The organism is Clostridium sp. DFI.1.208 (assembly GCF_024463855.1).
Classification (GTDB): domain Bacteria; phylum Bacillota_I; class Bacilli_A; order Erysipelotrichales; family Erysipelotrichaceae; genus Clostridium_AQ.
The window spans coordinates 57672-98735 of record NZ_JANGCA010000013.1 but is presented as its reverse complement, the minus strand read 5'-3'; the positions used below and the strand labels follow the sequence as shown (position 1 = coordinate 98735).

Annotated in this window: 33 protein-coding genes and 1 other annotated feature (1 of these 34 cut by a window edge); of the genes, 27 read left to right on the top strand and 6 right to left on the bottom strand. The window is 45.8% G+C overall.

The genetic code is table 11. From position 1 onward, the window contains the following. From NE665_RS09035 to NE665_RS09005, 7 genes are all read left to right on the top strand, one after another. On the top strand, positions 1 to 2087 hold a 2087-nt coding region (locus tag NE665_RS09035), incomplete at its 5' end, for a hypothetical protein (RefSeq protein ID WP_256302529.1). 108 nt (positions 2088 to 2195) lie between these two features. Then, on the top strand, positions 2196 to 2588 hold the full coding sequence (locus tag NE665_RS09030; RefSeq protein WP_117444829.1) for a hypothetical protein: 393 nt from the start codon (positions 2196 to 2198) through the stop codon (positions 2586 to 2588). A gap of 189 nt (positions 2589 to 2777) precedes the next feature. Next, on the top strand, positions 2778 to 3635 hold the full coding sequence (locus NE665_RS09025; protein ID WP_117444828.1) for a patatin family protein: 858 nt from the start codon (positions 2778 to 2780) through the stop codon (positions 3633 to 3635). A 71-nt stretch (positions 3636 to 3706) separates the two neighbouring features. After that, positions 3707 to 3955 (top strand) — a binding site (T-box leader). A 35-nt stretch (positions 3956 to 3990) separates the two neighbouring features. Continuing rightward, on the top strand, positions 3991 to 4650 hold the full coding sequence (locus tag NE665_RS09020; protein ID WP_117444831.1) for a 5-methyltetrahydrofolate--homocysteine methyltransferase: 660 nt from the start codon (positions 3991 to 3993) through the stop codon (positions 4648 to 4650). A gap of 28 nt (positions 4651 to 4678) precedes the next feature. Beyond that, on the top strand, positions 4679 to 6997 hold the full coding sequence (locus NE665_RS09015) for a homocysteine S-methyltransferase family protein (RefSeq protein WP_256302532.1): 2319 nt from the start codon (positions 4679 to 4681) through the stop codon (positions 6995 to 6997). After that, positions 6994 to 8757 (top strand): bifunctional homocysteine S-methyltransferase/methylenetetrahydrofolate reductase, encoded by a 1764-nt coding sequence (locus NE665_RS09010; protein WP_117444827.1) that lies wholly within the window; start codon positions 6994 to 6996, stop codon positions 8755 to 8757. Before NE665_RS09015 ends, NE665_RS09010 begins: the two co-directional genes overlap by 4 nt. Before the next feature lie 78 nt (positions 8758 to 8835). Further along, positions 8836 to 9318, top strand: coding sequence for a nucleoside-diphosphate kinase (locus NE665_RS09005; protein ID WP_117444826.1), 483 nt, complete (start codon positions 8836 to 8838; stop codon positions 9316 to 9318). A gap of 259 nt (positions 9319 to 9577) precedes the next feature. Here NE665_RS09005 and NE665_RS09000 read toward each other — a convergent pair whose 3' ends face one another. Beyond that, positions 9578 to 10459 (bottom strand): class I SAM-dependent methyltransferase, encoded by an 882-nt coding sequence (locus tag NE665_RS09000; RefSeq protein WP_117444825.1) that lies wholly within the window; start codon positions 10457 to 10459, stop codon positions 9578 to 9580. 124 nt (positions 10460 to 10583) lie between these two features. On the opposite strand from NE665_RS09000, the gene NE665_RS08995 reads away from it, so the two are divergent. From NE665_RS08995 to NE665_RS08985, 3 genes are read left to right on the top strand one after another with little or no spacing between them, the layout of a single operon-like run. Next, the gene (locus tag NE665_RS08995; protein ID WP_117444824.1) at positions 10584 to 11741 is read left to right on the top strand and encodes a DHHA1 domain-containing protein; all 1158 of its coding nucleotides are present in this window, start codon (positions 10584 to 10586) and stop codon (positions 11739 to 11741) included. A 40-nt stretch (positions 11742 to 11781) separates the two neighbouring features. Beyond that, a complete protein-coding gene (locus tag NE665_RS08990) occupies positions 11782 to 12462 on the top strand; it encodes a ferrichrome ABC transporter substrate-binding protein (protein ID WP_117444823.1) in 681 nt (226 codons plus the stop codon). A gap of 41 nt (positions 12463 to 12503) precedes the next feature. Beyond that, on the top strand, positions 12504 to 13739 hold the full coding sequence (locus NE665_RS08985; protein ID WP_117444822.1) for a hypothetical protein: 1236 nt from the start codon (positions 12504 to 12506) through the stop codon (positions 13737 to 13739). Between the two features lie 221 nt (positions 13740 to 13960). On the opposite strand, the gene NE665_RS08980 is transcribed toward NE665_RS08985, so the two are convergent. After that, on the bottom strand, positions 13961 to 15562 hold the full coding sequence (locus tag NE665_RS08980; protein ID WP_117444821.1) for an LCP family protein: 1602 nt from the start codon (positions 15560 to 15562) through the stop codon (positions 13961 to 13963). 191 nt (positions 15563 to 15753) lie between these two features. On the opposite strand from NE665_RS08980, the gene NE665_RS08975 reads away from it, so the two are divergent. The 6 genes from NE665_RS08975 to NE665_RS08950 all read left to right on the top strand — a co-directional run bounded on the left by NE665_RS08975 (position 15754) and on the right by NE665_RS08950 (position 21677). Further along, positions 15754 to 17778: a PTS sugar transporter subunit IIA gene (locus tag NE665_RS08975; protein WP_117444820.1), complete on the top strand. Its 2025-nt coding sequence runs from the start codon at positions 15754 to 15756 to the stop codon at positions 17776 to 17778. A 124-nt stretch (positions 17779 to 17902) separates the two neighbouring features. Further along, positions 17903 to 18394 carry a PTS sugar transporter subunit IIA gene (locus NE665_RS08970; protein ID WP_117444819.1) on the top strand — a complete coding sequence of 164 codons (492 nt, stop codon included), beginning with the start codon at positions 17903 to 17905 and terminating at the stop codon, positions 18392 to 18394. Next, on the top strand, positions 18363 to 18833 hold the full coding sequence (locus NE665_RS08965; protein ID WP_117444818.1) for a PTS sugar transporter subunit IIA: 471 nt from the start codon (positions 18363 to 18365) through the stop codon (positions 18831 to 18833). Before NE665_RS08970 ends, NE665_RS08965 begins: the two co-directional genes overlap by 32 nt. Positions 18834 to 18854: 21 nt before the next feature. After that, positions 18855 to 19130, top strand: a complete 276-nt coding sequence (locus NE665_RS08960; protein ID WP_117444817.1) for a PTS sugar transporter subunit IIB — start codon at positions 18855 to 18857, stop codon at positions 19128 to 19130. Positions 19131 to 19158: 28 nt separating this feature from the next. Further along, positions 19159 to 20550, top strand: a complete 1392-nt coding sequence (locus NE665_RS08955) for a PTS transporter subunit IIC (RefSeq protein ID WP_117444816.1) — start codon at positions 19159 to 19161, stop codon at positions 20548 to 20550. Between the two features lie 116 nt (positions 20551 to 20666). Then, the gene (locus NE665_RS08950; protein ID WP_256302528.1) at positions 20667 to 21677 is read left to right on the top strand and encodes a Gfo/Idh/MocA family oxidoreductase; all 1011 of its coding nucleotides are present in this window, start codon (positions 20667 to 20669) and stop codon (positions 21675 to 21677) included. A 464-nt stretch (positions 21678 to 22141) separates the two neighbouring features. Here the strand turns inward: NE665_RS08950 and NE665_RS08945 are convergent, their stop codons facing one another. The 3 genes from NE665_RS08945 to NE665_RS08935 all read right to left on the bottom strand — a co-directional run bounded on the left by NE665_RS08945 (position 22142) and on the right by NE665_RS08935 (position 24135). Next, positions 22142 to 22678, bottom strand: coding sequence for a Crp/Fnr family transcriptional regulator (locus NE665_RS08945; protein ID WP_233104664.1), 537 nt, complete (start codon positions 22676 to 22678; stop codon positions 22142 to 22144). Between the two features lie 63 nt (positions 22679 to 22741). Beyond that, positions 22742 to 23416: a nicotinamide riboside transporter PnuC gene (gene pnuC / locus NE665_RS08940; protein ID WP_117442104.1), complete on the bottom strand. Its 675-nt coding sequence runs from the start codon at positions 23414 to 23416 to the stop codon at positions 22742 to 22744. Between the two features lie 11 nt (positions 23417 to 23427). Further along, a complete protein-coding gene (locus NE665_RS08935; protein ID WP_233104665.1) occupies positions 23428 to 24135 on the bottom strand; it encodes a purine-nucleoside phosphorylase in 708 nt (235 codons plus the stop codon). Positions 24136 to 24620: 485 nt separating this feature from the next. On the opposite strand from NE665_RS08935, the gene NE665_RS08930 reads away from it, so the two are divergent. From NE665_RS08930 to NE665_RS08915, 4 genes are all read left to right on the top strand, one after another. After that, on the top strand, positions 24621 to 25463 hold the full coding sequence (locus NE665_RS08930; protein WP_117442103.1) for a PRD domain-containing protein: 843 nt from the start codon (positions 24621 to 24623) through the stop codon (positions 25461 to 25463). A gap of 109 nt (positions 25464 to 25572) precedes the next feature. Then, complete coding sequence (locus NE665_RS08925; RefSeq protein ID WP_117442102.1) at positions 25573 to 27417, top strand: glucose PTS transporter subunit IIA; 1845 nt, start codon at positions 25573 to 25575, stop codon at positions 27415 to 27417. An 11-nt stretch (positions 27418 to 27428) separates the two neighbouring features. Beyond that, on the top strand, positions 27429 to 28904 hold the full coding sequence (locus NE665_RS08920) for a family 1 glycosylhydrolase (RefSeq protein ID WP_002607593.1): 1476 nt from the start codon (positions 27429 to 27431) through the stop codon (positions 28902 to 28904). A 58-nt stretch (positions 28905 to 28962) separates the two neighbouring features. Beyond that, entirely contained in the window at positions 28963 to 29829 is an 867-nt protein-coding gene (locus NE665_RS08915; RefSeq protein WP_117442101.1) for an HAD-IIB family hydrolase, read from the top strand. Positions 29830 to 29955: 126 nt separating this feature from the next. Here the strand turns inward: NE665_RS08915 and NE665_RS08910 are convergent, their stop codons facing one another. Then, positions 29956 to 31539 carry an LCP family protein gene (locus tag NE665_RS08910; RefSeq protein WP_117442100.1) on the bottom strand — a complete coding sequence of 528 codons (1584 nt, stop codon included), beginning with the start codon at positions 31537 to 31539 and terminating at the stop codon, positions 29956 to 29958. 191 nt (positions 31540 to 31730) lie between these two features. Between NE665_RS08910 and NE665_RS08905 the strand changes: the two genes are divergently transcribed. From NE665_RS08905 to NE665_RS08875, 7 genes are all read left to right on the top strand, one after another. Further along, the gene (locus NE665_RS08905) at positions 31731 to 34022 is read left to right on the top strand and encodes a UvrD-helicase domain-containing protein (protein WP_117442099.1); all 2292 of its coding nucleotides are present in this window, start codon (positions 31731 to 31733) and stop codon (positions 34020 to 34022) included. A gap of 10 nt (positions 34023 to 34032) precedes the next feature. Continuing rightward, positions 34033 to 36030: an NAD-dependent DNA ligase LigA gene (gene ligA, locus NE665_RS08900; RefSeq protein ID WP_117442098.1), complete on the top strand. Its 1998-nt coding sequence runs from the start codon at positions 34033 to 34035 to the stop codon at positions 36028 to 36030. Beyond that, on the top strand, positions 36014 to 37138 hold the full coding sequence (locus NE665_RS08895; RefSeq protein ID WP_117442097.1) for a CamS family sex pheromone protein: 1125 nt from the start codon (positions 36014 to 36016) through the stop codon (positions 37136 to 37138). Before ligA ends, NE665_RS08895 begins: the two co-directional genes overlap by 17 nt. Positions 37139 to 37412: 274 nt before the next feature. Further along, positions 37413 to 37706 (top strand): Asp-tRNA(Asn)/Glu-tRNA(Gln) amidotransferase subunit GatC, encoded by a 294-nt coding sequence (gatC, locus tag NE665_RS08890; protein WP_117442096.1) that lies wholly within the window; start codon positions 37413 to 37415, stop codon positions 37704 to 37706. A 1-nt stretch (position 37707) separates the two neighbouring features. Then, positions 37708 to 39129, top strand: coding sequence for an amidase family protein (locus NE665_RS08885; RefSeq protein WP_117442095.1), 1422 nt, complete (start codon positions 37708 to 37710; stop codon positions 39127 to 39129). Further along, a complete protein-coding gene (gene gatB / locus NE665_RS08880; RefSeq protein WP_117442094.1) occupies positions 39126 to 40550 on the top strand; it encodes an Asp-tRNA(Asn)/Glu-tRNA(Gln) amidotransferase subunit GatB in 1425 nt (474 codons plus the stop codon). Before NE665_RS08885 ends, gatB begins: the two co-directional genes overlap by 4 nt. Before the next feature lie 275 nt (positions 40551 to 40825). Next, positions 40826 to 41064 carry the 5' end (the start) of a hypothetical protein gene (locus tag NE665_RS08875; RefSeq protein WP_002607584.1) on the top strand. The gene runs 358 nt beyond the window's last position, so the window shows 239 of its 597 coding nt (coding positions 1-239); the start codon lies at positions 40826 to 40828; the stop codon falls past the right edge of the window.

The following is a 41064-nucleotide window of genomic DNA, read 5'->3' as shown; positions in this document are numbered from 1 at the left end:
ACTGGACGAACGCAGAAGGTACGATCGTCAGCTGGGATGAAGAATTCAAACCGGCAAAGGTAGATGGACTGAATGTAGCTGGTGAATACACAGCAAACTTCGGTACAGATGAAAACGGCGATAAGATACCGGATGAGTATCAGGTGAAATATACCTATCAGGCAGCAGCAGACCAAAAGGGAACGGTGAGTGGAACAACCGTTGAATGGATCAACAAGTATAAAGTTGAAAATGGTAAGCTGGTCATCGAAAACAACAAACCTGTAGCGATCGACGCACACCCAACACAGCCATCCACCGTGAAAGCTGATAAGGGCTATCATTTCCAGAAGTGGAATGATGGAACGAACGATTTCGCAACAGATGAAGCATTGAGAAAAGCAAAATATGAAGAAGATACAACCTTCTTAGCATACTTCGAGGAAGATGCAGAGGTAACGATCTCATATAAATCAAATGATGAAACTATGGGAACTGTAACCAATGCGAAGGATGAAGTCAAGCCAGTAACCGGAACCGTAAAGGGAAGCAAAGCAGAAGCAAGTGAAGGCTATGCATTCAAGAACTGGACGAACGCAGAAGGTACGATCGTCAGCTGGGATGAAGAATTCAAACCGGCAAAGGTAGATGGACTGAATGTAGCTGGTGAATACACAGCAAACTTCGGTACAGATGAAAACGGCGATAAGATACCGGATGAGTATCAGGCAGTAGTCACATTCGCAGCAGTAAACGGAACCGTCAGCTTCGATAAGACGTATGTCACCCTCTATGATGCACAGGGTAATTACGCAGAAGATGGAACTGGTAAGCTTGCACAGAATCAGATTGCAGCAGCTACACCGAATAGCGGATACCACTTTGTAAACTGGACTCCGGAAACTCCGAAGCAGGATATGGAAATTACAAACAAAGGAGCTGCATTCACAGCGAACCATGCAATCAATACCTACGCAGCAGCTGTTCGTTTCCTCAACGAAGATACAGGCGAAGAGCTTGCTCCAGCTGTAACAGTAAACAATATTGAACATGGAACCTATCTGTATGGTGAAGCACACAGAATCAGCATTCCAGGATATGTATTTACAGTTGCAGATACAAAGATTGTTGAAAGCGACCATGTAATCGTCAACGTATATTATTCTGCCGATACAAAAGGCGGTACGCCGGATCCGGATACAACACCGGATGGTACACCGGATAAATATCAGGTACGTTTTGAATATGTAGCAGATACCAATGGTTCTGTTACAGGCACAACTGTTGAATATGTAACCCGCCCGGGTAACAATACAACAGCGGCAGTAAGACCACAGGCGTTGGTTGATGCTATCGCAAATGATGGGTACAGCTTTATGAGCTGGACAGCAAATGGCAACGCTTATGTGAATACAGACGCTATGAGAAACACCTATTTCACAGAGGATACCGTATTTACTGCAGGCTTTGCAGAGGTTGTTTCTCCGATACTTCCAACACCGGTAACACCGACACCTCCTGCAGTAACACCGCCAACTCCGGGTACTCCGGTACCAGCGGCTCCTGTGACTCCGGTAGCTCCGGTAATTCCTCCGGTTGTTGTACCGGTAATACCGACTCCAACACCAACACCGAATCCAGGACCAATCGTGAATGAAGATGATCCTGATCAGCCGCAGGGTGGAGAAAGCACAGAGGTTCAGGAAAACCCTACTCCAAAAGGTGGCGGATCACAGAATGAATGGGCATTGATCAATCTGATCTGTGCCGGCGGTACGGTACTACTTGGACTATTCCTTCTGCTTTCCAAGCTGAAGAAGGAGGAAGAAGAGGAAGACGAAAAAACTTCCGCAATGAGAAATGATGACGAACAGTCAAAACGCTATAAGAGAAGAAAATGGCTGCGTGTAGCAAGCACGATAACAGCAGTTGTCTCTGTAATAGCATTCTTCCTTACGGAAGATATCACACTTCCAATGGTTCTGATTGACAAATGGACACTGCTTATGGCAGCCTTCCTAATCGTACAGGTAATCTTCGTTCTGTTTGGCAGAAAGTGGAAAGAACTGGATGAGAACGAAACCAATACAGAAACCGCTCACTCATAAATATTAGAAAAACAGCCATGAACGTGGCTGTTTTCTTCTTATAACGGGGTATCTAACCAAAAACTAACTGCCGGTATATATAATGAAAGAAAGAGAAAGTGAGGAAACATGAAAAATACAAGTGCACTTTTTATTATAGATGATGTTATAGCTAACCGGCTGCTGGAGCTGGAGGATGAATATATCAGCTATCAGGTTTTACACGAGGAATCCTTTCACAGCCATCTGATCGATATGCTGGAGCTTCCCATAGCTGAGACGCTGTCAGATCAAGTGCTGCAAAGACGTTATCTGGTTATACGTTCATGGCAGGAAATAAAAGAGCTTCTGCAAGAGCTTCAGATAGATAAAAATATCTATGCATGGAAAAAACTGTTTCCACAGCAGCTGTATACAGAGGATGCCTACGAAATGGGCTATCTAACGGAGGGACTGCGTAAAGCTGAGCTGTTGCTGATTCGTGCAGTTCAGGAACAGAAATATGTAATGTTTTATTGTTAGCTAATTCTATCAACAGCACAGCACATCTTCAGTGGATGAAGCTGTGTACTGGTTCATCGCCTTTGCTTCATCATGTAAATGGCGAATTGATGGAATCCTTTGAATGCCTTCTTTCCATTTACAGGTAAATTATTTCTTTACCTTACCGTCAGCTCATAGTATAATGAAAGGGCTGCGAGGTGTAGAAAAATGGCAGAAAAAATTGGTTTAATTTGCGAAGGCGGAGGCACAAAGGCTGCATATACATGCGGAGTCCTGCAGTGTTTTCTGGACTATGATATTGAATTTCCATATACCGTTGGAATCAGTGCCGGTGCAGAGGTTCTGCTGCCGTTTGTCGCAAAACAGAAGGATCGTCTACGTGTCACGGGAGTGGATGCGGCTTGTGAAGCAGGGGCAATCGGTATGTCTCCCCTGATTCATGAAAAGGGTGTGTTTGGAATCGGTTATGTTTGCAAATTCATTGAGAAGCATGCACCCCTTGACTATGAAGCTTTTATGAACAATAAAACATTGCTGGATATTGGTGTATATAATATGGATACCAATGAGGTGGAATATTTTCCAAAGGAATACTTTGACCCAGAGGAACAGATTCTGATGCAGGCGAGCTGTGCTCTGTTTCTGCTTACACGACCATATAAATTCCGGGGACATACGTATATGGATGCCGGACTGGTTGATATGATACCGATTGAGCAGAGCATTCGACAGGGAAATACGAAGCATGTTTTCATTTCCACAAAGGAAGAAAATTATGTGCGTAAGCCGGCACCGGGATGGCAGATTCAGTTGGCAAAGCTTATGTATCCCGGAAATAAAAAAATTCGTGAGAATTTGAAAATTCGTCATATCAATTATCAAAAGCAGTGGCAGATCGTAAAGGAGCTGGAGGAACAGGGAAATGCGATTGTTCTTCGTCCGAGTGCAGATTATGGTGTTACACGCTATACGCATGATAAAGAGCTGCTGGGACGCTGGTTTGATCTCGGGTATGAGGACACAAAAAACCGTCTGGATATGATTCGGGAATTTATGGAGAAATAGGCAGAGCAATCTGCTTTTTTTTCATTCGTTTTCATTGACGTGAAAACATTATCATGATAAAATGTAACAAATCAAAGACAATGAAGAGAAGAGTATGCAGGGTGAAGCTTACAGAGAGTTTTCAGATATGGTGGAAGAAAACAGGGAATCCCTGAGGAAGATGGTCTTGGAGTCGCATGGGCAATCGGAGTTCATGACGGGGAAGTGCCCGTTACAGCACGGCGGTATAACCGGATGCTACCGGCGTACTGAGAAGAATCCGCTGACTTTCGCGGATATGAGAATAGGTGGTTACACGAAATACAGCTTTCGTCCTATGGGGGAGAGCTTTTTTGTTTATAAGGAGGATGGTGCAATGCGTAGAGAGTTAACGGATATCAGCGAGGAAGAAATTCTGCATTTTCTGGGCTATGGGGAAGGCATTCCGGATGAACAGACGCAATCCGTGTTAAAGGAAATGAAGCAGCTGGTTCTGCAATACAGCGAGCCACGTATCATATATCGCGTATTTCAGCTGCAGGATGCTCAGCCAGTGAATTGCGGGGTACAGCTTACGGGAAGTGATATCAAGCGGTTGTTGAAGAAAAGCCATGCCTGTATATTCATGGCGGCGACGCTTGGCCCACGCATTGATAAGGAAATGAAAAGGCTGCAGGTACAGGATATGATGAAGGCTGTTTTGTTTGACAGCTGTGCCAGTGCGGCTATTGAGGCTGTCTGCGATAATCTGCAAAAGGAGCTGCAGCAAAGCTATCCATATCTGACAGACCGCTACTCCTGTGGTTATGGTGATTTGCCAATCACCCTGCAGGCATCCTTTTTACAGGCGCTGGATGCACAACGGCGTATTGGACTTCATGTGAATGAAAGCAGTCTGCTTGTTCCGATGAAAAGCGTCACGGCTATCATTGGCATTGCGGATCGGATACAGCCCGCTGTATTGCGGGGCTGTGCGCATTGCCGTCTGGTGAAGCAGTGTGAATATCGAAAGAGAGGGAAATTCTGTGGGAATTGAAAATAGAATCCAGTTTCTGGATGGTGCCATGGGTACGCAGCTGCAGGCTAAGGGACTACCTGCCGGGGCTTCTCCGGAGCTGTTTATGATGGAGCATGGAGAGGTTATAGAAGAGGTGCATGCAGCCTATATTGACAGCGGCAGTGATATCATTTATACAAATACGTTTGGCGCAAACGCCAAAAAGCTAAGCAAATCACAATACACGGTGGAGGACATTATTACAAGAGCAGTACAGCTGGCAAAATCCGCAGCAAAACGAAAAGCCGGTGTTCGTGTTGCACTGGATATCGGACCAATCGGAGAAATGCTGGAGCCAAATGGCTATCTGCCCTTTGAGGAAGCCTATGAGCTGTATCGCCAGCAGGTTGTTGCAGGGGAACAGGCCGGTGCAGATCTGGTCATCTTTGAAACCATGAGTGATCTGTATGAGGTGAAGGCGGCCATGCTTGCCGCTAAGGAGCATACGCAGCTGCCGGTTTTTGTGACCATGAGCTTTGAGGCAGATTATCGAACCTTTACCGGCTGCACGACAGCCAGCTTTGCCTTATGTGCGGAAGGTCTGGGAGCGGATGCCATCGGTATCAACTGCTCACTGGGGCCGGATCAGATTCTACCGATTGCAGAGGAACTGGCAGCGATGACAAATCTGCCGCTGATCATCAAGGCGAATGCGGGACTGCCGGATCCAATAACGAATACCTACAGCATAGATGCAGCTGAATATGCACGCATGCTGTTGCCGTATACGAAGCTTCCCCTAGCCTATGTCGGCGGCTGCTGTGGGACAACCCCGCAGTTTATACGGGAGCTGAGGAATGTACTTCCAAAAGCAATCGCTGTAGAAAAACAGAAGCGGCGCAGCGGCTCCTATGCCTGCACACCAACCAAATGTCTGCGTATACAGGATGTTCATGTGATTGGAGAGCGTATCAATCCAACGGGAAACAAACGCATGAAGGCTGCCTTGCAGGAGCATCGACTGGATGAAATCCTTGCGATCGCCATGGAAGAGGTGGAAGGAGGAGCCGATATTCTGGATGTCAATGTCGGTCTGCCGGGGATCAACGAGAAAGAAATGATGGTTGAGGTAATCAAGGAGCTGCAATCTGTGATCGATCTTCCCTTGCAGATTGATTCAACCGATCCGGCTGTGATCCAGGCGGCTCTTCGTGTCGTTAACGGAGTTGCTATTGTGAATTCCGTAAATGGAGAAGCGGCCGTTATGGAAAGGATTCTGCCTGCGGTAAAGAAATATGGGGCCAATGTAGTTGGACTGACGATGGATGAGGACGGTATTCCTGAGAGTGCGCAGAAGCGTCTGAAGATAGGAGCACGTATTGTAGAAACAGCACAGCTGTACGGTATTGCGAAGGAAAACGTTTTTCTGGACTGTCTGACACTGACGGTTTCTGCGCAGCAAAGCGGTGCGAAAGAGACATTGAAGGCTTTGCGCGCTATTCGGCAACAGCTTGGTGTACATACGGTGCTGGGAGTATCCAATATATCCTTTGGATTACCATCCCGTATCCTGCTGAACCAGAGCTTTCTTACGATGGCGATGCAGGCCGGTCTGAGTATGCCCATCATGAATCCGAATCAGCCTGCGATGATGGCTGCCGTGCGCAGTTATCGTGTGCTGCAGGGAATCGATGCTGACTCACAGGAGTATATCCGGATATATGCACAGCAGAAACAGGAAGTGAACGTGGAAACCGGTTCCTCACATATGCGTATTGAAGAAAGTATCATGCGTGGGCTAAAGGAGGAAACACGGCAGCTTTGCACGAAGCTTTTGACAGAAAAAGAACCGCTGCAGATTGTCAATGAGCATCTGATACCGGCACTGGACGCGGTCGGTGTTCGTTATGAAAAAAAGGAAATCTATCTGCCGCAGCTGATCAATGCCGCAACAGCATCACAATGTGCATTTGAAGAGATACGTCGGGCGGTGAATTCCAGTGGCATGGAATCCATCTCCAAAGGGAAAATCATTCTGGCAACGGTCAAGGGCGATGTCCATGACATCGGAAAGAATATCGTCAAGGTTGTTCTGGAGAATTACGGCTATCAGGTATTTGATTTAGGAAAGGATGTCCCAATCGAGGCAGTGGTGGAAACTGCGATTAAGGAACAGGTGCGTCTGATTGGTCTCAGTGCGCTGATGACCACGACGCTGAAATCCATGGAGGATACGATACAGGCACTGCATGATAGTGGACATGACTGTAAAATCATGGTGGGAGGAGCAGTCGTTTCTGCAGAATATGCAAAGCAGATTCATGCGGACTATTATGCCAGAGATGCAAAGGAAAGTGCGGACATCGCTAAGGAGGTGCTGGGATGATAGAAGAATATTTGAATACACAGGGATATATGCTGTTTGACGGAGCCTTTGGCACATATTATGCACAGCGCTATGCAGAGGAGCAGGAGCCTTGTGAAATGGCGAATTTGAAGCATCCACAGCGCGTTGCGGCGATACATCGGGAGTATATCGAGGCCGGTGCGGATGCGATTAAGACGAACACCTTCTCCGCTAATGAACAGCAACTGGAATGCAGCTGGGAGATGATACAACAGATACTGCAGGAGGGCTATCGCATAGCGAAAGAGACAGCCGGGGACAGGGTGAAGGTCTTTGCCGATATCGGACCGATCATGGAACAGAAGAATGTATCACTGGCACAGCAATATCAGCGCATCGCGGATGTGTTTCTTGCGGAGGGGGCAGAATGCTTCCTGTTTGAAACTCTGCTGAATACGCGGGAGCTGCATGCGGTAAGCGCCTATATTAAACAGCGCTGTCCCTCTGCGTGTATTATTGTATCCTTTGCAGTAACCGCTGATGGATACAGCCGTCAGGGAATTGCGATGCATCAACTTCTGCAGGATTGTCTTACGGATGAGCATGTGGATGCCTGCGGTCTGAACTGCGTATGCGGACCGATGCATATGAAGCGGCTGCTGGATTCCATCGATCGCTCAAAGAAACCGATTCTGATCATGCCAAATGCCGGATATCCGACAATATTGGCCAATAGAACCTATTTCAGAGACAGCTCTACGTATTTTGCTAAGGAAATGCAGGAAATCTGGAAAAAGGGTGCAAGGCTTTTGGGAGGCTGCTGTGGAACAACGCCGGTATACATCCAAAAGACAAAGGAAGCATTGCAGGAGCAAACGATTGTGCAAAAGACGCTGCAACCGGCACAGCAAACGGATAAAATCGTACGTGAAGATCACAATCCCCTGCGTAAAAAGCTGCAGAAGCGGCAGCAAATCATCGCAGTGGAATTTGACCCGCCGGCAAATTGTGAAATTGAGCGCTTTATGAACAATGCGGAATTTTTAAAGGAAGCAGGTGTGGACGCTGTGACCATTGCGGATTGTCCGATTGCCCGTGCCCGTGTTGACAGCTCACTGATGGCCTGTAAGCTTCATCGGGAGCTTGGTCTGGAGGTCATACCGCATATGACCTGCCGTGATCGCAATATCAATGCGACAAAGGCACTGCTGTTCGGTCTGCAGATTGAAGGAATACGCAATGTACTGGTTGTTACAGGTGATCCGATTCCCAGTGAGGACCGTCAGGAAATCAAGGGGGTCTTCAATTTCAATTCGCAGCTTCTGGCAGGCTATATCCGTGATTTGAATGAAACGATGTTTCGTGAACCTTTCTTGATTTTCGGAGCACTGAATCTGAATGCCGTGAATTTTGAAGCTGAGCTTGCCAAAGCAAAGCGCAAGGTTGCACAGGGAATGGAAGGCTTTTTGACACAGCCGGTACATTCACGACAGGCTCTTATCAATTTGAAAAGGGCGAGAGAAGAGCTGCAGGCATATCTTCTGGGCGGTGTTCTTCCGATTGTATCGCATCGTAATGCGGTGTATATGAACAATGAAATTTCCGGAATCGAAGTGGATGATGAAATTATTGATTTATATGAAGGAACAACGCGTGCGGAGGCACAGAAGCTGGCAGTAGCCATCAGCTGTAAAACCATGGATGAAATGCGTCCTTACATCGACGGCTATTATTTGATTACACCGTTTCATCGTGTGGAAATCATCGCCGATCTGATGAAGCATATTCATAAGCAGTAACCCTTTTGAACAGAAATAGCACTGGGGATACAAAATCCTGAGATAATAGTGTATACTAAAGAAAAACAGGAGGTCATTATGAAACAGAAAACTTTTTTGATGCTGAAGCCGGATGCATTTGCAAGCGGCCATGCGCAGGCAGTTCTAAAGGAGCTTCGCTCACATGGGCTTGTGATTGAGAAAAGCTGTACGCTTTCGGTTACGATGGATGTTATGAAGACGCTGATCGATCATTATGCCGGCGTGATCGACTCCATGAGTAAGGATTTTAATTTCCCGGGAAAACTTTTTAATTCCTTTTATTATGACGGACCGCATACCATCATGCCGATGGAGGTCAGCTATGAGGGAAGTGAGGATATTATCACGCTTACACGGACACTGGCAGGGAAAACGAATCCGCAGGAAGCCGGAGCTGATACGATTCGAGGGAAATACAGCGATGACAGCTATGAGAAGGCATCGGCAGCTGTACGCCTGGTGAACAATGTGATTCATGCATCGGATTCTCATGAAAATGCTCAGCGCGAGCTGGATATCTGGAAGGCTTATATAAAATAAACAGGCAGATGGCATAGATTGAAGTGCACCTCCATAATTTGGTTGTTCAACTTTAGGGGGTTACTTCATATAGGTGCTATCTGCTTTTTTACCGTTTTCAAGCTAGCAATCTGATGGGTACCTGCCTGTGTTCATGGCAGAAAGATATTGAGTATAGTAAAAAAGGGAATCCAAAGCTATTGTATACTTCCATAGCATTTAGGATTCCCTTCTTCATAGACATGCAAACGTAACACATATTGTATTTTGACAATGCTTTTTATCGCTTACTGTGAACCCATTTCCCATAAATTCCGCATGGCAGCACACTGTCTGTGGCTGTAATGGGAAGACCGATCTCTCCGGCATCAATCTGACCATCCCTGTGCTTTTTACCAATGGTGCTGCGCAGCAGGTTGTATAAAACAGTTGGCGGGAATCCGGTGGTATAGGAGTTCACAAGGAAAAATAACGGATCTTCATCCAGGATTTCCATACATGCAGAGATTAGCGGATACAGCTGTTCCTCAATCTTCCATATTTCTCCATTTGGTCCTCTGCCATAGCTTGGTGGATCCATGATTATAGCATGATAGGTTCTGCCTCTTCTTTTCTCACGGGCAACAAACTTCAGCACATCATCCACGATGAACCGTATTTTATGATTCTCCAGATGGGAGAGCACCATATTCTCCTTGGCCCAGTTCACCATCCCCTTGCTGGCATCCACATGGACGACTTCAGCAGCTCCTGCACTTGCACAGGCCATGGTTGCTCCGCCGGTATAGGCGAACAGATTCAGCACACGCAAATCCTCACGTCCGCTGCTTTGTATCGTTTCCATCATCCAGTCCCAGTTCGCAGCCTGCTCGGGAAACAGCCCGGTATGCTTAAAGCCGGTCGGTGAAACCTTAAAGCGCAGATCACCATATGAGATTGTCCAGCTGTCCTTGAACTTCTTTTTATATTCCCAGCTTCCGCCACCGCTTTTTGAACGGTGGTAATGCGCATGTGGGGAATTCCACATACTGTTTTCCTCCATCGGCCAGATCACCTGCGGATCGGGACGGCGCAGTATGATATCCTTCCATCGCTCCAGCTTTTCCCCGCTGCCGGCATCGATGCATTCATAATCCTTCCAATGTTTCGCTACCTGATTCATTTCATCAACTCCTGACGCATACCATTATATCATGAGATAACGTGTTAGTTACATGAGTTTCTTGAGAAAAAGGCACAAAAGTGTGGTAGAATATAAGAAAATACACTGGAAAAGGAGGATACTTATGATCAACAAACTGTATGATAATTGCTTTACAACGGAGCTTTCCACTAAGGTTCTGGAAGTCCGGGAAGATAACGGCCTCTTCTGGCATGCCTGCAAGGATACCATCTTTTATAAAGAAGGCGGCGGCATGGCCAGTGATATCGGTATGATTGACGAGCACATGGTACTGGATTTGAAATATGAGGAAGGTCATATGTGGCACCTTCTGGACACCCAACTGGAGGGGACTGTCTTTATGAGTGTGAACCTGCATGAGCGTTTCCGCAAATGTCAGATTCATACGGCCCAGCATCTGATCAGTGCGGTTCTTGGCAATGTTTATAAGGTGGAGACACTGGCTCATCATGTAGGGGATGAGGAAAATGATATTGAATTCAGCTTTGAGGATTTCACTGACAAGATGGCATTTGAGCTGCAGGTACTGTGCAACGGTCTGATTCGTGATGATCTTGAAGTCAGTATACAGTATCCGACCCGGGTAGAGGCAAGCAAGATGGCCAAGGGCAAGAATATTGACCGTGATGATCTGCGTGTTGTACGCATCGGGGCACTGGATTACAATATGTGCGGCTGTATGCATGTTCCATCCCTTCGCTACCTGCAGATGCTGTACATCAGTGGGTATGAAAAAACAGCAAAGGGGTATAAAATTAAATATCTGGTCGGCGATCAGCTGCTTGATTGTGTAACCAGACGCTACAAGGTGCTGGATGAGGCAAGCCGCTCTCTGGCTGTATCTCATCTCTATGTAAATACCGGTGTCAATCGTTTAATCAATGAGACCCGTCAGCTGAATCGGGATGTCGTTGTCTGGAAACAGAAATATTATGAGATGTTTGGAAAAGAGCTTGGACAGAGCGAGGAGGATGTCATCATCCATTTCTTTGATGATATCGATGTAAAATCAGAAGCGGATGTCGCAAAATATGTAACGGAGAATTACAAGAAGGCGGTCATCTTCGTGGCAAAGACATATGACAATGTTCACGTTGTCGTAGCATCTCATAAGGATATGGATTTTGATTCCGCAAAGGTATTCAAGGAAATTGCGGATGCCTATCATCTGAAGGGCGGCGGAAATGCGCAGCTTTCTCAGGGAGGCGGCATGTATTCTGAAGAAATTATTAAATTTGTCAAAACGCATAGGTTTTCCTGAAAAACTATGATATACTAATAAACGTTTTATGGAGGTCTGTATGAATCAAATAGCAAAGAAATTACTTCTCTGCGTCGGAATCCTATCGGTAACTATGGTTAGCGGATGCAGCTCTGACGACAGCAGTAAGAAAAAAGAAACAGCGAAAAACGAAGAGAAGGCGGAAGTGAAAATGGTTGCCAATGATTTATATGTGGAACCGCTGAATCCAACGCAGGCTCAGATTGAAGCATATAACAAGCTGTCGGAAGCAATCACCAGTGAAGATAGAAAAGAAGAGGCTACCATGGTAGCAGTCAGCTTTGCATTTGATTTCTTTACATTATCCAATAAAGAGGATGCCCAGGATCTTGGCGGACTGCAGTTCATACCAAGCGATAAGATCCGCAACTTCATGGAGTTTGCGCAGGCATACTACTATGGAAATTATCCGACCATCGTAAACGAATACGGGAAGAAAAGCCTGCCGGAGGTAACCGGTTATAAGGTGGATGCTGTAGAAGCCAAGGATTTTACCTATAATGGCTCTGCCTGCAGGGGCTACGGTGTCAAGCTGACATTGACCTATGCAGAAACAGAAGTGGAGAGTCTGAAGAAGTCCATGACGATCAGCGTTATTGAAATTCAGGATTATGAATATGACCGTACAAAGAATTACAAGAAAGATGTCGTATACGATGGTGAAATGAAAAACGTTTACCGTGTATTGGCAGTTGAATAAGGGACTGAGAAATCAGTTCCTTTTTGAAAGGGGTTTTGACAATGTCTATTGAAATTGTATTGGAAGGGCAGCTGGAAAAGGAAACGGACAGAGAGGCATTCAGTGCTTTTTTAAAGCAGGTATGCGATGAGAAAAAGCTGAAGCTGGAGGATTATGATACCACCGTCATGATCGATATTTGTCCGGAGGGGTACATTGAATGCGGCTATGAAGACCGCTTTGTGAGTATTGCGGCACAGACCAATGTCGCAGGACCCGGATTCCATGCATTTGTCTGCACTGTTTTTGATGAGATTATCAGCGGTTCCCAGATTCCGCTGGAGGTAAATGATCCGACTGGATATTATACGGATCGCAATTTTGAAAATTTGAAGTACAAGTATTTTTACCGCTGGCTGAAGGATATTCAGGGCTATGTTCTGGATCATATCGATGAGGAAAAGGAATTATGCATCTCCTGGCCGCAGGAGTATTATCACCCGGTCTACCGAGAGGGCTTTGTCGTCACACCGCTGGGATATATTCACAGAGATGATTTTCAGAACAGGGATGTCGAGGATTTGGCAGATGATTTCTTTGTTTGGAATGATCAGGAGCGTACAGCCCGCTATTACCGCAACTGTGCGATGGTGCTGCTGTGGAAGGAATGTTACTTTGCATACAGCTCTATGAATGAGTATACGGATAAGATTGCCAACAGTATTTTGGATTATCTGGAGGCGGCGTATGACAAGGATGATCTGTTGCCGCTGCCAATGGATGCCTATCGCAGCATCTGTACGGCAATCAACCGTGACATTCTGATACAGCATGCGGATGAGCTGAAGATAGCGCATCTGGGCTATCGAAATGGAGTAGTTTCCTATCATTTCGGAAGCTGGAGTATCCCTGCCCATGGCTGTAGTGAAAAAAGCTTTGATGAAACAACACAGACGATGCATTTCATGGCTCCGTATCAGGATGCACAGGAGCCCTGGAAATGGATGATCAAGGCAAATGCCTATACCTTTGAAAAGGAAATACCGACATTTCTGGAAAAGCTGGAGAAGCCGGGCGATGTCATGGACGCCTTCAGCTTTGAAAAGGAAACGGTGGTCTGTAAGGGAATCGTGGAGAATCTGGATGAGTATTACACGGTGGTCGTACAAGCGAATTGTGAAAAGGACACCCTGTTTCTGGAGTGCATTGTACGCGATGAACAGGATGTTGCTATGATGAAGGAATGGTGTCAGGGAATCAAGCATCGCGTTACCATCAGCGATGAGCTGCACAGCTGAATATGATAATCACGCTTTTTAAAGGAAGCAGCGGCATCCTTTAAAGAGCGTTTTCTTTCCTTTCCTGTAAGGTATGCAGACAGCAGCTTTCCTTTCCCTCACTCTATCTGGAGTAAGTATGCAATCCTGCAGCTCTTTTTACGATTCAAAGCAAGTACTGTCCTGCATATCCACTTATGTGTCCATAAAAAAAGCACCTTGTATGAACAGGTGCTTTTCTGTTAATGCGGCGTGCTTGCCATGGTATCCCAGATGATATTGGGATCATCATTGATTGGCGGAGTATCCTTGTAGAGATCATCCATGTTGAAATGAAAGCTCTCCATCTGCAGCTGGTTGCTTGCGCCATCATAGGCATTGACGACAGCATGTACCTCATCCTTGTTGAAGAGATATACATCATATGGTCCCTCCAGCGGATTCAGGCTTGCGACCTGCTGTGAATCATAGACACCGGTATCGGAAATCACACTGGAAATTGTCCAGGGCTTCATATTGTCCAGCTCACTGGAAACAAATTTTGTAATCTGATTTGCCGGCATATCGGTTATCACATAATTGGGAGCGACATCCAGCAGATCGTTGACATAGCCAAGTGCAGACGGGGAAATCAGCTTGTTGATGATTGCCTTGATGATTCGCTGCTGTGCACGTTCTCTTCCGGCATTGTCATAGCCCTCGGTTTTACGGTGACGGGAATATGCGAGCGCCTGCTTTCCATTCAGATGCTGATCTCCCTTTTTCAGGCAGATCAGATCATCCTTTTTAAAGCTTCGGTTTTCATCCTGCTCACAGAAATCAAGTTCCACATCCACGTCAATACCGCCGATCGTATCAACGATTTCAATCATGGAATTGAAGCTGACACGGGCATAGTAGTCAACCGGAATACCGAAGAACTGGGATATGGTATCCACACTCGTATCGATTCCATAAATACCGGTATGCGTCAGCTTGTCATTGGCATTGCTCAGTGCCGTATTGGGTACCAGCGCATCTCTTGGTATGGAAACCATATCGATATGATTTGCGACCGGATTGACAATCAGCAGCAGATTGGTGTCGGTACGTGTCTGCTGATCCGGAGAACCGGTACTGTCCAGACCGCTCAGGTAAACAGTAAAGGTCTGCTTGGTAATGTCCTTCTGTTCCTTGGTCTTAATGGTATCGGTTTTGGAATAGGTTTTCAGAATCTGTACATTTTTCTCAAAATCCTTGATGTTTGCTTTAGACATATTGTAGAAGGTTTCAGAGATCGCCATTGCGGACACATTTCCCTGCTCCATCTGATCGTAGAGTGTCGTATAATCCATTTCCTCTTTGGCAGTATAGGAGCTGATGTCCTTGGAAACTGAGGTCTTGGCAAAGGAAAGGTTATCTGCATCACTTCCGTTCTGAAATCCGATGATCTTGTTTGCAAGTTCGGCTTCACTCTTGATACCGCTGTTTTTTGATGCAATCAGGTACAGGTTTGTGGTAATGGTAGTCGTACCGTCATCATTGACCTTGGTTGTCTTACTCATTTTGTTGATTGTCGTACGGGACTTATCCATGAAATAGCCGAAGGTACCAACTACAGCGACAAGCAGAATCAGAAACAGCCGCTTGATGACCAGGCCCCAGGTCGGCATCTGTTTAAATGCGAGAACCAGTAAAATCAGAAACAGCAGTCCGAAGATTACGGCAGCAATGGTAACCCATTTGATTGGGAGCAGTCCAAAGCTGTAGGCGATATAGAAGGATACAATACTTACCATCAGAAATACAGCGAGCATGATGATATCGATGATCAGGCTCCTACGTTTTAGTTTTTTATTTTCCATGAAAACACCTCAATAATCTACATTATAGTATAAAAAGTACGGAAATTCCAGATTACCTGTAATTACTCTATGTGAACGTTTTATGAATTTTATAAAAATAAACTATAAATCATGGTAAATATGGAATGATTTGCATTTTTTACCGCAGATATTATAAAATAAGGATACGATATTTGAAAGAGGGAACCGCTATGATACCGTTTACAGGAAAACAGCTGCAGCTGATCCAGCTGCTTATGGAGCAAAGCACACCGCTTGCGCTGGATGAAATATCACAGCATTTGCATGCAGGAAGGCGCAGTGTGTATTATATCGTGAATAAAACGAATGAGGTGCTGCAGATGAATGCACTGGAGCCTGTGATGTGCAAACGGGGAGCCGGTTATTTTCTATTGGATGAGCAGAAGCAGCAGCTGCTGACCCTTCTGCAAAAGCGACAGCTGCAGCCGGATGTACTGACACCTCAGCAGCGTGTCAGCTTTCTGATTTGTTATATGATATATCCGAGCACCATCATTCATGTAGAGGATATCATGCAGGTTTTAAAATGCTCCCGCAATACCGTGTTCAGTGATTTGAAGAATGTGAAGGAGCAGCTGAAAGCCTATGGTCTGGAGCTGCGCATCGATTTGAAAAACGGATACGGCATCGAGGGAAAGGCATTCAACAAGCGGGCGGTTCTACTGTATTTTCTGAAGCAGCTGCTGGATGAGGTGAACTATCACGCATTGCCCTTTCTCGATACACAGCTGGTGGATGATTACTATGGCAGGCTGCAGAAAATATCCAGTGAGCGGGAGCATGAATACCGGCAGGATAATCTGTTGTCCATCGCCTGCATGCTGAGCATCATTCGCGATTCTCCGGAGCAGTATGATTTTTCTCTGATGGAGCTGCGTGATCTGTGTGAAACACAGGAGCTGGATTTGATTGACAGTTATTTTCAGGAGCTGAATGTACATGAACGACTGTATCTGGCACTGCATCTTTTGGGCTCCAAGGCAAGCAGGGAGCTGTGTCCGCAGGATGATGAGCATGATATCCGCATCTTTGAATTATCCAGCCGTCTTGTGGAAACCTTTGAACGTACGGCATGTGTATCCTTTGATGATAAAAATGATCTGATCAATTCCATCTATATGCATCTGAAGCTGTCCATGTATTACAACCGTCTTTCCATACAAGTCGTAAATCCGCTGATCGATGAAATACAGAAGCAGTACAAGGATATTTATATGATTACGCAGCTGGTATGCGAAGACCTCAGGGATTTGTTTCAGATGCCGATTATGGATAGTGAAATCGCTTATCTGACCATGCATTTCGGCGGACATCTGAAGCAGGGCGTGCGCTGCTATGATGAAATCCGTATTCTGATTGTCTGTCCCAGTGGTATTTCCACATCCATGCTTCTCAAGCGGGAAATCGAGGGGCTGTATGCGAATGTGCGGGTTGTGGATACCGCGAGCCTGGAGCATGTGCAGGAATATGAGCAGCAGGTGGATTTCATTGTATCCACGATCGATGTGCAAAGTGAGGTGCCGGTAATTCAGGTGCATCCAATATTGAGCAGAGAGGATAAAGCGCGAATCGCTTCCATGATGATGCTGAATTTCGACTGCTATGAAATCAACAATGAAAAGCTTGGCGGTCTGTTTTCCATCATTGCCTCCTACGTGAAGGAAGCGGATATGGATGCCCTGAAGCGGGATGTTCTGGCCTATCTGAACCGGGGAAATTCCTTTGTCGGTATTCATGATCAAGAGCAGATCGGCTTGCTTGATATACTGCAGGAGGAGGATATACAGGTTCTGGAGCAGGTGGATTCCTGGAAGGTGATGATTCAGATGGCATCCACGCCGCTGCTGAGCCGCGGTGTCATTCAAAACAGCTATGTGCAGGAGATGATTCATCTGGTCGATGAGTACGGACCGTATATCCTGCTGGCGAATTCCGTTGCCGTAGCCCATGCGAAGCCGGAGCATGGGGCATTTCGTCTGGGACTGTCTCTTCTGGTCTGTCATGAGGATGTATATCTTGATGAGGTGTCCGCAGTGCGGTATCTGTTTGTATTATCGGATGCTGCTCATGACAAGCATTTGAATGTCCTGCACGAAATCCTGCAGCTGAGCAGAAACAGCACGCTGCTTGCACAGCTGGATGTATGCACAAGCGCAGCCGAGGTGCGCAGGGCTTTGCAGCATGCATTTTCCTAATTCCAATAGAGTCCAACGACTTGCACTTTCAAGTTCAGTCAGGTTGGACTTTTTTCTATACGCTGTCATTTGTATAATGAACCTGTAAAGAGATGCATATCTTTCAGGCATGGAGGTGAAGGCAATGAAAGAAGAAGTGCTGTCCGTTGACAACATTCAGATACAGGAGCGCTCCTGTGACTGGAAATCCGCTATAGAAACCGCAGTGAAGCCATTGATTCAAAACGGCTTTGTGGAAGAGAAGTATACAGCCGCCATACTTCGCAATATTGAGGCATGGGGACCTTACTTCATGGCCGGACCCTACATCATACTTCCACACGCAAGACCTGAGGAGGGCGTGCGGAAAAATCAGATTTCCATTTTGTCATTAAAAAAACCGGTATATTTTGACGATGGAACCATACCGATCCGCTTGTTGATGATTCTGGCTTCTGTAGATTCAAAATCACATCTGCGAATCCTGAAGATGCTGGCGAGTGTAGTAACGGATGAGACAACACTGCGAAGCCTGCTGAAAAGCAATACGCCGCAGGAGTTGTTTCAATGTTTTCAGGCAAAGGAATCGAAGGGAGGGAGAGAAGATGGGATTTCAATTCATACCGCAGCTGATTGAAACGGATGTATGTGTAAAGGACAAGGAAGAGGTTATCCGCTATCTGGCGGACAAGCTGAAAACACATGGATGCAGTGATGCGGCATATGCGGATAAGGTGCTGCTGCGTGAGCAGGAATATCCAACCGGGCTGCGTACCAAATGTGCGGCAATCGCTATACCACATGCCTTTGATCCGGCAGTCAGCGGCAATCATGTCGCACTGGCTATCCTGCAGCAGCCGATCCGCTTTTGCAACATGGAGGATATGGACAGTGAAATTGACGTTGACATGGTGTTTCTCATGGCGATCAGCAGTGCCCATGAGCAGCTGGAAATGCTGCAGACCATCATGCGGATGCTGGGCGATGACACGCTGTTTACACGACTTGTAAGGCTGCATGATGCAAATGAGGTATGCAGACAGCTGAATGCATTTATAGAAGGACAGAAATCATAAGGAAAAGGAGAGGCTACGCATATGAAAAAAATTGTAATCGCCTGCGGGGCAGGACTGGCAACCTCCAGCATGGTTCGTGAAAAGGTGGAGGAGGAATTGAAGGAGCATGGGATTTCCTGCAAAATCATGCAATGCACCCTGCACGAGGTAGAGGGCTATGACGGACAGGTGGATCTGATCATCACGACGATGAAGGTTAAGAAGAAATTCACAACACCGCTTGTTCACGGCAGTGCCTACCTGACAGGCATCAATGAGGAAGCAGTTACGCAACAGATTATGGAAATTCTCGCGTAGCTTGCGAATAAGAACAGGAGAGAAAATTATGCAGACAGTATTAGATATCATTCAGTATATCGTCGACCTGGGAAGCTATGTTTTTGTACCGATTCTGATGTGCATCATCGGATTGATCTTCGGGCTGAAGCCTTCCAAGGCCATCAAAGCGGGGGTGACGGTGGGAATTGGACTCATCGGGGTCAGTATTGTATCAACCCTAACGGCAGATTCACTGTCACCGGTTATCAATGAAATGGTCAAGGTGCTGGATCTGAATCTGACCGCAATCGATGTCGGCGGATCACCGGCGGCAGCTGTTGGCTTCGGAAGTCTGCTTGGGGCTGCGCTGATCATCGTCATTTTGATTACCAATATTGTTCTGGTTGCTTTGAAGCTGACCAAAACAGTGAATGTCGATATTTATAACTTCTGGTATTTTGCCATAACAGCAGGCTTTGTACAGCTCCTTACCGGAAGCTACTGGCTGGCAATTCTGGCCGGAGTCACCCATGCAATACTGGGACTGAAGGTCGCAGATGTCATGGCACATCGCACACAGGAAATTATCGGTATCGATGCCATCTCCATTCCACACGGCTTTGCGGCCGCAAGTGCACCCCTGTTTATGGTGCTGGACAAGGTTTATGATCGAATTCCCTATCTGAAGCACCGTAAGGAAAGTGAAGAAGAGAATGATGAAGGACACGGCATCGGCAAGGTGATCGGCTCTGTGCTGGGGCAGCCAATCTATCTGGGATTGATCATGGGACTGCTGTTCGGTGTGGTAGCCGGTTATGATTTTAAAGGGATTGCCGATGTGACGATGAAGACAGCAGCGATCATGATGCTGTTTCCGACAATGGTAAAAATGATTGTCAACGGTCTGATTCCGATATCCAATCAGGCAAAGAAATTCTTCACCACACACTTTAAGGACAGAGAGCTGTATATCGGACTGGATTCTGCGGTAACCATCGGACATCCGGTGACAATCAGTGTCGGCTTTCTGATGATTCCGGTCTTCATGATCTTTGCGGCTATTCTCCCCGGCAATACGACACTGCCACTTGGTGAGGTACCGTTTGCGGCCTTCTATGTGTGCTTTGCGACCATCGTACACCGCGGCAACCGCAGAAGAACGATTGTATCCAGCCTGATCTTCATTCCCATTGTGCTGTGGATATCCAGCTGGGCAGCACCGCTGTTCACAGAGCTTGCCTCCAATGCCGGGCTAAGCTATGTACAGGCCGGACAGCAGGCAACGACCATGGCTCTTGGAAATATGTTTATCTGGCTACCGACCGTACTGGCACAGACACCGCTGCTTGGGGCAGGTATCCTGATTGTCATAGACCTCGCAGTGCTGTTTGGCGGAAGGCTCATCGAGCGCTATTATGCAAAAGAGGATGCGGCATTTGAAGCGAAGTATTATGAATGAAGCGACCCCTGTATCTAATGGGATATATAAAATGAAGCAGACAAAGGGGATTGTCAAATACGTTATGAGAAAGAAAGATATCATATTTCAATACATAAAGGAAAGAGGTAAGCAGTATGAAAAAAGTTAAAATCGGAGTGGTAGGAGCCGGAATTTACGGTACTTATCATATCCATACATATATCTGTGACCCGCATGTGGAAACGGTGGTGTTCTGTGATTTGAATGATGAGCGCAGGGCAGCCACACAAAACCGCTATCAGATCAGGGGATATGCAGATGTCAGGGAAATGATTATGGCAGAGAAGCTGGATGCAGTTAGTATTGCGACACCGGACCCATATCATTATGAACCGGCAAAGGCTGCCATGGAGGCAGGTATAAAGTATCTGATGATTGAAAAGCCGCTGGCAACCTCCGTAGAAGAATGTGAGGAATTGATTGCCATGGCAGAGAAGTACGGTGTACAGATCGCCGTAGACTTCCATAAACGCTGGGATCCAGCCTATAACAATATGCGGGATGAAATCCAAATGGATAAAGAAAACATCATCCGCGGCTATATGTCACTGGATGATGTGATAGATGTTCCTATGAACTGGTTTACCTGGACAGATCAATCCTCTCCCTCCTGGTTTCTCGGTATACACTGCTATGATCTGATTCGCTATTTGAGCGGCAGTGAGGTGGAGAGTGTGTATGCAGTGGGAAATAAGGAAGTATTAAAAAAGCAAGGCTATCAGACCTATGACAGTATCCAGGCCATTCTGACAATGCAGGATGGAAGCAACTGGACGGTGGAAAACTCCTGGATTCTTCCCAATACCTATCCCAAATCAAATGACGGACAGCTTGTGATCGTGACGGAGCACAAGTATCTGAAGAATGAATCCTATCGGGGAGTAAAAACCTATACTGACAAAAAGGCAAGCCTGCCGAACTATATCTTCATGAAGTTTGATGAACATCATGCAAGCGGCTTTGGACTGGAGCCGATGCAGGAATTCGTCAGCGACATCGTAAACCAGCGGGCATTCCGGACAAATGCCTACGACGGTTTACAGGCAACGAGAATTGCTGCAGCAGTGCATGCATCCGCAGAAAGCGGCAGCGTTATTCATCTATAAAAGAACAGGGCAGGACGATCTGATAGCTTGCAAGTACAGTATACTACAAATATCAGCTTGCGTCCTGCCTTTTTACATATCCACAACAGAAACGCAGCCAGTATGAAAAGTGCAGGCGAGGCTGCACCTGAGCGTAATATCTTCTGGTTATCGAAAAGTAATGTATTTATTTACTTGGAAAAGCTGTTTTGATAATCAATCATGGAAATCTCTGTCCTGAAAATTCGTGCTTCCTGAAAATCAATTTAAAATCTTCGTCCCGGAACAGACAGATCGTAATTTCCTGCAGCTGATTGCTTCATTCTCATGCATAAGCGAATCAAAACACCTTCGGATTTCCATCCAATTCCGTGAGCAAGTGCTACGTTAGCTGTAAAGCTCCATTTCCGCCTCCAGACGTTCCATGGAATGAACCGTTATAATACCCGATGTATAGTTCAGAATCCCATCCCTGATCAAGGTGTTCACAACCCTGTTGATGCTGCGTATATTGGAGCCCGTTCCCTCAACCAGAAGATCCTTGGTAATCGTGAGGTTTTTTTGCACAGGGTGTTATAAATCATATACATAATTCTGTATTTCAGGGGATAAAAGGCATTTACTCTTTCCCGTTTACTGCAATCGTAATTCCTCTGTGCAATCAACGTCGTAATATACAATGTAAATGCATTATCTGTACGCAGCCATTTCAGAAACTGCGCATTTCCCAGCTTCAGCACCCTGCATTCCGTAACGGCTTCCACAGTGGAGACGGTCTCTTTATCAATGAGTGCCTCCAGCTCTCCGTAAATCGTCACCCCTGTATCAATGTCCTCTATGTAGACATTTCCATTGATTTCAGAGTGATAGTTTTTCACAATACCGCTCAACAGGATGTAGATGCAGTCACTTTTTTTATTCTGCTCCATCAGCTTATCCTGAAAGGAATAGGTCTGTTCCTGAAAATGAGAGCGGATATCGGCAGGACAGGCGGCTATAAAGGTTGTCAGATCAGGTTTCATACGTACCTCCAACGTGTATCATATGTATAGTATCACAGATTATATAGGTATTTCCATGCTTTATCAGAACATGATTTTATTTCTGCCCTGCCTTAGATAGCTTTCGTACCATTCAATCAACCCGGCAATGGAGAGGATGAATTGAATAATTACCAGAATCAGCATGATAAAGTAGCCGTTCAAGACATAAATTACCATGAAAAGCAGATTGCTTATAATCCATAAAATCCAGTTTTCATACAGCTTTCTACTTAGCCAGTATTGAGCGATAAAGCCAAGGATAGCTGTCAGACTGTCCAGAACAGCATTTTGAGCATGCAGGATATTGATTTCCACATATCCCCACACAGCCCACAGAAGTAAGATCATGGCAATCCAGAGAAGCTGCCCCCTTCTGTTTAAGCCGGATGTTTTTGTACTGCTGCCGTCATCCCCCTTCCCCCAGTAATACCATCCGTAGATATTGAAGATGACCTGAAAGCAGGCCAGTATCGCCAGTGCGTATAAGCCTGTCGTATAATAGATATACAAATATGCAAGCACGGTGATAATACCAAATATGAAGTTTGAAATTTTTTCCTTCGATAACAGCCATACATTGATAATGCCCATCACAGAGGCGAAAATTTCAATGAGGCTGGACTTTATGCTGTAGCCTGCTAGGATGCAGAGCAGACAGGATAGTATGGCAAACATCGGGCTTTTTGTTAATTCGGTTGATTTCTTAATGATATTCATACGGGCTCCTCCTATTGTTCTTTTATGAATCTTCTAATCAGAATCATCGCTTTGTCAGAAATGCTCTGACAATTCTCCATTACCTGCTCATGTGTGATTTCCTGATCCGAATAAGCGGCGGCCAGACATGGAACGCCGGATAAGGCTAAAACCTTCATTCCACAGTGATTGGCGATAATAACCTCCGGAATCGTGGACATTCCAACAATGTCAGCGCCCAGTTTGGCTGCCATATAGGTTTCCATAACGGTTTCATAGCTCGGTCCCGAAAACATTGCATACACGCCATCCTTTAGCTCAATGTGTTCCTGGACCGCAAGCTTTTTTATCAGCTGTATGCAGTCTCTGTCATACGGATAGGCAAGATCGGGAAACCGCTCCCCGTATTCCTCTAAATTTTCTCCGATCAAAGGATTGAAGCCGGAGAAATTCAGATGGTTGCGAATGACGAATATGTCCTGTGCCTTTACGGCTTCACCGGCCTGCCCGCTGCAGTTTGTAATAATGATGGTCTCCACACCAAGACGCTTCATGACACGAATGGGAAGTGTAACCCTGCTGGGTGAATAGCCTTCATAGCAATGGCATCTCCCTTTCATGACAACAACCTCTTTCCCCTGTATTCTACCGAGGATCAGGGTTCCTTCATGGCCTGCGACACCGGGCACCGGGAAATGGGGGATATCCGCATAGCGATATTGTTCAGGATCTTCTATCATATCCGCAAGTGATGATATCCGGTTCCTAAAATGATTCCGATTGTGGGAGTGTAGTGCGTACGCTTCCTGATATACTCGTACGCTTCGTTAATTTCTTCTCTTACATGCATTGTCTGTACCTCACTTTATATAATTGCGACCATGGACATTATGCCAATTAGTGATAGCGTTTTCAAGGACATTTGTCCACGAGTTGACAGATAGGATGTATTGCTATTTAAGATCTTGTTAATTTGAAAAAGCATATGTAGGTATTCCAAGGTGGTATCTTTCAATAAAGGAAGTATTACCGCTATATAGTTTTTTAGTTGTAAAATAAATTTTTCGGTTGACATTACCGTGAATCTGATATACTATAATTTCGTAAACGTTTACAAAATAAACTTGATGAGGATTGTTACTGGTTACAGGCAATACCGAAAGTAAAAGATGTTACTTTGGGTGGTCTGTATTTTTTTATATTTAATATTTAAGGAGGGATATGCGTGAATATTGTGAAAGTATTAAACAATAACGTTGTGCTTTCAATGAATGAGAATCATGAGGATGTCATTGTACTTGGAAATGGTATCGCATTTCAGAAAAAATATGGAGATCAAATTGATGATTCAAAAATAGAACGTATTTTTACACAGCAGATTCCTGAATTAACAGCGAGATTTCAGAAGATGTTAAGCGAAATACCAATGGACTTTCTGGAGATAGCGGAGAAGATCATTTTGAATGCAAAGCTGAAGCTGAATCACGATTTTAATGATAATCTGTACATATCATTGATGGACCATATCAATTTTACAATTCAGAGATATCGAGAAGGCATGCTGATTGAGAATCGGCTGCTGCTGGAAACTAAGGTTCTGTATAAGGACGAATTTGCGGCAGGAAAAGAAGCGGTGGAATTGATCAATGCAACATTTAATGTTCAACTGCCGGAGGATGAAGCAGCCTTTATCGCTCTTCATTTCGTCAATGCCAGCACAGGTGGAAGTATGCAGGATACGGTTCAGCAGACACGTATCGTACAGGATACCCTGACCGTTATAAAAAACTTCTTTAGCATGACATTTCAGGAGGATTCCATCGCATATTATCGCTTAGTTACACATCTGAAATTTTTTGCACAGCGCATAACTGCTAAAAAAATACAGGGCAAAGCGAATGAGGATGTTCAGCTACTGGAAATTGTAAAGCTGAAATATCCCAATTCCTATGAGTGTGTTAACAGAATTGTGAAATATATGAATCTGGAGTTCGGGTACTCATTGACCAATGAGGAACGACTATATCTGACAATACATATCGAACGAATAAGAGAGACTAATGATTAGGATTGTTACTCACAAAAGAGGCAAGACCTGAATTAACCTTATCTTTATAAGACAGCTTATAAGATAGCTTAATTTGGGTCTTTTTTTGACAATTAGAAAGGAGTCTGTAATGGACGTTAAAAAAACAGCCGCTCAGATTTTAAAAGAAGTAGGCGGAAAAGAAAATATCAAGGAGATGTTTCACTGTGTGACGAGACTGCGTTTTTATTTAAAGGATTATAAAAAGGTGGATTTGGAACATATTAAAAAAATTGATGGGGTGATGGGGGCGCAGTATCAGACGGAACAGCTGCAAATCATCATTGGAAATGACGTAGGCAGCGTATATGACGCAGTTACTGCACTGACCGGATTTATCCACGATGAAGAGACAATGGCGAAAAAGAAAAAATTCAGAGCCACTGGTGTATTTGAAACTATGGCGGCGATCTTCCTGCCGACGATACCAGTATTGGCAGGAACCGGGATGATTAAGGGTCTGATCACGATTCTCACCTCTTACTGCGGCTTTGATGCGGCCTCTGATTTTATTCAGGTAGCTACGATTGCGGGGGACTGCGTATTCTATTTCTTCCCGTTTTTAGTAGCATGGTCTGCATCCAAACGCTTTAAAACAGATACCGCCTGTGCACTGGCGCTGGCAGGCTGTCTTTTGTATCCCACCATGACAGCGGGTCTTGCGGCAGGGGCAGATCCTATGCATTTTCTGGGGTTGCCGATTCCGTTCGTAAAATATGCGGCAAGCAGTATTCCGATTGTTCTTGCTGTTCTGGTATTGAGCTGGTTTTATCCGTTCATTGATAAGCTCATTCCCAAGGTTTTGCGTCTGGTATTTACACCGATGCTCGTATTGATGATGATGGTACCTCTGACACTGATTGCGATTGCCCCGCTGGCAAGCTATATTTCTCAGGGATTGGTTATGGTCGTCAAATTCCTGTATGACCTATCACCGGTAATTGCCGGAGCTATTGTTGGTGGTACACGCTTACTGGTCGTATTAACCGGAATGCATTTATCGCTGGGGGCAGTAATACTGGAAAATATCAATCAGTTCGGGTCTGACTTCCTGTTGCCGATGAATACAATGGGAACACTGGCACTGTTTGGTGTTTGTATGGGAGTCTGGGTGAAATCAAAGAATACACAGACAAAATCAATCGGTGCATCCACTGCTATATCATCCTTTATCGGAATAACAGAGCCGGGAATTTACGGAATACTGCTGAAATTTAAAAATGCACTGATTGCCGTTATGATTGCCGGTGCAGCCGGTGGAGCAATCGTCGGTGCTTTTGGTGGACAGTCAACTGCATATGTCAATTCCTGTATCCTGTCTTTGCCTGTTTTCATGGGAGATGGATTCTGGGCAGTATGTTTGGGAATGGCCGTGTCTGCGGCCCTTGGCTTCCTGTTGATTATGGTATTGGGCTTATCTGAAGAAAAAAACAGCTGTGAAAGTACAGCTGTAGATACAAAGACTGTGGAAAACAGCCGAAATGAAGTGATACAGGCACCGATGAATGGCACACTGATGAAGCTGAGTGACGTTGAGGAGGACGTGTTTGCTTCTGGTAGTATGGGGAAGGGAATTGCGATTGATCCGGATGAGGGCGTGATCGCTGCACCATTTGATGGAACAATCACTGCGGTTTATCCTACAAAGCATGCAATCGGACTGACATCAAAGCAGGGAGTGGAATGTATTATTCACATTGGTATCAATACAGCAAATTTACAGGGGAAATACTTTGATGTGAAGGTGCGTGAACAGCAGGAGGTACAGGCTGGTGATATCCTGGTGGAAGTCGATCTGGCAGGAATTCTGAAAGAAGGCTATTCTCTGATCACTCCTGTTATCATCACGAATTCCGCTAGCTACCTGGATGTGCTGGCGAATGAAGAAAGCGGTATTATCGTAAAAGGAGAACCGTTGTTGACGGTTCTGAAATAGGAGGAAAAATTATGTATAAGAATACATCACCATTGAAATTTCCAAACGACTTTCTGTGGGGCGGTGCAACTGCGGCCAATCAGGTTGAAGGAGCGTGGAATGAGGATGGAAAAGGTATGACGATTGAAGATTGTCTGCCTTATCGTGAAGTAGGCGTTGCTGATTTTACGAAGCAGTTTCAATTCAGCAGCAGAGATTTAGAAGAAGCACTGACAGCTGGACCGGATGCAAATTATCCAAAAAGACGGGGAATCGACTTCTATCACCATTACAAGGAAGATATTAAATTATTTGCGGAAATGGGCTATAAGATATTCCGTATGTCCATTTCCTGGGCGAGAATCTTTACAGATCCAAGAGATGAGAAGCCCAATGAGGATGGTATCGCTTTTTACGAGGATATGTTTAAGGAATGTAAAAAATATGGCATAGAACCGCTCGTTACGCTTTCCCACTATGATCCACCGGTTGTACTGGCAACAAAGTATCGTGGCTGGTATTCAAGAGAGGTCATTGATCTGTTTGAAAAATATGCTCGTGTCTGCTTTGAACGCTTTGGGAAATATGTAACTTACTGGCTTACCTTCAATGAGGTGGACGCTATGCTCAGGCATCCTGTGACAAGCGGAGCACTGATTGAAGACAGATTTGCTGATATCCCATTTGAACAGGCGATTTATCAAGCAATGCATCATCAGATGGTTGCGAGCGCAAGAGCAGTGAAGCTGGGACATGAGCTTGTTCCCGGAGCACAGATCGGCTGCATGATGACAAAGCTGTGTTTCTATCCGTTTACCTGCAAGCCGGAGGACAATCTTGCGACACAGCAGCGGATGCGCAGTATCTACCGCTATGTAGATATACAGGTGTTTGGAGAATATCCAAATTATTTAAACAATGAAATCAGAAACAAGGGGTATGTCATACAATGGAAAGACAGTGATGAGACGGATTTAAAAGAGGGAACAGTTGATTTTGTAAGCTTCTCTTACTATATGACCAGCTGTATGGCTGCAGAAACAGAAGGTCTGGATATGGCACCAGGAAATACTGTGAATGGTGTGAAAAACCCATATCTGCCATCCTCTGAATGGGGCTGGCAGACGGATCCAACCGGATTGCGGATTTCACTTGTTGATATTTATGACCGGTACAGGAAGCCTCTGTTTATCGTGGAAAACGGTCTGGGGGAACGTGATCAGATTACAGAGGATGGAAAAATACATGATCCGTACCGCTGTGAATATCTGAAGGAGCATGTTATGGCGATGAGTGATGCCATAAATGAAGATGGTGTGGAGCTGTGGGGCTATACATGGTGGGGCTGTATTGATCTTGTCAGTGAATCCACGAGACAGATGTCAAAACGCTACGGCTTTATTTATGTGGATATAGATGATTATGGCAACGGTACCTATAACCGGTATAAAAAAGACAGTTTCTACTATTATAAACAGGTTATCGAAAGTAACGGAGAGAAATTATAAGAGCAAGGGTGAAAGACTTCAAAAATGAAGTCTTTTTTAAAAGATGAGGAGGCACTCTATGATTAAATATTTCGCAAGTGATTTGGATGGCACATTATTAAATGCAGATTATGCATGGGATACCATTCTGGATGAGGGCATGAAGGCGATCCTGAGGGATGGTTATGAATTCGTCGTGACAACGGGGCGAACGATTGCAGGTGTAAAAGGTTGCGAAGGACTCTGGGCGCTGCCGGTTTATGTTATCGTTATGAACGGTGCACTCATTTTGGATAAAGATAAAACGACACTGTTCCGTGGGGCGATAAAGAAAAGGACGGTAGCGGGAATACTGGATGCTATGCCGCATGCAAAACTGGAATTTTTCACAGAAGATAAAATTTTAACGATGCTGCCACGGAAAAAATACATAGAGGAATATATGAAATGGGATATATGGAGAAAGAAGGTTCTTGATAATGGAAAGAGCGGATATCTGGATGAATATCTCAGCCGGTTTCATTTTCAAGCGAAGCGTGAAGAAATCCTGAAGTTGGATATTCTGAAAATAAACGGTTTGGAATTACATCAGGACAAACGTGCAGACCTTCTCGACAGACTGACTATGTTTGAAAATGATATTGTAAATGCTTCCTTCGATTCCAATGTTTTTGAATTGACGGACAGAGCAATATCAAAAGCAAGTGCTTTGATGTTTCTGGCGCATCGGAAACAATGGGACAAACAGAAAATTGCTGTATTCGGAGATGGTGGAAATGATATGGATATGCTGATGAGCTTTGTACATTCCTATGCGCCTGAAAATGCACAGGAACAAGTAAAAAAAGTGGTATCTGAAATCATTGCTTCCAATGATCAATACGGTGTGCTTAAAAAAATTATGCAGATTGTAGCGGACAATCGCAGGAAACACACACCCATTTGAATAACAGGCAGAAAACTGCCCGGATGTATTTATAGACAAAGCATTATGAAACCATGATAACAAACATCAAAAAACCATGCCCTCAACGATATCACTCATCGCTGACGCTGCATGGTTTTGTTTTCTTTACTGCGGATTCTCTGCCATATCCGCATAGCGTATGTTTTCCGAGGTATTGATCTTCGGAGTATTCGCATACAGATCATTCAAATTAAACGTAAAGCTGTTCATCTGCAGCTGCCTGCGTGCCGCATCATAGGCATTCACAACCGCATGCACCTCATCCCGGCTGAATAGATACACATTGCTTACACCAAGGGACGGATCCAGACTTGCCACATACAGGTCTTCATAGACACCGTTATCGCTGGTGATTGAGGAAATCGTCCATGGCTTCAGCTCATTCAGTTCACCGGATACAAAATCCGCAATTTTCTCTGCCGGCATATTGGTGATGATATAATTCGGTGCGATATCCATTAAATCATTCACTCTGGTTAACCCGTTGGCGGAGATCAGCTTATTGATGATTGCCTTGATAATGCGCTGCTGTGCACGCTCTCTGCCGGCATTGTCGTAGCCCTTTGTTTTACGGTGACGGGAATAGGCGAGTGCCTGCTTGCCGTTTAAGTGCTGCTTGCCCTTCTTCAGACAAATCAAATCCTCTTTCTTAAAGCTTCGATTCTCATCCTGTTCACAGAAATCGATTTCCACATCCACATCAATACCGCCGATCGTATCGACGATTTCAATCAGGGAATTGAAGCTTACACGGGCATAGTAATCAATCGGGATACCGAAGAAATTCTGTATCGTCTCCACACTGTTTTCAATTCCGTCGTTTCCGGTATGCGTCAGCTTGTCGTTTTTATAATCATAGGCGGCATTCGGTATGTAGCCGTCTCTTGGCAGGGACACCATATCAATGTGATTTGCCTTCGGATTGACAATCAGAATCAGATTCGTATCACTTCTTGTCTGCTGGTCCGGACTTCCCATATTATCAAGTCCGCTCAGATAGACGGTGAAGGTATCCTTCGTGACATCGATATCGGGACCGCTGGCGGCATCATTTTTCTTTTTGTAGGTCTGAATAATATCCACACTGTCCGCAAAGCCGTCAATATTGGATTTGGACATATCGTAATAGGAATCGGAAATAACAAAGGCATTTACTGTTTCCAGATTCAAATCGCTGTACAGCGTTGTATAATCCAGCTCTTCCTTGGGCGTGGTATTGCCGACCTCAGCGTCCAGCTGTTCCTTTGCATAGGCGGCATTTTTCTTGTCGACGCCCTTCTGGTAGCCGATTGTTTTGCCTTCCAGCTGGGAAAGGGAATCAATACCGCTGCCCTTTTTCACGACCACATAAATTTCCGTAGTGGAGCCTGCGGCATTCTTGCTCATCTTATGCAGCGTGCTTCGTGATTTATCCAGAAAATATCCACCGGTACCGATGACCACCGTCAAGAGAATGATAAACAGACGCTTGACGATCACGGCCCACTTCGGAAGCTTCTTCATGGACAGCATAAATAATATAAGGAATAGAATCAGCAGAATACCTGCGGCTGCCATCGTCCATTTCACCGGAAGGATGCCGAAGGTAAATGCTATGGTAAAGGATACGATTCCCACAATCAGAAACACCAGCAGAAACAGCAGGTCAATCGTGCGGGTATAGTATCGTTTCGGTTTTTGTTTTGCCATATGTATCACACCTCAGTTAGTCAGTCTACATTATAGTATAAACAAATTTAAAATACTATGGCGGATTTCTGAAAATTTCGTAATAACTATAGAGTACCATGCCGTTTTGGGTTATAATTGAAGTTGTTTTCTAAAGAAAAGGAAGACAAAGTATAGTATAATAGTCGAGAAGGTAAATAAGAGGTGATTTTGTGTCGTTTTTAGATCAGTTGAATGAGCATCAGTTAGAGGCAGTACAGTGTGTGGATCATCACCTGCGGATCATTGCGGGGGCAGGAAGTGGAAAGACCCGGGTGGTAACGACCAGAATTGCATATCTGATCAATGACTGCGGAGTATATCCGAATAAAGTATTAGCCATCACCTTTACGAATAAGGCGGCTAGGGAAATGAAAGAGCGAGTGGAGAATCTGCTGGGAGATGTGGCCAAGGCGGTTACGATTTCCACCATTCACTCCTTTTGCGTACGTCTGTTGCGGGAGGATATTCTGGAGCTTGGATATCCGAGAAATTTCACGATTCTGGATTCGGATGATCAAAAGAGTATCCTGCGGGATGCCTACAAGCAGATGCATATTGATGTCAAAAGCTACAGCTACAACAGTGTGCTGTCGTACATAAGCAACAACAAAACGAATTTTATTGATGCCGCAACCGCCAAGGCGAGTGCCGGCAAATGGGCGGGAGAACAGATCAAGGCCGATGTCTACGAGTTTTACGAGAAGCGTCTGAAGGAAATGTATGCGCTGGATTTTGATGATCTGTTGATTTTTGCCCACCGTATATTAAAGAGCAATGAGGAGGTACGCGCGAAATGGCAGCGTCGCTTCACATATCTGCATGTCGATGAGTTTCAGGATGTCGATAATCTGCAATATGCCATCATCAAGCTGCTGGTAAAGGAAGGCAGCTATCTGTGCGTGGTCGGTGATCCCGACCAGACGATTTATACATGGCGTGGCGCGCAGGTGGATATCATCATGAATTTTGAAAGGGATTTTCCAGACAGCCATACCGTTGTGCTGAACGAGAACTACCGTTCCACCCAGCAGATACTAAACGGCGCCAATGCCCTGATCAAAAATAACCGCAACCGTATCGATAAGGACTTGTTCACCCGTGTGGAGAGTGATGATAAAATCGTTCATTTCTCTGCCATGGATGATGCAAACGAACCGGTCTGGGTAGCCAGCAAAATCATGACGCTGCATCACGATCATGTGGACTATCGGGATATTGCAATCTTGTATCGCTCCAACTTTCTGTCAAGAGGACTGGAGAAAGCACTGCTGGATTTTCATATTCCGTATCGTATCTATGGAGGCGTGCGCTTCTATGACCGTGCGGAGATTAAGGATGCCTTAAGCTATCTGCGTCTGTTGGCTCCCTTTGATGAACAGGATCCCAAGGCGATGTACAAAAATCTTGCCGTCAAGCGTGTCATCAATTCTCCAAAGCGGGGAATCGGTGCGAAGACGATGGAAACCATTGAGCTACAGGCAAATCATGATGATACGAACATGTATGACATCCTGTGCGAATATGAAATCGGAAAGGGCAAGGCAAGAGCCAACATACAGGCGTTTGTAGCGATGATTGAGGAATGCCGCATGCTGGTGGATACCATCAGCATTGACCAGCTGCTGGAGAAGGTGCTGGAGGATAGCGGCTACTTGGACATGTTGCGGGAAGACAAGGAAATCGAGCGTCTGGAAAATATCAAGGAGCTGATCGGGGATATCTCGGATTATGTGGAAGCACATCCGGAGGGAACCCTGAATGAATACCTGCAGGAAATCTCCCTGTATTCCGATAAGGAGGAGCAGGAGAACGGAGACTTTGTGCAGCTGATGACGATTCATGCCGCAAAGGGTCTGGAATTTGATAATGTCTTTGTGTACAGCCTGTGCGAGGGAATCTTCCCAAATGAACGCTCTGTTGGAGAAGGCGGACAACCGGCGCTGGAGGAAGAACGCCGACTTGCGTATGTAGCCTTTACCCGGGCGCGGAAGCAGCTGTTTTTATCCGATTCCTACGGCTATAGCTATGTACTGGATAAAATAAAAACAACCTCCCGGTTTATTAAGGAGCTTCCTGAGGACTGCATCGAGGATGTCGGCGCAAAGCCGCGAAATACATTTTCCAGCGATGTCGATACCTTTAGCGGCAGTGACTTTCTGTCCATGCACAGTCATGACATGGTACAGCATCGTCCCCAGGATAGTGACGGCTTTACAAGACAGGCAGAACGAAAATTAAGCGATGTGCGCATCGCAGATTCATTTGACGGTGCACCCATCATAAATGAGGATAGGAAACCTAAGAAAAAGGGTAAAATAAGAAAAGGCGATCTGGTTCATCACGAAAGCTTCGGAGACGGCGTTGTAATCAAGCTGGAGGAACAGCTGGCAACGATTGCCTTTGAACAGAAATTCGGAATCCGAAAGATCAAGATCGACCATCCGGCTTTATCGAAAAAATAGGAGGTTTCTAATGAGTCAGCAGAGGATTTTGGAATTACGAAACATATTGGACAGGCTGGCGTACGAATATTACGTACTGGATCAGCCAAGTAAAAGCGATCAGGAATATGACCGCTATTATCAGGAGCTGGTGGCACTGGAGGATGAATTTCCCCAGTACCGCGATCCCAATTCCATCACGCAGCGCGTCGGCGGTGTCGTACTGGATGCATTCACGAAGGTGGAGCATAAGCGCACCATGCTGAGCTTGGGCAATGCCTTCAATCTGGAGGATTTGCATGCCTTTGATGAGCGTGTGCGGGAAGTGGTGCCAACGGCACGCTATGTGGTTGAGTTGAAAATCGACGGTCTAGCCATGTCTTTGATTTATCGCGACGGGCGCTTCGTACAGGCACTGACCCGCGGAGACGGTGTTGTTGGTGAGGATGTTACGCACAATGTCAAAACGATACCATCCATTCCGATGCATATCCCGTTACAGGGTGAGGTAGAGGTGCGTGGCGAGGTGTATATGCCCAATGCCAGCTTTCAGATGCTGAATGAGGAACGCGAAAAGAATGGAGAAGAGCTGTTTGCGAATCCGCGCAATGCTGCGGCGGGAAGTATAAGGCAGCTGGACAGCTCGGTTGCGGCAAAGCGTAAGCTGGATGCTTTCTGGTATTATTTTGTGAATGCACAGGAATACGATATCCATTCCCATGAAGAGGCACTGCAGAAGATGAGTGAAATGCATCTGCGGGTGAATCCGCTTCGTAGGGTGTGTGCGCGCATCGATGAGGTTTGGCAGTTTATCGAAGAGATTACAGAGCAGCGAAATGATCTGCCCTATGCGATTGACGGTATGGTCATCAAGGTGGATGATCTGGATGCACAGAATCGTCTGGGATCTACAGTGAAGGTGCCGCGGTGGGCGATTGCGTATAAATTTCCTGCTGAGGAGGTTATCACAAAGCTGCTGGATATCGTGGTGAGTGTCGGAAGAACTGGACGTATTACCCCGAATGCCGTGTTGGAACCGGTGCGGGTTGCCGGAACAACGGTATCAGCGGCGCAGCTGCACAATGAGGATATGATTAAGGAAAAGGACATTCGCATTCACGATGAGGTCGTGGTGCGCAAGGCCGGAGATATTATACCGGAGGTCGTACGTCCGCTGCTTGAGCGAAGAAATGATACCCAGGCGGTTTATCATTTTCCCACACATTGTCCAATCTGCGGCAGTGAGCTGGTCCGCTTTCCGGAAGAGGCTGCGCATTATTGCATCAATCAGGACTGCCCGGCTCGTGTTGTGGAAAGCATGATTCATTTTGCGAGTCGGGATGCGATGGATATCGACACACTGGGAGATAAGAAAATAGAATTTTTCCATAAGCAGGGCTTTCTGAATACGATTGAGGATATATACTGCCTGAAGGAGCATCGGCAGGAGCTGATCGATCTGGAGGGTTTTAAAGAAAAGTCGGTAGATAAGCTGCTGGATGCCATTGAGGACAGTAAACAGAACCCGCTGGAGGATTTGATTTATGGACTGGGCATCCGCCAGGTTGGAAAAAAAGCCGCAAAGGTTTTGGCAAAGCATTTTCTAAGCATGGATGCAGTGATGGCAGCGGATGAGGAAGCGCTTGTGGCAATCAAGGATATCGGGCAGATTACGGCAGAAAGCATCACCGCCTTTTTCCATGAGCCGAAGAATATGGAGCTGATTGCCCATTTGAAGGGCTATGGCCTGCGTATGGATACGGAGGCAGAGCAGATTCAGGAAAGTCCGTTCAGCGGCAAAACCGTCGTGCTGACCGGTACGCTGACGCAGCTGACGCGAAATGATGCCAAGGCTTTGCTGGAATCCCTCGGTGCCAATGTCAGCGGGTCAGTTTCCAAAAAAACCGATCTTGTCATTTACGGCGAGGCGGCCGGCAGCAAGCTGACCAAAGCGAATTCCCTCGGCGTTATGACGATGGACGAGGATACCTTTATGAAAGAGGTGAGCGCAAATGAACAGGAAACCTAGAGCAATCACGGCACTGCTGCTTTGTACATGCCTGTTGGTACTTGGCGGCTGTAATAAGGAAGATAAAAACAAGGCGGATAATGATAAGAGCAGCGAGGAAACAAAGGCCATCAATGAAGGGGAATACTCTGCACTGCTGCCGTTTTCAGTGAGTGATGCGGGGCAGAAGCATGCCCAGATGCAAACCAATCTGAGCGATACACTGACGATCGGTACCGGTTTGATGGAGCTATCCAAGGAGTATTTTTCCAGTAAGACCTATGCCTTTCGAGGCGGGAAATATCTGGATTACAATACCCTGGATGCCTCCGCGGATAACAGCGGTCTGCTGGGGAGAACAAGCAAGAAAAATGCCAACGGTTTAAATCCTGCTGTCGGTGATGTATTTCCGACTGATGATGGGGATAAAAAAATCACAGCCAACGATGTACTGCTGCTGGATATCTTTGAATATGACTGGTATCAGAACAAGGAGCTGAAGGGGCTGTCGCTGGCGCTCGTATTGAATGATAAAATCGGTACGGAACCGGATGAGGCAACCATCAAAAGTGATAAGATGAAGCTGTATGGCGAGGAATGTGCGCGGAAGCTGGTCAATTATCTGCGAAAGGCAAAGCCGGAGATCGGAAACAACACACCGATTTATGTAGCGCTGTATAATACCTCCAGTGATGATGCGACCCTGCCGGGAACCTATTTTGAGGAAGCCTATTTTGAATCCAAGACCAATGCAGAATTCAAGGCGATCAATGAGAAATGGGCATTGTTCCCGACAAGCACGGCAACCAAGCTGGATGGAACGAATGCAACCTACTTTGACCGCTATAAGGCGAGCTTTCAGGATTTTCTGGGACAGGATATCGACATGATCGGAAAAGGGCACTTTATGGATAATGAGCTGACGGATTTGCGCATCAATGTGAAGCTGCATGCCAAGAGTGCGGATGAGGTCATTGCGGCAGTACAGCTGCTGGATGAACGTCTTTCCATCTTTTCCAGCAACAATTTCAAAATTACGGTCGTTGTAAAGGCGGATGATTTGGATATCGCTACCATTACGAGAAACAAGGGGACCAGCGATACGGTTGCACAGACACTGCTGTATTGATCGGCAGGAAAAGGAAGAGCGCAAATAGAAATAGGTGAATTAGGCTGCGGGTCTTGTCCACGTCTGGGTTTCTAAGCAGAAGCAGGACGAATGCATATGCAATCTATTTACTTGCCCTTTAACGGCAGTGTTCAAGCTGCTGTTTCTTTTCAACGGTATGTAAACTGCTATATGGATAGTAAAGAGAAGGATGAAAAGAGATGTGGCGGAATCGGATAAGACGCGATCTCTTTTACGGGTTTAAATCGCGCAAGGCGAAGGAATGGAGGCAATCATGGAAGAATTTAGTGCGGAATATTTCAAGAAGCTGGCACATGACATCATGTTTGATCTAAATGATGAAGAGGTCAGCGAGCTGCAGGAGGAATTTAAGGTTTTGTTGCAGCAAATCGAGCTGCTGAACGGCATCGATACAGAGGGTGTTGAAGAAATGATCTATCCGTTTGAAGCAGAAACAACATTTCTGCGTGAGGACAGTGTGGATAACGTAATACCTCAGGAAGCAGCGCTTCTGAATGTGAAAAGCGCAAAAGCAGGGCATGTACATGTGCCAAAGGTGGTGAAATAAGATGGATTTTGAAAGAGCGAGAAAACAGGACGTGGAGGGCCGCGTTAACGAGGCTTTGGAAAAAGCAAAGGAAGCACAGGATCGTCTGAATGCTGTTGTTACCTTCGTTGATCCGACAGAGCAGCTGAAAGAGCTGGAAGCAATCGGAGTAGATGCAGCGATGTATGGTATGCCAATCGTTTTAAAGGATAATGTGAACACGAAGGGAATCCGTACTACGGCATCCTCCCGCATTCTGGATAATTATGTCCCGGTATACAATGCGCATATCGTTGATAAGCTGCATAAAGCTGGAGCAGTTGTAATAGCAAAGGCCAGTATGGATGAGCTGGGCATGGGCGGTACCAACCGGAATGCGTATACAGGACCTGTCAACAATGCCTGGGATGAAAGCAGAATTTCCGGAGGAAGCAGTGGTGGAAGCGCAGCCCTTGTAGCGGCTGGAGTCGTTCCATTCGCCATTGGTACGGATACCGGTGACAGTGTGCGCAAGCCAGCCGCATACCAGGGGATTATCGGCATGAAGCCAACCTATGGAAGAATTTCCCGTTATGGTATCATTCCGTATGCATCCAGTCTGGACCATGTGGGCTATTTTACCACATCCGTACAGGATACAGCGGTTGCACTCGAGGTGCTGGCAGGTCGTGATGACCGCGATATGACATCATCCAGTCGTGCAGTGGAGAACTATGCTGCCAATCTGAATCATGACCTTCGCGGAAAGCGCATTGCTGTTTTGGATAATGTACAGGAGGCTGTTGCGGATCCTGCAATCCGTGAGAATTTTGACGCATTGATGAAGAAGCTGGAGGCACGTGGTGCTACTGTTACGCATGTGCGAATGGATGATAAGCTGATGAAGGCACTGATGCCTACCTACTATATTATTGCGAATGCCGAGGCTACAGCCAACCATTCCAATCTGGATGGTATCCGTTTTGGTATGCGTGAGGCTGGAGAAAACGTGGAGGATGTCATGATCAACACCCGTACAAAGGGGTTCTGTTCCTATGTACGCAAGCGTTTTGTCATCGGAAGCTATTCTCTGTTTGTGGAAAATCAGGATAAGATCTTCCGCAAGGCACAGAAGGTTCGCCGTTTGATTGTGGAGGAGCTGAACCGTGTTCTTGCCAACAGCGATGTTGTCATTGCCTCTGCTGCTGGAACGATCGCGCCACTGGCAGAAGAATCCAAGGATTCTCATCTGGGGGCAGATAACAATGTGGCTGAAAATCATATGGTGCTGGGCAACTTCTCCGGATATCCGAGCATGACTATGCCGACCGGCTTTGCGGAAGGTATGCCGATTGGTATCAATATGACGGCGAAGGCGTTTGATGAGCAGACATTGTTTAATATCGGATTGGCGATTGAAGAGGAAACAGGATTAAAAGGTAACGATGTGGAGGTAGACGCATGAAATACGAAACAGTCATAGGGATTGAAATCCACTGCGAGCTGAAAACCAAAACAAAAATGTTCTCAGGGGCACCTACATCCTTTGGAGAGGTTGCGAACACCTGTGTAAATGAAGTGGATCTGGGACATCCCGGAACACTCCCCTGTGTAAATAAGGATGCTGTGCGTCTTGCCATTCTGGCCGCAACGGCATTAAAGTGTGAAATCGATCCGCTGGTGAAGTTTGATCGCAAGAACTATTATTATTCCGATCTTCCAAAGGGCTTCCAGATTACCCAGCAGTTTCACCCGATTGGCTCCAACGGTGTAATAACCATTAAAACGGATGACGGGGAAAAGGATATCCGCATCAACCGCATTCATATGGAAGAGGATACCGCAAAGCAGTTTCACAGCGATGCAGGGACTCTGGTAGACTATAACCGTGCAGGAACACCGCTGGTGGAAATCGTCAGTGAACCGGATATCCGAAACGGGGCGGAAGCAGCTGCCTATGTGGAAAAGCTGAGAAGTATGCTGTATTACCTTGGCGTCAGTGATGTTAAAATGGAAGAGGGAAGCATGCGCTGCGATGTCAATGTTTCCATTCGTCCGCAGGGCAGTGAAGCTCTGGGAACAAAAACAGAGGTCAAGAACCTGAATTCCATTTCCAATGTACAAAAGGCGATTGATGCAGAGGTAGCACGACAAAAAGAGCTCCTGGAAAACGGAGAGGAAGTCGTACAGGCAACCCGTCGTTATGATGAAACGCAGAAAACAACAATTCTGATGCGGAAAAAGGAAGGAAACGTGGACTACAAGTTCTTCCCGGAGCCGAATATTCCACCGATTCGTCTGGATGCGGCATGGATCAAAGACATTCAGGATAATATGGAGGAGCTTCCGGATGAGCGTAAGGCCCGCTATATGCGCGATTATGCACTGAAGGAATACGATGCAGATGTTCTGGTTGCCAATCGTGAGCTGAGCAATTTTTTCGATGAGGTATGTCAGTATACAAAAAACTATAAGAAAGCAGCGAACTGGGTAATCGTAGAGGTTACAGCTGCATTGAATAAGGCAAATATCAAGCTGGTGGATAATCCATGTAATCCAAAGCATCTTGCGGATATGGTAAATATGGTGGATGCCGGAGAAATCAGCGGCAAGCAGGCAAAAATCGTGTTTGAGGAAATTATGCAGGGCAAGGATCCGAAGAAGGTCGTGGAAGAAAAGGGCATGAAGCAGATGAGTGACAGCAGTGAGCTGCTTGCCATGGTAACCGCAGTTCTGGATAACAACCCACAATCCATTGAAGACTTCAAAAACGGTAAGGACCGTGCTGTCGGCTTCCTGGTAGGACAGGTGATGAAGGCCAGCAAGGGACAGGCCAATCCGGCGATGACGAATAAGCTGATTCAGGAGGAATTGAAAAAGCGTTAAAATGCAGGCTGGTGCTTGTTAAAGCGGCATTGTACAGCTCTTATGTATAAACTGCTGTCTGAATGTGGATGACAAGGCTTTTAAGCATACAGGATTCGATGAAGCGGACTATCGATGCTGCCCTTCAATTTTAGGAAATCGTAAGAAGATTCCCGCTGTAATTCTCACGGTTTTGTGTTATACTGGTAAATGTGCTATACTAGAAACACAATCGTGTAATCAGGCATGACTCCTAAGGAGTATGCTCATTGTCTATATAGTCAGGAGTGAACCCCATGAGTAAAAAGAAGAAAAAAACAAAAGCAGGCGGCGGAAAGAGCAAGATACTATACTGGATTGCCGGTATCGTTATTCTGATTCCTGTACTGCTGCTTGGATGGATTTATCTGAGTGCCAAGGAAAGCAGCGGAAGTCCTACGGTAGGCAGCCGTTTTGACAATTCACTGAATCCGGCCATAACAGAAGAACAGCTGGACAAGGTGAAGTCCGCAATGAAGCTGGATGGTGTTGAAAG

Bases quoted from the DNA above. Each gene is read 5' to 3' on its own strand.
- NE665_RS09030 (WP_117444829.1), top strand. From the start codon at position 2,196: ATGAAAAATACAAGTGCACTTTTTATTATAGATGATGTTATAGCTAAC.
- NE665_RS09025 (WP_117444828.1), top strand. From the start codon at position 2,778: ATGGCAGAAAAAATTGGTTTAATTTGCGAAGGCGGAGGCACAAAGGCT.
- NE665_RS09020 (WP_117444831.1), top strand. From the start codon at position 3,991: ATGCGTAGAGAGTTAACGGATATCAGCGAGGAAGAAATTCTGCATTTT.
- NE665_RS09015 (WP_256302532.1), top strand. From the start codon at position 4,679: ATGGGTACGCAGCTGCAGGCTAAGGGACTACCTGCCGGGGCTTCTCCG.
- NE665_RS09010 (WP_117444827.1), top strand. From the start codon at position 6,994: ATGATAGAAGAATATTTGAATACACAGGGATATATGCTGTTTGACGGA.
- NE665_RS09005 (WP_117444826.1), top strand. From the start codon at position 8,836: ATGAAACAGAAAACTTTTTTGATGCTGAAGCCGGATGCATTTGCAAGC.
- NE665_RS09000 (WP_117444825.1), bottom strand. From the start codon at position 10,459: ATGAATCAGGTAGCGAAACATTGGAAGGATTATGAATGCATCGATGCC.
- NE665_RS08995 (WP_117444824.1), top strand. From the start codon at position 10,584: ATGATCAACAAACTGTATGATAATTGCTTTACAACGGAGCTTTCCACT.
- NE665_RS08990 (WP_117444823.1), top strand. From the start codon at position 11,782: ATGAATCAAATAGCAAAGAAATTACTTCTCTGCGTCGGAATCCTATCG.
- NE665_RS08985 (WP_117444822.1), top strand. From the start codon at position 12,504: ATGTCTATTGAAATTGTATTGGAAGGGCAGCTGGAAAAGGAAACGGAC.
- NE665_RS08980 (WP_117444821.1), bottom strand. From the start codon at position 15,562: ATGGAAAATAAAAAACTAAAACGTAGGAGCCTGATCATCGATATCATC.
- NE665_RS08975 (WP_117444820.1), top strand. From the start codon at position 15,754: ATGATACCGTTTACAGGAAAACAGCTGCAGCTGATCCAGCTGCTTATG.
- NE665_RS08970 (WP_117444819.1), top strand. From the start codon at position 17,903: ATGAAAGAAGAAGTGCTGTCCGTTGACAACATTCAGATACAGGAGCGC.
- NE665_RS08965 (WP_117444818.1), top strand. From the start codon at position 18,363: ATGGGATTTCAATTCATACCGCAGCTGATTGAAACGGATGTATGTGTA.
- NE665_RS08960 (WP_117444817.1), top strand. From the start codon at position 18,855: ATGAAAAAAATTGTAATCGCCTGCGGGGCAGGACTGGCAACCTCCAGC.
- NE665_RS08955 (WP_117444816.1), top strand. From the start codon at position 19,159: ATGCAGACAGTATTAGATATCATTCAGTATATCGTCGACCTGGGAAGC.
- NE665_RS08950 (WP_256302528.1), top strand. From the start codon at position 20,667: ATGAAAAAAGTTAAAATCGGAGTGGTAGGAGCCGGAATTTACGGTACT.
- NE665_RS08945 (WP_233104664.1), bottom strand. From the start codon at position 22,678: ATGAAACCTGATCTGACAACCTTTATAGCCGCCTGTCCTGCCGATATC.
- pnuC (WP_117442104.1), bottom strand. From the start codon at position 23,416: ATGAATATCATTAAGAAATCAACCGAATTAACAAAAAGCCCGATGTTT.
- NE665_RS08935 (WP_233104665.1), bottom strand. From the start codon at position 24,135: ATGATAGAAGATCCTGAACAATATCGCTATGCGGATATCCCCCATTTC.
- NE665_RS08925 (WP_117442102.1), top strand. From the start codon at position 25,573: ATGGACGTTAAAAAAACAGCCGCTCAGATTTTAAAAGAAGTAGGCGGA.
- NE665_RS08920 (WP_002607593.1), top strand. From the start codon at position 27,429: ATGTATAAGAATACATCACCATTGAAATTTCCAAACGACTTTCTGTGG.
- NE665_RS08915 (WP_117442101.1), top strand. From the start codon at position 28,963: ATGATTAAATATTTCGCAAGTGATTTGGATGGCACATTATTAAATGCA.
- NE665_RS08910 (WP_117442100.1), bottom strand. From the start codon at position 31,539: ATGGCAAAACAAAAACCGAAACGATACTATACCCGCACGATTGACCTG.
- ligA (WP_117442098.1), top strand. From the start codon at position 34,033: ATGAGTCAGCAGAGGATTTTGGAATTACGAAACATATTGGACAGGCTG.
- NE665_RS08895 (WP_117442097.1), top strand. From the start codon at position 36,014: ATGAACAGGAAACCTAGAGCAATCACGGCACTGCTGCTTTGTACATGC.
- gatC (WP_117442096.1), top strand. From the start codon at position 37,413: ATGGAAGAATTTAGTGCGGAATATTTCAAGAAGCTGGCACATGACATC.
- NE665_RS08885 (WP_117442095.1), top strand. From the start codon at position 37,708: ATGGATTTTGAAAGAGCGAGAAAACAGGACGTGGAGGGCCGCGTTAAC.
- gatB (WP_117442094.1), top strand. From the start codon at position 39,126: ATGAAATACGAAACAGTCATAGGGATTGAAATCCACTGCGAGCTGAAA.